At 38.0% G+C, this 57,671-nt stretch carries 58 protein-coding genes, 3 pseudogenes and 3 riboswitches (2 of these 64 cut by a window edge); of the genes and pseudogenes, 38 read left to right on the top strand and 23 right to left on the bottom strand.

The window, feature by feature from the left end:
* Positions 1 to 473: the 3' portion of a fumarylacetoacetate hydrolase family protein gene (locus tag AR328_RS01555; protein ID WP_066288476.1), read on the top strand. Its footprint begins 436 nt before the window's first position; the window shows 473 of its 909 coding nt (coding positions 437-909); its start codon lies beyond the left edge, outside the window; its stop codon occupies positions 471 to 473.
* A gap of 14 nt (positions 474 to 487) precedes the next feature.
* Complete coding sequence (locus AR328_RS01550; RefSeq protein ID WP_066288473.1) at positions 488 to 1,639, top strand: homogentisate 1,2-dioxygenase; 1,152 nt, start codon at positions 488 to 490, stop codon at positions 1,637 to 1,639.
* Positions 1,640 to 2,187: 548 nt separating this feature from the next.
* On the opposite strand, the gene AR328_RS01545 is transcribed toward AR328_RS01550, so the two are convergent.
* Positions 2,188 to 3,291 carry a citrate synthase/methylcitrate synthase gene (locus AR328_RS01545; protein ID WP_066288470.1) on the bottom strand — a complete coding sequence of 368 codons (1,104 nt, stop codon included), beginning with the start codon at positions 3,289 to 3,291 and terminating at the stop codon, positions 2,188 to 2,190.
* Between the two features lie 107 nt (positions 3,292 to 3,398).
* On the opposite strand from AR328_RS01545, the gene AR328_RS01540 reads away from it, so the two are divergent.
* From AR328_RS01540 to AR328_RS01530, 3 genes are all read left to right on the top strand, one after another.
* The gene (locus AR328_RS01540; RefSeq protein ID WP_066288467.1) at positions 3,399 to 4,280 is read left to right on the top strand and encodes a LysR family transcriptional regulator; all 882 of its coding nucleotides are present in this window, start codon (positions 3,399 to 3,401) and stop codon (positions 4,278 to 4,280) included.
* A 137-nt stretch (positions 4,281 to 4,417) separates the two neighbouring features.
* The gene (locus tag AR328_RS01535) at positions 4,418 to 4,858 is read left to right on the top strand and encodes a CoxG family protein (RefSeq protein WP_066288465.1); all 441 of its coding nucleotides are present in this window, start codon (positions 4,418 to 4,420) and stop codon (positions 4,856 to 4,858) included.
* A gap of 134 nt (positions 4,859 to 4,992) precedes the next feature.
* Complete coding sequence (locus AR328_RS01530; protein WP_066288463.1) at positions 4,993 to 5,283, top strand: RNA polymerase alpha subunit C-terminal domain-containing protein; 291 nt, start codon at positions 4,993 to 4,995, stop codon at positions 5,281 to 5,283.
* A gap of 91 nt (positions 5,284 to 5,374) precedes the next feature.
* Here AR328_RS01530 and AR328_RS01525 read toward each other — a convergent pair whose 3' ends face one another.
* Positions 5,375 to 5,992 (bottom strand): nitroreductase family protein, encoded by a 618-nt coding sequence (locus tag AR328_RS01525; protein ID WP_066288461.1) that lies wholly within the window; start codon positions 5,990 to 5,992, stop codon positions 5,375 to 5,377.
* A 233-nt stretch (positions 5,993 to 6,225) separates the two neighbouring features.
* Between AR328_RS01525 and AR328_RS01520 the strand changes: the two genes are divergently transcribed.
* Together AR328_RS01520 and AR328_RS01515 are read left to right on the top strand one after the other, a co-directional pair.
* Positions 6,226 to 7,428: an MFS transporter gene (locus tag AR328_RS01520; protein ID WP_066288459.1), complete on the top strand. Its 1,203-nt coding sequence runs from the start codon at positions 6,226 to 6,228 to the stop codon at positions 7,426 to 7,428.
* Between the two features lie 112 nt (positions 7,429 to 7,540).
* A pseudogene (locus AR328_RS01515) lies at positions 7,541 to 8,022 on the top strand (YciI family protein).
* Here AR328_RS01515 and AR328_RS01510 read toward each other — a convergent pair.
* The 3 genes from AR328_RS01510 to AR328_RS01500 all read right to left on the bottom strand — a co-directional run bounded on the left by AR328_RS01510 (position 7,987) and on the right by AR328_RS01500 (position 11,338).
* Positions 7,987 to 8,208, bottom strand: coding sequence for a hypothetical protein (locus AR328_RS01510; protein WP_066288446.1), 222 nt, complete (start codon positions 8,206 to 8,208; stop codon positions 7,987 to 7,989). The pseudogene AR328_RS01515 and the gene AR328_RS01510 sit on opposite strands and share 36 nt — an antisense overlap.
* A 474-nt stretch (positions 8,209 to 8,682) precedes the next feature.
* The gene (locus tag AR328_RS01505) at positions 8,683 to 9,534 is read right to left on the bottom strand and encodes a DegV family protein (protein ID WP_066288440.1); all 852 of its coding nucleotides are present in this window, start codon (positions 9,532 to 9,534) and stop codon (positions 8,683 to 8,685) included.
* Positions 9,535 to 9,781: 247 nt separating this feature from the next.
* Positions 9,782 to 11,338, bottom strand: coding sequence for an ABC-F family ATP-binding cassette domain-containing protein (locus AR328_RS01500; RefSeq protein WP_066288438.1), 1,557 nt, complete (start codon positions 11,336 to 11,338; stop codon positions 9,782 to 9,784).
* Between the two features lie 210 nt (positions 11,339 to 11,548).
* Here AR328_RS01500 and AR328_RS22440 point away from each other — a divergent pair, with 210 nt between their 5' ends.
* Positions 11,549 to 11,707 carry a hypothetical protein gene (locus AR328_RS22440; protein WP_156422629.1) on the top strand — a complete coding sequence of 53 codons (159 nt, stop codon included), beginning with the start codon at positions 11,549 to 11,551 and terminating at the stop codon, positions 11,705 to 11,707.
* Positions 11,708 to 11,772: 65 nt separating this feature from the next.
* Here the strand turns inward: AR328_RS22440 and AR328_RS01495 are convergent, their stop codons facing one another.
* Positions 11,773 to 13,260, bottom strand: a complete 1,488-nt coding sequence (locus AR328_RS01495; RefSeq protein WP_066288436.1) for a catalase — start codon at positions 13,258 to 13,260, stop codon at positions 11,773 to 11,775.
* Between the two features lie 593 nt (positions 13,261 to 13,853).
* Between AR328_RS01495 and AR328_RS01490 the strand changes: the two genes are divergently transcribed.
* The 4 genes from AR328_RS01490 to glyA all read left to right on the top strand — a co-directional run bounded on the left by AR328_RS01490 (position 13,854) and on the right by glyA (position 19,570).
* Complete coding sequence (locus AR328_RS01490; protein WP_066288425.1) at positions 13,854 to 15,047, top strand: glycine C-acetyltransferase; 1,194 nt, start codon at positions 13,854 to 13,856, stop codon at positions 15,045 to 15,047.
* Positions 15,048 to 15,116: 69 nt separating this feature from the next.
* On the top strand, positions 15,117 to 16,055 hold the full coding sequence (locus tag AR328_RS01485; RefSeq protein ID WP_066288422.1) for an L-threonine 3-dehydrogenase: 939 nt from the start codon (positions 15,117 to 15,119) through the stop codon (positions 16,053 to 16,055).
* A gap of 359 nt (positions 16,056 to 16,414) precedes the next feature.
* The gene (locus AR328_RS01480) at positions 16,415 to 17,788 is read left to right on the top strand and encodes an amino acid permease (protein ID WP_066288418.1); all 1,374 of its coding nucleotides are present in this window, start codon (positions 16,415 to 16,417) and stop codon (positions 17,786 to 17,788) included.
* A gap of 140 nt (positions 17,789 to 17,928) precedes the next feature.
* Positions 17,929 to 18,030, top strand: a riboswitch (glycine riboswitch).
* Positions 18,031 to 18,121: riboswitch (glycine riboswitch) on the top strand.
* Positions 18,122 to 18,319: 198 nt separating this feature from the next.
* Positions 18,320 to 19,570: a serine hydroxymethyltransferase gene (gene glyA, locus AR328_RS01475; RefSeq protein ID WP_066288415.1), complete on the top strand. Its 1,251-nt coding sequence runs from the start codon at positions 18,320 to 18,322 to the stop codon at positions 19,568 to 19,570.
* A gap of 123 nt (positions 19,571 to 19,693) precedes the next feature.
* Here glyA and AR328_RS01470 read toward each other — a convergent pair whose 3' ends face one another.
* Together AR328_RS01470 and selD are read right to left on the bottom strand one after the other, a co-directional pair.
* Positions 19,694 to 20,431 (bottom strand): arylamine N-acetyltransferase family protein, encoded by a 738-nt coding sequence (locus AR328_RS01470; RefSeq protein ID WP_066288410.1) that lies wholly within the window; start codon positions 20,429 to 20,431, stop codon positions 19,694 to 19,696.
* A gap of 46 nt (positions 20,432 to 20,477) precedes the next feature.
* Positions 20,478 to 21,527, bottom strand: coding sequence for a selenide, water dikinase SelD (selD, locus tag AR328_RS01465; RefSeq protein WP_082677097.1), 1,050 nt, complete (start codon positions 21,525 to 21,527; stop codon positions 20,478 to 20,480).
* Between the two features lie 203 nt (positions 21,528 to 21,730).
* Here selD and AR328_RS22060 point away from each other — a divergent pair.
* Positions 21,731 to 21,925, top strand: a pseudogene (locus AR328_RS22060) (Rdx family protein); the annotation flags it as partial.
* Positions 21,926 to 22,073: 148 nt separating this feature from the next.
* The gene (gene selA, locus AR328_RS01460) at positions 22,074 to 23,477 is read left to right on the top strand and encodes an L-seryl-tRNA(Sec) selenium transferase (RefSeq protein ID WP_066288402.1); all 1,404 of its coding nucleotides are present in this window, start codon (positions 22,074 to 22,076) and stop codon (positions 23,475 to 23,477) included.
* 43 nt (positions 23,478 to 23,520) lie between these two features.
* Here the strand turns inward: selA and AR328_RS01455 are convergent, their stop codons facing one another.
* Positions 23,521 to 23,664 (bottom strand): small acid-soluble spore protein P, encoded by a 144-nt coding sequence (locus AR328_RS01455; protein ID WP_066288398.1) that lies wholly within the window; start codon positions 23,662 to 23,664, stop codon positions 23,521 to 23,523.
* A gap of 113 nt (positions 23,665 to 23,777) precedes the next feature.
* On the opposite strand from AR328_RS01455, the gene AR328_RS01450 reads away from it, so the two are divergent.
* Positions 23,778 to 24,038, top strand: a complete 261-nt coding sequence (locus AR328_RS01450) for a hypothetical protein (RefSeq protein WP_066288393.1) — start codon at positions 23,778 to 23,780, stop codon at positions 24,036 to 24,038.
* A gap of 108 nt (positions 24,039 to 24,146) precedes the next feature.
* On the opposite strand, the gene sspO is transcribed toward AR328_RS01450, so the two are convergent.
* Entirely contained in the window at positions 24,147 to 24,296 is a 150-nt protein-coding gene (gene sspO / locus AR328_RS01445) for a small acid-soluble spore protein O (protein ID WP_066288387.1), read from the bottom strand.
* A gap of 355 nt (positions 24,297 to 24,651) precedes the next feature.
* Between sspO and acnA the strand changes: the two genes are divergently transcribed.
* The 9 genes and pseudogenes from acnA (at position 24,652) to AR328_RS01400 (ending at position 32,455) form a co-directional block, all read left to right on the top strand.
* Positions 24,652 to 27,360 carry an aconitate hydratase AcnA gene (gene acnA / locus AR328_RS01440; protein WP_066288385.1) on the top strand — a complete coding sequence of 903 codons (2,709 nt, stop codon included), beginning with the start codon at positions 24,652 to 24,654 and terminating at the stop codon, positions 27,358 to 27,360.
* A gap of 132 nt (positions 27,361 to 27,492) precedes the next feature.
* Positions 27,493 to 27,909, top strand: coding sequence for a hypothetical protein (locus tag AR328_RS01435; protein WP_066288383.1), 417 nt, complete (start codon positions 27,493 to 27,495; stop codon positions 27,907 to 27,909).
* Positions 27,910 to 27,951: 42 nt separating this feature from the next.
* Complete coding sequence (locus tag AR328_RS01430) at positions 27,952 to 28,458, top strand: peroxiredoxin family protein (RefSeq protein WP_066288381.1); 507 nt, start codon at positions 27,952 to 27,954, stop codon at positions 28,456 to 28,458.
* A 123-nt stretch (positions 28,459 to 28,581) separates the two neighbouring features.
* Positions 28,582 to 28,713, top strand: a complete 132-nt coding sequence (locus AR328_RS01425; protein ID WP_066288377.1) for an FbpB family small basic protein — start codon at positions 28,582 to 28,584, stop codon at positions 28,711 to 28,713.
* A gap of 62 nt (positions 28,714 to 28,775) precedes the next feature.
* The gene (locus AR328_RS01420; protein ID WP_066288373.1) at positions 28,776 to 28,919 is read left to right on the top strand and encodes an acid-soluble spore protein N; all 144 of its coding nucleotides are present in this window, start codon (positions 28,776 to 28,778) and stop codon (positions 28,917 to 28,919) included.
* Positions 28,920 to 28,982: 63 nt separating this feature from the next.
* Positions 28,983 to 29,219 (top strand): small acid-soluble spore protein Tlp, encoded by a 237-nt coding sequence (tlp, locus tag AR328_RS01415; protein ID WP_066288368.1) that lies wholly within the window; start codon positions 28,983 to 28,985, stop codon positions 29,217 to 29,219.
* A 119-nt stretch (positions 29,220 to 29,338) separates the two neighbouring features.
* A complete protein-coding gene (locus tag AR328_RS01410; protein ID WP_066288364.1) occupies positions 29,339 to 31,669 on the top strand; it encodes an AAA family ATPase in 2,331 nt (776 codons plus the stop codon).
* 2 nt (positions 31,670 to 31,671) lie between these two features.
* The gene (locus AR328_RS01405; RefSeq protein WP_066288359.1) at positions 31,672 to 32,103 is read left to right on the top strand and encodes an acyl-CoA thioesterase; all 432 of its coding nucleotides are present in this window, start codon (positions 31,672 to 31,674) and stop codon (positions 32,101 to 32,103) included.
* A 43-nt stretch (positions 32,104 to 32,146) separates the two neighbouring features.
* Positions 32,147 to 32,455, top strand: a pseudogene (locus tag AR328_RS01400) (hypothetical protein).
* A 54-nt stretch (positions 32,456 to 32,509) separates the two neighbouring features.
* Here the strand turns inward: AR328_RS01400 and AR328_RS01395 are convergent.
* The 5 genes from AR328_RS01395 to plsY all read right to left on the bottom strand — a co-directional run bounded on the left by AR328_RS01395 (position 32,510) and on the right by plsY (position 36,850).
* Complete coding sequence (locus tag AR328_RS01395) at positions 32,510 to 32,797, bottom strand: HesB/YadR/YfhF family protein (protein WP_066288356.1); 288 nt, start codon at positions 32,795 to 32,797, stop codon at positions 32,510 to 32,512.
* Between the two features lie 33 nt (positions 32,798 to 32,830).
* Positions 32,831 to 33,661 (bottom strand): CPBP family intramembrane glutamic endopeptidase, encoded by an 831-nt coding sequence (locus AR328_RS01390; RefSeq protein ID WP_231734732.1) that lies wholly within the window; start codon positions 33,659 to 33,661, stop codon positions 32,831 to 32,833.
* 79 nt (positions 33,662 to 33,740) lie between these two features.
* Entirely contained in the window at positions 33,741 to 34,895 is a 1,155-nt protein-coding gene (locus AR328_RS01385) for a CapA family protein (protein WP_066288351.1), read from the bottom strand.
* A gap of 440 nt (positions 34,896 to 35,335) precedes the next feature.
* Positions 35,336 to 36,109: a two-component system sensor histidine kinase NtrB gene (locus AR328_RS01380; RefSeq protein WP_066288346.1), complete on the bottom strand. Its 774-nt coding sequence runs from the start codon at positions 36,107 to 36,109 to the stop codon at positions 35,336 to 35,338.
* Between the two features lie 150 nt (positions 36,110 to 36,259).
* Positions 36,260 to 36,850 carry a glycerol-3-phosphate 1-O-acyltransferase PlsY gene (plsY, locus tag AR328_RS01375; protein WP_066288342.1) on the bottom strand — a complete coding sequence of 197 codons (591 nt, stop codon included), beginning with the start codon at positions 36,848 to 36,850 and terminating at the stop codon, positions 36,260 to 36,262.
* Between the two features lie 189 nt (positions 36,851 to 37,039).
* On the opposite strand from plsY, the gene AR328_RS01370 reads away from it, so the two are divergent.
* A complete protein-coding gene (locus AR328_RS01370; protein ID WP_066288337.1) occupies positions 37,040 to 38,761 on the top strand; it encodes a glycosyl hydrolase family 18 protein in 1,722 nt (573 codons plus the stop codon).
* A gap of 44 nt (positions 38,762 to 38,805) precedes the next feature.
* Here AR328_RS01370 and ade (AR328_RS01365) read toward each other — a convergent pair whose 3' ends face one another.
* The 8 genes from ade (AR328_RS01365) to AR328_RS01330 form a co-directional block, all read right to left on the bottom strand.
* Positions 38,806 to 40,557, bottom strand: a complete 1,752-nt coding sequence (ade, locus tag AR328_RS01365; protein ID WP_066288334.1) for an adenine deaminase — start codon at positions 40,555 to 40,557, stop codon at positions 38,806 to 38,808.
* A 30-nt stretch (positions 40,558 to 40,587) separates the two neighbouring features.
* Complete coding sequence (locus tag AR328_RS01360) at positions 40,588 to 41,952, bottom strand: NCS2 family permease (protein ID WP_066288329.1); 1,365 nt, start codon at positions 41,950 to 41,952, stop codon at positions 40,588 to 40,590.
* A gap of 84 nt (positions 41,953 to 42,036) precedes the next feature.
* Positions 42,037 to 42,351: an XdhC family protein gene (locus tag AR328_RS01355; protein ID WP_066288324.1), complete on the bottom strand. Its 315-nt coding sequence runs from the start codon at positions 42,349 to 42,351 to the stop codon at positions 42,037 to 42,039.
* Positions 42,348 to 43,160: an XdhC family protein gene (locus AR328_RS01350; protein ID WP_066288321.1), complete on the bottom strand. Its 813-nt coding sequence runs from the start codon at positions 43,158 to 43,160 to the stop codon at positions 42,348 to 42,350. The genes AR328_RS01355 and AR328_RS01350 overlap by 4 nt, the downstream gene beginning before the upstream one ends.
* Before the next feature lie 8 nt (positions 43,161 to 43,168).
* Positions 43,169 to 45,490 (bottom strand): xanthine dehydrogenase family protein molybdopterin-binding subunit, encoded by a 2,322-nt coding sequence (locus AR328_RS01345; RefSeq protein WP_066288315.1) that lies wholly within the window; start codon positions 45,488 to 45,490, stop codon positions 43,169 to 43,171.
* Complete coding sequence (locus AR328_RS01340; protein WP_066288313.1) at positions 45,487 to 46,362, bottom strand: FAD binding domain-containing protein; 876 nt, start codon at positions 46,360 to 46,362, stop codon at positions 45,487 to 45,489. Before AR328_RS01340 ends, AR328_RS01345 begins: the two co-directional genes overlap by 4 nt.
* 42 nt (positions 46,363 to 46,404) lie before the next feature.
* Positions 46,405 to 47,004: a nucleotidyltransferase family protein gene (locus AR328_RS01335; protein ID WP_066288309.1), complete on the bottom strand. Its 600-nt coding sequence runs from the start codon at positions 47,002 to 47,004 to the stop codon at positions 46,405 to 46,407.
* Positions 47,004 to 47,495: a (2Fe-2S)-binding protein gene (locus AR328_RS01330; protein WP_066288308.1), complete on the bottom strand. Its 492-nt coding sequence runs from the start codon at positions 47,493 to 47,495 to the stop codon at positions 47,004 to 47,006. Before AR328_RS01330 ends, AR328_RS01335 begins: the two co-directional genes overlap by 1 nt.
* Positions 47,496 to 47,788: 293 nt before the next feature.
* Positions 47,789 to 47,887: riboswitch (purine riboswitch) on the bottom strand.
* A 150-nt stretch (positions 47,888 to 48,037) separates the two neighbouring features.
* On the opposite strand from AR328_RS01330, the gene AR328_RS01325 reads away from it, so the two are divergent.
* The 13 genes from AR328_RS01325 to ade (AR328_RS01265) form a co-directional block, all read left to right on the top strand.
* The gene (locus AR328_RS01325) at positions 48,038 to 48,388 is read left to right on the top strand and encodes a Na-translocating system protein MpsC family protein (RefSeq protein ID WP_066288304.1); all 351 of its coding nucleotides are present in this window, start codon (positions 48,038 to 48,040) and stop codon (positions 48,386 to 48,388) included.
* A gap of 257 nt (positions 48,389 to 48,645) precedes the next feature.
* Positions 48,646 to 49,974 (top strand): nucleobase:cation symporter-2 family protein, encoded by a 1,329-nt coding sequence (locus tag AR328_RS01320; RefSeq protein WP_082677094.1) that lies wholly within the window; start codon positions 48,646 to 48,648, stop codon positions 49,972 to 49,974.
* Between the two features lie 45 nt (positions 49,975 to 50,019).
* Entirely contained in the window at positions 50,020 to 51,489 is a 1,470-nt protein-coding gene (locus tag AR328_RS01315) for a dihydroorotase (protein WP_066288301.1), read from the top strand.
* Between the two features lie 86 nt (positions 51,490 to 51,575).
* Positions 51,576 to 52,166: a cysteine hydrolase family protein gene (locus AR328_RS01310; protein WP_082677093.1), complete on the top strand. Its 591-nt coding sequence runs from the start codon at positions 51,576 to 51,578 to the stop codon at positions 52,164 to 52,166.
* A gap of 37 nt (positions 52,167 to 52,203) precedes the next feature.
* On the top strand, positions 52,204 to 52,749 hold the full coding sequence (locus AR328_RS01305; protein WP_066288298.1) for a UbiX family flavin prenyltransferase: 546 nt from the start codon (positions 52,204 to 52,206) through the stop codon (positions 52,747 to 52,749).
* A complete protein-coding gene (locus AR328_RS01300; RefSeq protein WP_066288296.1) occupies positions 52,746 to 54,083 on the top strand; it encodes a UbiD family decarboxylase in 1,338 nt (445 codons plus the stop codon). The genes AR328_RS01305 and AR328_RS01300 overlap by 4 nt, the downstream gene beginning before the upstream one ends.
* Before the next feature lie 99 nt (positions 54,084 to 54,182).
* Positions 54,183 to 54,446: a BMC domain-containing protein gene (locus AR328_RS01295; protein WP_066288294.1), complete on the top strand. Its 264-nt coding sequence runs from the start codon at positions 54,183 to 54,185 to the stop codon at positions 54,444 to 54,446.
* 13 nt (positions 54,447 to 54,459) lie between these two features.
* Complete coding sequence (locus AR328_RS01290; RefSeq protein WP_066288291.1) at positions 54,460 to 55,458, top strand: hypothetical protein; 999 nt, start codon at positions 54,460 to 54,462, stop codon at positions 55,456 to 55,458.
* A gap of 24 nt (positions 55,459 to 55,482) precedes the next feature.
* A complete protein-coding gene (locus tag AR328_RS23240; protein ID WP_066288287.1) occupies positions 55,483 to 55,938 on the top strand; it encodes a BMC domain-containing protein in 456 nt (151 codons plus the stop codon).
* A 23-nt stretch (positions 55,939 to 55,961) separates the two neighbouring features.
* On the top strand, positions 55,962 to 56,246 hold the full coding sequence (locus tag AR328_RS01280; protein ID WP_066288284.1) for a BMC domain-containing protein: 285 nt from the start codon (positions 55,962 to 55,964) through the stop codon (positions 56,244 to 56,246).
* A 2-nt stretch (positions 56,247 to 56,248) separates the two neighbouring features.
* Positions 56,249 to 56,983 (top strand): hypothetical protein, encoded by a 735-nt coding sequence (locus AR328_RS01275; RefSeq protein ID WP_066288282.1) that lies wholly within the window; start codon positions 56,249 to 56,251, stop codon positions 56,981 to 56,983.
* 13 nt (positions 56,984 to 56,996) lie between these two features.
* Positions 56,997 to 57,275: a EutN/CcmL family microcompartment protein gene (locus AR328_RS01270; protein WP_066288279.1), complete on the top strand. Its 279-nt coding sequence runs from the start codon at positions 56,997 to 56,999 to the stop codon at positions 57,273 to 57,275.
* A gap of 3 nt (positions 57,276 to 57,278) precedes the next feature.
* Positions 57,279 to 57,671, top strand: partial view of an adenine deaminase gene (ade, locus tag AR328_RS01265; RefSeq protein ID WP_066288276.1) — the 5' end (the start) only. 1,416 nt of this gene lie beyond the right edge of the window; only the first 393 of its 1,809 coding nucleotides appear in the window; it begins with the start codon at positions 57,279 to 57,281; the stop codon falls past the right edge of the window.

Below are 57,671 nucleotides of genomic sequence, written 5' to 3'. Positions count from 1 at the left end.
TTGGCAAGGAAGGAATGGACATTAAGGCAGAGAATGCGGACGATTATATTTTTGGCTATTGCATTTTGAACGACTGGAGTGCGCGAGACATTCAGAGGAAAGAAATGAAGGTCGGACTTGGCCCCGCGAAAGGAAAAGATTTTGCGACATCAGTAGGACCTTATATTGTGACAAAGGATGAATTGGAAAAGTACCGAGTTGAAAATGGCTATGACTTGACGATGACCGCAAAAGTGAATAATGTTCTGCTTTCAGAAGGGAATATGAGTGATCTATATTATTCATTTGCTGAAATGATTGAGAGGGCATCAGACGGAGTAACTTTATACCCCGGTGACTTAATTGGTTCTGGTACGGTGGGAAGCGGCTGTATATTAGAGCTCGGAACAGATATCCACCGTTGGCTGGAGCTTGGTGATGAAGTTGAACTTGAAATAACCGCACTCGGTTCTTTAAAAAATACAGTCAGCTGAAGCGAGGTGGAAGAATGTTTTACCGGCAGATGGGGAAAATCCCTCACAAGCGCCACACGCAGTTTAAAAAGGGAGACAGCAGTCTTTTTCGAGAGCAAGTAATGGGTACGAAAGGCTTTTCCGGAACACAATCGATTCTTTATCATCATTACTTGCCAACAGAAGTACTCCGTTCGGAACTAATCGGCAAGTATTTGCCTGAGTATGAAGACCAAGCGGCTTTAAAGCACAGGCATTTAATGACAGATAAGATTCAGAAAAAAGGGGATGCGCTAAAAGCGAGAGAATATTTATTGGGGAATGATGATTTGCTCATTGGCACAGCAAAAATAAATCAGCCGATGAAAAGTTTTTACCGGAATGGCGATGGGGATGAGATGCTTTTTATTCATTACGGCACTGGGGTTATTGAGACAATGTTTGGCACAATTACCTATCGTCCGGGAGATTATGTGATGATTCCCATCGGTACCATTTATCGTGTCATACCGGATGGGAATGAAGAGACGAAGGCATTGATTGTGGAATCATTTAGCCAAATTGTTTCTCCGCGAAGATACCGAAATGAATTTGGCCAATTACTAGAGCATAGTCCATTTTGTGAGCGGGACATTCGGGGACCGGAAACTTTAGCGACTTTCGACGAAAAGGGAGAATACGAAGTTATTACGAAGACAAGAGGCTATCTGCATTCCCATATATTAAATCATCACCCATTAGATGTCGTTGGATGGGATGGATATCTTTATCCTTGGGTATTTAATATAGAAGATTTCGAGCCGATAACCGGCAGAGTGCATCAGCCGCCGCCTGTACACCAAACGTTTGAAGGGCATAATTTTGTTGTCTGCTCCTTCGTGCCAAGATTATTTGACTATCATCCTGAAGCCATTCCCGCCCCTTATTATCATAGCAATGTGAATAGTGATGAATTGCTTTACTATGTAGAAGGGAATTTCATGAGCAGGAAGGGGATTAATAAGGAATCGATTACTCTGCATCCGAGCGGGATTCCACATGGGCCTCATCCAGGGACGACTGAAGCGAGTATCGGGAAAAAAGAAACATTAGAGCTGGCGGTCATGATTGATACGTTTAAACCCCTTCGAGTGGTGAAACAAGCTTTAGCCATTGAAGATGCGAAATATATGTATACTTGGGTTTAATCTACAACAATATAACCCACACAAAAAATCCCGACTAATCTTTTATTGCTTAAAAGATTGTTGGGATTTTTATGTTCTTTTCAAAAATTCATGTTAAGAAACGTGAGAAAAATAGCGGGAAACACTATTGGAAGGGAAAAAAAGAATAGTTAGAGATTTAATAGGCGGAGAATTTCCGGCTAATGTATAAAGTTGTGACAAAAAGACAGAAATAAGCGGAAGTTTTCCGACTAAGCAGTCAAATTAAGTTAAAATCCAACGATTTGGAACAAATAAACGGAAATAGCACCTTTATTTTTAGGGAAATATGTGTATTTCCCAACTTAAGCGGAATTTCTCCGTTTATTTTTCAATAGGGGTTTTTAAAAACATTTAGTAAGGTTATATTTTAAAATTTTTATACTCACATTACGAAAAAAACAAACAGTAAAGTATTAGGCGCATAATTGAATAATTTATAAGCCTGTATTGATCAATCCTTTTTCAAAAACACGCTTTTCTTTTTGGAGATAAACTGTGCGGCCATATTCCATTAAAGAACGCAGGGACTATGCATCCGCCCTGCGCGTTTTTTCGTATCCAATATATTCCGATTGAGGGCGGAAAATTGAATTATCTCGCAGCTGTTCTATGGTATGGGCAGTCCAGCCAATCATTCGAGCAACACTGAAAGTCGGTGTAAACAGTTCTGGTGGCATTTCAATAGAACGCATAATGGCAGCTGCATAATACTCAACGTTTGTATATAGCTTACGGTCAGGTTTATGCTGTGCGAGTAAATCAATGATTTCCTTTTCAGCAACAGTTGCTAAGTCTAACCATTCATCTTTTCCGTGCATACTGGTACATTTTTCTCTCAAAAGAATGGACCGTGGATCTTCTGTCTTATAGATTCTATGACCGAATCCCATTATTTTTTTCCCGTTTTGAAGCTTTTCTTCTATAACAGTTTTGATTTTTTCCTGTTCTCCAATTTCCTCAAGTAGGTCAATCACTCCGGAAGGTGCCCCTCCATGTAGAGGACCTTTCATTGTACCGATGGCAGAAGTGATTGCTGCGGCTAAATCTGATTCGGTTGAAATGGTCACACGCGCAGCGAATGTAGCTGCATTCAATCCGTGCTCCATTGTTAATTTCAAATAGGTTTCAAGTGCCTCAACATGTAAGTGATCTGGAAGCTTCCCATTTAACATCCATAAGTAATTCGCTATATGTGATAAATTAGGATTAGGGTTGATTGGAGGTAACCCATTTTGTTTTCGGTAATGTATAGCTATGATTACTGGAAGGGCAGCAGTGAGTATAATGGCTTGCTCTTCGATCGGTTCATTTGAAAAACTAGCATGTGCAAACGCGGAAATAGCTGTACGCATCGCATCCATCAATGGTATTTCTGCTGGCAAAGCTTCGAGGATTTCTCGAACATGGTGAGGTAACTGTCTTCCATTCATTAGTTTAATTTCTAAATGTTTGAGATCACTTTTATCTGGTAACACCCCATGCCAAATAAAATAGGCAATTTCTTCAAACGTATGAAATGGGATAAGTTCGTCTATTAAAATACCTCTATAGCGTAATTCTCCTATCTCACCTTCGACAGAAGCTATATTTGTCTGAACAGCCACAACATCTTTTAATCCTTTTTTAAACATTCTGACTCCTCCTTCTTTTCTTTATTATATCGGCGTTATATGATTATAGAAATTAAATATTTTATATTGAAACGATTAATTTTTTTAATTACGCAAGGAGGAGTTTTGTGGAACTTCAGTGGTTGAAAACATTTATTGTTGCAGCTGAAACGGCTAATTTTCGTCAAGCATCGGAAAAACTAATCATCTCTCAACCAAGTGTGACCGTTCATATCCGGTTATTAGAAGAATATCTTGGGGCAAAGCTTTTTGAGCGGGTGAAGAACCGCGTCGCATTGACCGATGTAGGAAAACTATTTTATAAAGAAGCAAAGCAACTTGTTGAAGGGATGGAACAGAGTGTCAATCGAATTCATACATATGCACAAGGATTTCGTAAAATCTGGACTATAGCTATTTCACCACTTATGGCCGAAACGATATTGCCATATATATTGCGGACGTTTATGGAGAGTCATCCTGACGTTGAAATCAGCATCCGAGTAGAAGAATCAGTGAATATTGAACAACTTGTCGAAAACGGGGACGTGCATTTGGGTATTTCAGCATTAGATGCTAAATTTAAGAATATCGAGTCGATACGAATTTATAATGACCCCATACTATTCGTCATTTCACCTGATACATATGATGATGAAAGTGGACCGCCGATTGACACATTGGAGATATTACAGGAAGACTATCTATTCACCCACCATCATCCCGAATATTGGGATAGCTTGCTTAATCAGCTGAACAAACATGTAAAGCGTATTCGAACGATGAAAGTGACACAAGCCCATATTGTGAAACGATTTATTCAGGAAGGCCTCGGCATCTCTTTTTTGCCGCATTCAATTATAAGGCGTGAGTTAATAGAAGGAAAACTAATGCAACCACATTTCGATCTGTTTACACTTCCTACTGTTTCCACTTTTGTTATTGTAAAAAGGAAAGGGGAACTTGAGCAAGAGTTCATTCATTTGATTTCCAAATATTATTTTGGATAATAAAGGATTTACATTTAGTTGTCGGAAAATGGAAGGGAAAAAGCTGAATAAAATTATTGCTGTAAATTTTTTCTTTTTATGTAATAATTAATTGGTAGAAGTATAAATTTTCATACATAGTGGAAGTGGGGATCATCATGGCAACAGGAACACATACAGTAGAAATTCCAGTAGATGTACAAGCAGTTTGGGATTATGTCAGTGATCTTGAAAAATGGGCAACAACTGTCCCAGCTTATAAAGAGCATGAAATCATAAATGACAATCAATCTATTTGGACATTTGAAGGCAGTGTGAAAGGTATTAAAAAAACAATACGAGCGCAGGTAGATATTACCGAGTGGAATGAACCATCAAATATTAAGTTTGAACTAAAAGGTCTATCAGATAATTTTACTGGAAGTGGTCATTTTACCGCAGAAGATCTGAATGGTAAGACAATCATGACTTGTACCGTGGAAGTCCATGCGGGCGGATTATCAGGTGCGGTGTTAACACCAATTATTAAATGGGCTGTTCCAAAAGTAGCATCTCGTTTAACAGAATCGATCGCACGTAAAATTGCCGTGTTCGCATAATTTTCTCTGATTGAACAAAAGAAGATAAATATATTTATAACCCCGTCCTAAATTTAGAACGGGGTTATATTCAGCTATCGGGGCAGGATAGTTGAATGGAGACATACAAAGTGAATTGTGTGGAGGGGATTATTTTGACAGCAGAAAAAACTTTAAGGGTTTGTGAAAAGGGACATAAGTATTACAAAAGTAGTGAGTGTACGAGTTGTCCAACTTGTGATAATGAGAATAAGCCTAAAAGTGGCTTCCTTTCGAAACTCAGTTCACCAGCAAGAAATGCATTGGTTCATGCAAGGATTGAGACTTTGAAGGAACTATCTAAATATACAGAAAAAGAAATTTTAAAAATTCATGGTATTGGGCCAGCTTCATTACCTATTTTGAAATCTTCATTAGAAGAAGAAGGTTTAGCATTTAAAGAATAAATAAACTACGATATGTGATGTATTACTCGAGCGGGCATAAAAAAGCCTAACGGAAAAGACACGTTATTCCGTTAGGTTTTGATATTTAATATTAATCTACAAAATGAACGAACTCGCCAACAGGTTTTCTATACCCTCTTGGTCTAATTTTATCTGTTACAGATTTGCCTAAAGTAATCATTAATACAGGCTGGTGATTGTCTGGAATATTGTAAATTTCTTTAATGATGTGTTCATTTTTCACATGCATTGGGCAAGTATCCCATCCTTTATCTTTGGCAGCTAACATAAATAGCATGGCAGAAAGACAAGCATTTCGTATATTATCTTCTTCAGTTAATTTAGGGTTATTACTATACAATTTATTAATTGTCTCAATTGTATCATTGAATTCTAACTCGTCTATTATTCCAAGCATTTTCATACCTTCATATAATCGAGGAGCTTCCTTGTATCCATCCTTATCTCCACATACAATGATCGTTGCAGAAGCACTTAGGGTTTTATGCTGTTCATATGAGGCTTTCTTGACAAGTGCCTTCTTTTCCTCTGATGTGACAACATAATAATGTGTAGTTTGAATGTTATATGATGAGGGATGGGTTTTAACGATTTCAAATATTTCTTGTAATTCTGAAGCAGAGATTTTCACGTCCGATTGAAAATTGATAGCTGAACGTCTGCTTTTTGCTAATTCTACAAATTCCATATATGTATTCTCCTCTTTATGGTCGTTCTATGATAGATTTATATCTTCATTATACAAAATAGACTATAGCCTTAATTTAATGAAAAGTACAATAATGTGAACTTTAAAGGTGACTTTAAGTGGATCAATTTTCACAAGCAAATAATTTTATTGGCAGCTTATATCACTAAAACATTGCTCTATTTTATGTGAAATGTTGAAATCCGTTGTTCTAATTCACTTGGGGGGATAGTATGATTCAAGGTTCTTGGAGAGCATTGATATGGATTGGATTATCAGAATTATGTGCTTTGAGCTTATGGTATAGTGCATCAGTAATTGCGCCCGAACTCATCAAAGTTTGGAATTTTAGCCCAAATTCGGAAGCTTGGCTTTCTGCTTCTGTTCCTATTGGATTTGTGTTTGGTGCATTATTTAGTTCATATATAGGGGTTGCTGACCGTTTTAACGCTCGAAAGGTTTTGGCAGTATCAGCATTACAAGGTGCAATATTAAATGCTTTGCTTATTGTGATAGATTCAAGTTTTTTTGGAATTTTACTAAGAATATTAACTGGAGTAACCCTCGCTGGTGTCTACCCAATCGCTGTAAAGATTTTATCTGAATGGTTTCCTAAAAAGCGTGGGTTGGCGATTGGAATCTTAATTGCATCACTAACATTAGGATCATCATTGCCGCATTTTGTTGTTGTATTCTTTTCTTCATTAAGCTGGAAATTTGTAATCATTTGTACATCAGTATTGGCTTTAATATCAGCTTTTATTGTTTATTTTATTTTGGAAGATGCCCCAGTAAAATCGAAAAAAGTGCCATTCTCGTTAAATTTAATAAAAAAAGTAGTGATGAATAAACAAGTCATGTTTGCGAACTACGGTTACTTCGGCCATATGTGGGAATTATATGCAATGTGGACGTGGCTTCCCGCATTTTTGACCAGTAGTTTTTTAATCTATTCACCAGAAATTCCTCATTGGTTTATTCCATTATCCTCGTTTACATCAATTGGAATTGCAGGAGGGATTGGTTGTGTTGTCGGCGGACTAATCTCAGATAAGATCGGAAGGGCTAATTTAACGATTATTTCGATGATAATCAGTGCTCTCTGTTCGATAATAATAGGTTTTACATACGGGCAATTTATTTGGTTAACTCTAATTGTCTCCATAATTTGGGGGATGTCTGTCATATCTGATTCTGCCCAATTTTCTGCAGCAGTTTTAGAAAAAGCCGAAGACGAGTATGTTGGTACAGCCCTTACTTTTCAGATGTGTATTGGTTTCCTATTTACTATTTTTTCTATCAATCTAATTCCTATTATTCAGAGAATCGTTGGTTGGGAGTGGGTCTTTGCAATATTAGCGATTGGACCTATTGTTGGAATTATAACTATGGTCAAATATAGACGCTGCGAATTCAATAACGAGAGTAACTTTTAAAAAATCAAACAATTGTCGAAGACGGTATCGTTTGAATACTTAAAATAAAAGGATTCGAGTATTATTAAAGGTCAAATTGGGGTTTCCCTTTAAAAAAAAGGAGGAAATTTTCATGCTGTTTATGTTAATTGTTAAAGCCTCGAAGAATTCGGAAGCCGGAAATCTCCCGAGCTCTGCGCTCATGGAAGCCATGACGAAGTACAATGAGGATTTAGTTAAGGCAGGCGTGCGAGTAATGGCTAAAGGACTTCATCCAAGTTCAAATGGAATTCGCATTTCGTATTCGAAACCAGGGGAAGAGCCGGTGGTAACGGAGGGCCCATTTACGGAAACGAAAGAATTGATTGCCGGGTTCATTCTAATTGATGTGAAATCAAGGGAGGAAGCCATCGAATGGGCCATGCGGATGCCGGACCCGCAAGGACATGGAGAAGGTCAGATTGAATTGCGTCAAGTATTTTAGGCCAGGAGCTAACCGAGGGTCCGGAAAGGTTGGCCAAGTGCGAACAGGGCAGTTCTAATTGTGCATATGGGCAGATTAAAGGAAGAAGAAACTGCCTATTTTGGTTTAATAAATATTTTCCCATTATTTAACTCACACCAATCTAATTCGTCAAAGGTTTCCTCATCACCGTATTTTTCCAAAAAGGTTTCTTTATCTTCAAATACTTCCATTAAACCTTTTTCTATTAATGTGATCATTTGAAAAGTATTCAATTGGAAAACCTTTGAAACAGCTATCAATTCACCTATATGGATAATGTCAGAAACATTTTTCATTATGCCCTCTCCTTGTGCCGACAAAGGTTTTTTTATAAAAAGAGTAGTTATGTTTATAGATACTATTTATTTTTCTAATTTTTTATAAAATCATACACTAAGCAAATTTCCTTTAAACGGTAACATTTTGGAAAATTAAAAGGACATTGAATCCGTTATATTGAATAAATGAGCCAATTTAAGGGTTAAGCGGACACTAGGTACTCTATTTACGAAAAAATCAAGAAAATCACTGGTATTTTTCGAAATAGCGAGTCGTCTGTCCGCAAACCATAAGGAATTAGCCCATTTTGTCACAAATAAAGGAACCGATATCCACGCAGTTCAGAACGTTATATCAAAAGTCAATGGTTATGCGATATTCCTGTGGTTCCGCCATTTTACATGCTAAAAAAAGACCAATCCTATATGCGAATGGTCTTCTAATGTGTACGTTATTTTCAAGGCTTCTCCACAAAACTAAGAAAATCCCTTTTATTCATTATGCCAAATGGTTGCAAGTGTTCCTTCACCGGCATGAGCAGCGATCGTGGAGCTTATTTCTCCAACAAAAATATCGAGAGCAGGGAAGAGGGCTTTTATTTCTGAAGCGAGATCATTTGCTTTATCTAATACATTCCCGTGCAGAATTTGCACTTGGAGTATAGTATGCTTCTTATATGAATCTCCAAGCAGCTCAAGCATTCGTTTCACGGCCTTTTTTTCAGAGCGAACCTTGTCAAAAAGCTCAAATTCACCATTTGTGTTTATTCGAATGATCGGTTTAATTTTAAGTAGGCTGCCGAGTAAATAGGCTGTGCCTGACATTCTTCCGCCTTTATAAAATTGGTCAAGACTGCCTAGCAAAATATAATTTTCTGATTTGGTTGCTTCTTTCTGAAGAATGGCTGCAATGTTTTTAGCAGGCATGCCGTTATTTACAAGATTCATACCTTTATATATTAAAGTTGTAATCGCATAGGACATCGATTTAGAATCGACTGTATCAATGGGAAATCCGGCAAGCGCGGCTCCTGAAAGACAGCTATTAAGGGTGCCGCTTAATTTTCCCGAAATATGAACAGCAATCGCTGAGTCGTATTTTTCTTTTAAATTTTCAAAAAGCTCAGCGAATCTTCCTGCTGAGGGCTGTGAGGTTTTTGGTATTTCCTTTGATGAGCGGATACGGGAATATAATTGGCTTGTATTTAAATCAATCCCATCCTCAAATGTTTCGTTGCCGAATGTGATGGAGAGAGGGATAACATATACATCAGGATGATTCCGCAGCTCCTCAGTAATAAATGCCGTGCTGTCAGTAATCCAGGCAATCTTGTTGGTTGTCATAAATTTATTTGTCCTTTATCAAAAAATTTACCGGCTAAAAAGGGTATGCCAATATATTGGAACACATCGGTTCCTTATAGAGAAATTGATTGTAAAATATATTACATTCAAAACCACTTTTCATATATGCCGGGCCTGTTTCATTATACACTAAATGTAAGCGTATAAAAGACTATCAGAAAAAATTCATTTATTGCTCACAAATAAGAAAAAACCCCTGAAAAATCAGGGGTTAAAAATGAATTTATTATGATTGGATCTGTTGGGACCATTCCTCTACATCCCAAACCTTCGTTACCCAGTCTTCATAGAAATCAGGTTCGTGGCAAACTAGCACGATTGTCCCTTTGTATTCTTTTAATGCTCGTTTTAATTCTTCCTTTGCAACCACATCAAGGTGGTTTGTAGGCTCATCGAATAGAAGCCAGTTGCTTTCATTCATAAGGAGTTTGCATAAGCGAACTTTTGCTTGCTCGCCGCCGCTTAATTGATTTAAAGGACGAGAAATATGCTCATTCTTCAAGCCGCATCGAGCGAGAGCAGCACGCACTTGATGTTGATCCATGGATGGAAACTCACTCCAAACATCATCGATCGGAGTGATGTTGCCAGCTTTTACTTCCTGTTCAAAGTAAGAAGGGTAGAGGAAGTCTCCGCGCTCCACTTTACCGCTAATCGGCTTAATCTTTCCAAGCATGGTTTTCAAGAGTGTAGATTTACCGACGCCATTACAGCCAACAATCGCGATCTTTTCACCGCGTTCAATCGTGATTGACATTTTTGGCAATAAAGCTTGTGTATAACCAATTTCAAAATCCTGCCCGTCAAAAACATAACGGCTGCTTCCTCGGGATTCTTTAAATTCAAATGTTGGTTTCATGGCTGTTTCAGGGCGATCAATTCTTTCCATGCGATCCAGCTGCTTTTGGCGGCTCTTTGCTCTGCCTGTCGTTGAATATCTCGCTTTATTTTTCGCAATGAAATCCTCTTGTTTCTTTATGAATTCCTTCTGTTTCTCATATGCATTAATATGCTGGTTTTTATTAATTTCTGCTAATTCAAGGAATTTTTCATAGCTGGCAGTATAGCGGGTCAGCTTTGAAAATTCCAGATGGAAAATGGTGTTTGATACTTGGTTCATGAATTCCGTATCATGGGAAATAAGCATAAAAGCATACGGATAATCTTTCAAATAATTCGTCAGCCAGCGAATGTGCTCAACGTCCAAATAGTTGGTCGGCTCGTCAAGCAAAAGTACTTGTGGCTGTTCTAAAAGGAGCTTAGCCAATAACACTTTTGTACGCTGCCCGCCACTAAGTGCGGAAACATCCCGATCAAGTCCGATGGCATCTAACCCAAGACCGCGTGCTGCTTCTTCAATTTTAATATCTAGGGAATAAAATCCGCCTGCATCAAGACGGTCCTGGATTTCTCCCATTTCTTCTAATAATACTTCCAGTTCTTCAGGTGTCGCTTCCGCCATTTTTGCTGTCACTTCATTAAGAGCCTTTTCCTGTTCAAAAAGCGGAAGAAAAGCATCCTTTAAGACATCCCGCATTGTTTTTCCAGGTGTCAAAACGGTATGCTGATCAAGGTAACCATAATGAACATTTGGTGTCCATTCTACACGACCTGAATCATGAATCAATTGCTTCGTAATAATATTCATCAAGGTCGATTTCCCAACCCCATTTGCACCAACTAATCCTACATGATCCTCTGCAAGTAATCGAAAGGAGACATCTTTAAATAATGTTCGGTCACCGAAAGTATGACTTAATTTTTCAACATTTAATAAACTCATTATTCATCACCACTTCATCGAAAGTAATCCATTTTTACATAATACAAGATTTTTTATTATAAAACTAGCATTTTTGCTGCTAGGAGGGTGGAAAATGATTGGATATTAAGGAAAAAGACGCTTGTTAAGAATAATCCCGATTTAGAAAGAAGGAGGGAATATTTTCAAAAGAAAAAACCACATTATAAGTATATAAACGAAAGGGGATGAATGATCATCAAAAAGGAGAATCATAAACCAGTTCCTAATGTTTCAGGAAGTTTTCAGATTGTAAGTGAAGAACAGAAGAATTCTTTGGAAGAGGCAATGGAAAATGGGGAACTAGACGAAGAAAGTTTGTATTATGCAAGAGTTTTTATGGAGGAGTAAAGAAAACAGGCATGCGAAAGCACACCAGATTAAGTAACCGGTGTGCTTTTGAACATTATTTACAATTATCTTTCTTCCCTTAATTCCACTTCGATTTCACTCATTGGAATGCCAATCGCATTTGCGACACCTTCACCGTAAGCAGGATCCGCTAGATAGCAATGCTTGATGTGGCGAATCTGAATATGTTTTTCAACACCATTCATATTACGAGCCGTATTTTCAAACAATACTTGCTGTTGTTCTTTGTTCATTAAGTTGAAAAGGCGGCCAGGCTGTTCAAAGTAGTTGTCATCATCTTCTCTAAAGTCCCAATTGCCCGCATCTCCTTGAAGAGCTAAATACGGTTCTTTATACTTAGGCTGTTCTTTCCATTCGCCATAACTGTTTGGTTCATAATGAATAGTGCTTCCTTTGTTGCCGTCCACTCTCATTGCTCCATCACGATGATAGCTGTGGAAAGGGCACTTAGGCTGGTTAACCGGTATTTGATGGTGGTTAACACCTAAACGATAGCGCTGAGCATCTCCGTAAGAGAATAATCTGCCTTGCAGCATTTTATCAGGGGAGAAGCTTATACCTGGAACGACATTAGCTGGTGTAAACGCAGCTTGTTCTACTTCAGCGAAATAGTTTTCTGGATTGCGATTGAGCACCCATTCTCCAACTTCGATGAGAGGATAGTCCTTCTTATACCATACTTTCGTTAAGTCAAATGGGTTATCAGGATGATTCTTTGCTTGTTCCTCTGTCATCACCTGGATATACATTTTCCATTTCGGGAAGTTGCCATTTTCGATATTTTCATAAAGATCTCTTTGATGGCTTTCACGATCTTTTCCGACAAGTACTTCTGACTCTTCATCAGTGATGTTTTCAATGCCTTGTTGTGAACGCATGTGGAATTTCACCCATACTCGTTCATTTTGTTCATTGATCATACTGAATGTATGGCTTCCGAATCCATGCATCGTCCGGTATGACTTCGGAATTCCTCGGTCACTCATGACAATGGTCACTTGATGCAAAGCTTCAGGAAGGGAAGTCCAGAAATCCCAGTTGTTGTTTGCGCTTCGCATATTCGTGCGTGGGTCACGCTTAACAGCATGATTCAAATCAGGGAATTGCATTGGGTCTCTGAAGAAGAACACAGGTGTATTATTTCCAACGAGATCCCAATTTCCTTCCTCTGTATAAAATCTCATGGCGAATCCGCGAATATCGCGCTCTGCATCTGCGGCACCGCGCTCACCAGCAACAGTTGAGAAACGAACAAACATTTCTGTTTGTTTACCAATCTCTGAAAATATTTTCGCCTTTGTATACTTTGTTATGTCATGAGTGACGGTAAAAGTTCCGTATGCACCTGATCCTTTTGCATGCATTCGTCTCTCAGGAATGACTTCTCTGTCAAAATGAGCTAGTTTCTCAATTAGCCAAATATCCTGTAGAAGGATCGGGCCTCTTGGACCTGCTGTCATCGAGTTCTGATTATCAGCAACAGGGGCGCCTGCTGCAGTCGTCAATTTCTTTTGATTATCATTGTTATTCACGAAAAATGACCTCCTAGCATTTTTATATAATTAATAGATTGCTTAATCCAATGATAACATTTCTCAAGGGAAAATCAATATTAAATTATAATTAATTTAAATTGATAAATGTTATAAAGGTAATTAACGTAAATACAGTGAATAGTAGGTATAAAGGCAGTGTTAAAATAAAGTGGCAAGTATTAAAAGAAACAGGCACTTAATAGTAATAGCAACATTAATATATCTATATTTATAAACTTGGACAAAAGAACTTCTTTTTTAAAACGAGAGACAAAAACAATATTGTATTTTCAAAATCGAAGTTGTCTCGAATTGTATCGTTGTAAAAGATCAGCAGTAGATACATCTTGCGTATGTAGGAACACTTTTAGAAAATTGGACAAACTATTTTATATAGGGGTTGAACTAAAATAAAATTCAGATGCAAAACTGTCCGTTAGATATGTACAAATAAATAAATTGTGATAAAGTAGTAGTTAATATTCCTTTATATATCTAGCTTTTCGGTAAAAACCACTGTCTTTTTAGGGTGGACATCTGTTTTTAGGAAAGCGACAAATTGAATTGAATATGTTGAGGGGGCTTTAATTATGTCAAGTAAAACATTAGATGCATTTTTGAAAGAAAATTTAGAGGATTTAAAAGGGAAGGGTTTATATAATGTCATTGACCCGTTAGAAAGCGCAAATGGTCCGATGATCAAAATTAACGGCAGAGAGCTTATTAATTTATCTTCTAATAACTATTTAGGACTGGCTACCGATTCTAAATTAAAGGAAGCCGCAACTGAAGCAATTAATAAATTCGGGGTTGGAGCGGGGGCCGTTCGGACAATTAACGGAACATTAGAACTGCATGTAAAGCTTGAGGAAAAACTCGCTGAATTTAAACATACTGAGGCAGCTATTGCCTATCAATCTGGCTTCAATTGTAATATGGCTGCCATTTCAGCTGTTATGGACAAAAATGACGCGATTCTTTCCGATGAATTGAATCATGCTTCTATCATTGATGGCTGCCGTTTATCGAGAGCCAAGATTATCCGTTTTAACCATTCAGACATGGAAGATTTAAGAGCAAAAGCAAAAGAGGCGAAGGAATCAGGATTATACAATAAAATCATGGTCATTACAGATGGGGTTTTCTCAATGGATGGAGATATTGCGAAGCTTCCGGAAATTGTGAAAATCGCGGAAGAATTTGACCTGATTACTTATGTGGATGATGCTCATGGATCAGGCGTTTTAGGTGAAGGGGCAGGTACAGTAAAGCATTTCGGTCTTTCAGATAAAGTTGATTTCCAAATTGGCACTCTTTCAAAAGCAATTGGAGTTGTTGGCGGATATGTTGCCGGAAAACAAGAGTTAATCGATTGGTTAAAGGTAAGAAGCAGACCGTTCTTGTTTTCTACATCCTTAACTCCTGCAGATGTAGCCGCAAGTATTAAAGCGATTGAAATATTAATGGATAGCACGGAATTGAATGAGAAGCTTTGGGAGAATGCCAATTATTTAAAAGCAGGTTTAAAGAATTTAGGCTTTAATATTGGTGAAAGTGAAACACCAATCACTCCTTGTATTATTGGTGATGAAGTGAAGACACAGGAGTTCAGTAAGAAACTGAACGAGGCGGGCGTATATGCGAAGTCAATTGTGTTCCCAACTGTTCCGCAGGGCACTGGAAGGGTTAGAAATATGCCAACAGCTGCACATACGAAAGACATGCTTGATCAAGCGATTGCTATTTATGAAAAAGTAGGGAAAGAGATGGGTGTCATTCAATAAATTCGCGCTATACAATCCAAAAGTATAGAGACAAACAAGAATTTTTCAGAGGGAAGGTTTGGAGATCATATGAAAAAGGTTTTTATTACAGGGGCATTAGGTCAAATTGGCTCAGAGCTAACATTGAAACTTAGAGATATTTATGGGACTGACAATGTAATTGCGACAGATATTAGAAAAAATGATTCAGACGCTGCTCTATCTGGTCCTTTTGAAGTGGTAGATGTAACAGATACGAAAACGATGATTGAAATGGCTAAGAAGTATCAAGTGGATACGATTATTCATATGGCTGCTTTACTTTCCGCAACTGCTGAAAAAAATCCGGTATTTGCTTGGAATTTAAATATGGGCGGACTTGTAAATGCACTTGAAGCCGCCCGTGAATTAAATTGCAAGTTTTTCACCCCAAGCTCGATTGGTGCCTTTGGTCCATCCACACCAAAGGATCATACTCCACAAGACACGATTCAGCGCCCTACTACTATGTATGGGGTTAATAAAGTGGCAGGGGAATTACTTGCTGATTATTACTATTATAAATTTGGTGTGGATACGAGAGGCTTGAGATTTCCAGGATTAATCTCGCATGTGACTCCTCCTGGAGGCGGTACAACCGACTATGCTGTAGAAATTTACTATGAAGCAATCCAAAAGAAACACTATACATCTTATATTGCCGAAGGAACTTATATGGATATGATGTATATGCCTGATGCTTTAAATGCAATTGTAGACTTGATGGAAGCAGACGCTTCAAAATTAAAGCATCGAAATTCATTTAATGTGACAGCGATGAGCTTCGAACCGGAACAAATCGCAGCAGAAATTCGTAAGTCTATTCCAGAATTTACGATGGATTATCAGGTGGATCCTGTTCGTCAAACAATTGCTGACAGCTGGCCAAATTCACTTGATGCCACAGCTGCAAGAGAAGAGTGGGGCTTTAAGGCAGAATATGATTTAGCTAAAATGACGAAGGATATGTTAGAAAAGCTTCGTAAATAAGATGAAATGCAAACCAAAAGGCAGCAAAATAAAGCTGCCTTTTGGTTTTTTAAATAGAACGTTAATTAGAATACTATTTTTAAATTCAGAATACTTTTTCATTATAATGATTCATTAGTCTCAATAGATGGGTGAAGTTAACGATTCTCTTAATTATTAATGGTTAATTTGTTCGAATAGCTTAAAAAATAAAATATATTGAGAAAATTCAATTGACATTATTATTCTATAAATTTATATTTTTATTATAGAGAAATAGGGAAGTTCCTGTTTTTTCTTGTTTTTATTGTTATAGAAAAATATCTAATTATGTTTAGGAAACACTCGGATCTACCCTTGAAAAAAGGAGTGAGAAAACTATGCAGGAACAACAATTGGAAAGAGGCCTAAAGAACAGGCATGTCCAGCTAATCGCCATTGGCGGAGCGATCGGAACTGGATTATTTCTTGGGGCAGGAAAATCTATTCATTTAACAGGACCATCGATTTTATTTGCTTACATGATTACAGGCTTAATTTGCTTTTTAATCATGCGCGCACTTGGAGAGCTGCTCTTAAGCAATCTGAAATATCATTCCTTTGTAGACTTTGTACAAGATTATTTAGGGAATATGGCAGCATTTATTACTGGCTGGACCTACTGGTTTTGCTGGATTTCCATCGCAATGGCTGACTTAACAGCAGTTGGTCTTTACTTTCAGTATTGGTTCCCTAGTGTACCACAGTGGATGCCAGCTTTAATTGCGCTAGTCGTGTTGCTCGTTATGAACCTGGCAACTGTCAAACTTTTTGGCGAATTAGAATTTTGGTTCGCATTAATTAAAATTATCGCGATTCTAGCACTAATTGCAGTTGGAGCCTTTATGATTATTACTGGCTTTACCTCAAATGCAGGCACAGCTAGTCTCACGAATTTATGGAGTCACGGCGGAATGTTTCCGAATGGCATAAATGGATTTATTCTCTCATTCCAGATGGTCGTGTTTGCTTTTGTCGGTATAGAGCTTGTGGGATTGACAGCAGGTGAGACGAAAGATCCAGAAAAAGTAATCCCAAAAGCAATTAATAGTATTCCTATTCGGATTATTATTTTCTACATTGGTGCACTGATTGTTATTATGAGTGTATATCCGTGGAACTCAATCAACCCAATGGAAAGTCCGTTCGTTCAAGTTTTCGTAGGGCTAGGTATTGCTGCAGCTGCAGGTATTGTCAATTTTGTCGTCCTTACATCCGCAGCTTCTGCAGGCAATAGCGCCATTTTCAGTACAAGCAGGATGTTATACTCACTTGGAAAAGATAATCATGCGCCTGTTCCATTTACAAAACTTGATTCCCGTAAAGTACCTTCCAATGCATTGCTCTTTTCAACGGGCGTCATTCTCCTTTCCGTTGTTTTGAACTATGTAATGCCAAAAGGAGTATTTACACTGATTACAAGTGTATCTACCGTATGTTTCATCTTTATTTGGGGAATTACGGTTATCAGCCATTTGAAATACCGTAAAACAAGACCTGATTTAGCGAAAGTGAATAAATTTAAGTTACCGCTTTATCCATTTTCTAATTATTTGATTCTTGCTTTCTTAGCCTTCGTTCTTGTCGTGCTAGCACTAGCGGAAGATACTCGTGTTGCCTTGTTCGTAACTCCTGTTTGGTTTATTATGCTGATAGCGATTTATATGTTTAGGCAATTAAAGGTAAATCATTCGAATAAAGGTAATGCAGCGTAAAAATTTAGATGAGTTGGAAACCTGTCGAATAAATGGTGATCAACTTACTTACTCAAACAAATGAAATTTTTCCAAAAGAATATTGACATATTATAATAAACCTTTTATTCTTATAATTACGAAAATTAAATAAAGTACGGATGATAGTTGTAGGAGAGTGTAGTCGTCAATGCCACCGAAGGAGCAAGTTCCAAAAATACCCTTGGAACTAATCTCTCAGGTAGAAGAACTACAACTGGACGTTACTCTGGAGAGCGCGTTTATTAAACGCCACCAAAGGGGAAGACTCTTATATAGAGTTAAACTTTCAGGTAAAAGGACAGAGAAGGGGGAGAGAGCGCATCAATACCCTTTTCTGTCCTTTTTTGTGTTCAAAAAATGACAGCAAAGCGTATTGTTTACCTGCAAAAGTCTTGTTAAAGAATGAATGTAGCAGAACAGACGATTTGGAATTCGCAATATTGCAAATTCAAAAAAGTGATTTTAAAACAGATAGGGAAAGTTTGATTTGAAAATGAAGGAGGAATAAATATGAGTTTACGAGAAAATGATTTAACTATTTTTGAAGCGATTGAGAAGGAAAGTCACCGCCAGCACCATGCGTTAGAGCTAATCGCATCAGAAAACTTTGTAAGTGATGATGTATTAGAAGCTATGGGGAGCGTATTGACGAATAAATATGCAGAAGGGTATCCTGGTAAGCGTTATTACGGTGGATGCGAAAATGTAGATGTTGTTGAAAATGTTGCTATTGAACGTTTAACTAAATTATTTGGCGCTAAATTTGCAAACGTCCAAGCTCACTCAGGTGCGCAAGCGAATACAGCTGTATTTTTTGCATTGCTTCAGCCAGGCGATAAAATTATGGGAATGAACTTATCACACGGTGGGCATCTAACCCATGGAAGTCCGGTAAACATGTCAGGAAAATGGTTTGAGGTTGTGTCATATGGTGTAAGAGAAGATAATCATCTGATTGATTATGATGAACTTGAAGCAATTGCTGAAAAAGAACAGCCAAAATTAATTATTGCAGGCGGAAGCGCATATACAAGAACAATTGATTTTGCTAGATTTAGAGAAATTGCCGATAAAGTTAGCGCAAAATTAATGGTTGATATGGCGCATATTGCAGGACTTGTTGCTGCAGGTCTACATCCATCACCAATTCCATATGCAGATATCGTGACCAGTACAACGCATAAAACATTAAGAGGTCCACGTGGCGGTATTATTTTGACGAATGATGAAGAAATTATCAAAGCTATTAATAAAGCGGTGTTCCCTGGCATTCAAGGCGGCCCACAAATGCATATTATTGCGGCGAAGGCGGTTGCTTTTAACGAAGCATTGCAGCCAAGTTTTAAAGAATATGCTAAACAAGTCATCGAAAATGCAGAAACACTTGGTCAAGAGTTAGTGAAAGAAGGCGCAGCCCTCGTCTCCGGAGGAACTGATAATCATATTGTATTACTAGATGTTCGCCCGTGGGATTTAACAGGCAAAGAGGCGGAAAAGCTGCTTGAAGATGCGGGCATCACCGTCAACAAAAACACAATCCCATATGATCCGCAAAGTCCGTTTGTTACAAGCGGAATCCGCATGGGTACGCCTGCTTTGACGACACGTGGAATGAAAAAAGAAGAGATGGTGGAAATTGCGAAAATTATTGCATCTGTCTTAAAGAGTAAAGGGGACCCAGCAGTTTTAGAAAAAGCGAAGGAACAAACTAAATCTATTTGTAGCAGGTATCCGCTTTTTCAACAATCAGTACTTGTTTAAGTTGTAAAGGGCTAAGCCACTAAAAATCACAATGTAAAAAAGACTATCAATTAACATATATTTGATAGTCTTTTTTGGTTTATAACGATCTCTATGTTATCTTAAGTTATTACTATACGTATACTAAAGTGTAATTTGAAATACTTCTTTTAAAAACTGATTTTTATCTTCTTCAGTTAAATCCCACTTACTTTTCTGCCCGTTATTGGTTTCAGTAACTGATAACCCATTTAATGTTATTCTGCCTGTCTTTGTTGCGATAGTAACGATATCTCCATGTGTAAATGATGAATCAGGAGATATTTGATTGTAAATGCAGCCTTCTTTGAATTCACCGATCTGTTTCGATAACTCAGAAAAGCGATATAATATTTTCCACTCCTGCTCTTCATATCTTTGGAGATCATATAATCCTTCAGCTGTTTGATTGACCCGATATGTCCCACTCACATCGCTACGTTCTTCACCCGTTAAAGGTACAGGCTGCCTGACAGAGTCACCAAATCCAACATCAACTAGATAGGGCTGATCGAGTTGAACAATGATGGCGGCATGGGTATCTGGTTTTGCCCATCCTGTTGGCTTATTGACCGTGCAAGCAATTAAATGAGAATTAAAGCCGAGCTCGGTTAATAACTGCTGGAAAAGACCATTCAGCTCATAACAATAACCGCCGCGATGCCGGCCAATTACTTTATTGTAAATGCGTCCAAGGTCCAGTTCAATACTAACCTTTCTAGTCACATCGAGATTTTCAAAAGGGATCTTTTCCATGTGATTCAATTGCAAAAATGAAAGGTAGTCGAGAGTTGGTGAACTTTTCTCCATTGCCAATCTCTTTAAATATTTTTGAACTTCCATGAAAACCATCCTCACAAATGATTTTTAGAATAAAAGGGAAGCGCTATTATTTCACGTAAATCAATTTATCCTTTTTTGAATGTACTTTGCCAATAATAGAGGCAAAGGGCATTCCTGCTTCATGTAATTTTGTTACATAGGCTGCTGCTTGATTTTCCGGCATCGAAACAAGCAACCCTCCAGAAGTTATCGCGTCACATAATATTAGTTGGCTTTCTATGGGGATATTTTCATATTCCACATCCTCAATTAGCCATTTATGGTTCGCCTTCGATCCCCCTGGGATGATTCCTTGTTCGGCAAGCTTGTATGTACCGTCTAAGAGCGGAACTTTATCGTAATCGATCTCGATGGTTACATCACTTCCACGGGCAATTTCACTCCCATGTCCAAGTAATCCGAATCCGGTTACATCTGTGACAGCATGTGGCTCAAAAGCCGTCAGAATTTCCGCGGCTGTTTTATTTAGCATCGCCATTGTATCGGTAACCGTTCGTTCCTGTTCCTCGGTAACAGCACCTCTTTTGATCCCAGTTGTCAAAATTCCAACGCCAATAGGTTTTGTTAAAACAAGGGAATCTCCTGGCATCGCACCGACATTTCTCCAGAAACGTTCTGGATGAACAATGCCAGTGACAGACAAACCAAATTTAGGTTCCTGGTCATCAACCGAATGTCCGCCAACCGTTACGGCACCAGCCTCGCTCACTTTATCGGCTGCCCCTCTTAAAATTTCAGCTAGCATGTCTGGACCTAGTTTTTTCACTGGGTAGCCAACGATATTAAGCACCGTTTTTGGCTGACCACCCATCGCATATACATCACTTAATGCATTTGCAGCGGCAATTTGACCAAACATATATGGATCATCAACAATTGGAGTGAAATAATCAACTGTTTGAATTAATGCAATTGAATCGGTTAATTTATATACACCAGCATCATCTGATGTTTCATGGCCGACAAGCAGCTCAGGTACTCGTTCTTGCTGTGGTAATAGACGCAAAACTTGCGTCAAGTCCTCTGGACCAATTTTGCAGCCTCAGCCGGCTTTTGTTGACAAGGAAGTCAACCGAATTTTTTCATGCTCGCTCATTTTGCCACCTCCACACTCAGTATACCTTTATTTAACAATATAATCACAAAATTAATACTGATTGTTTGCGGGAAAAACGAGATTATAATAAAATGAGGCATATATAAATACGAAAATTTAAAAAACCTATTTTCCGAGGAGGCCGAAGTTTGAAGAAGGTAAATGTCATCATTGAATTTTGTATGATGTGAAATTATGCTCCTAAAGCTGCGCGTGCCGCAGAAGAATTACTGACACATTTCCGTCATGTTATCGAAAAAATAGAGCTCATACCTAGCAAAGGCGGAGTATTTGAAGTGGTTGTGAATGGCGAAAAGATCTACTCTAAAGATGAAATTGGATTATTTCCAAAAACAAATGAACTTATCGAAATAATACAGAGCAAATTTGTAGATTAAACCTTCTTCTGATTGAGGAAGGTTTTTTACTTTTACTTATTAAAAATAATATTATTATGTAAACTGATTCTGTTATTAATATAATAGAATGGGGAATTTTGCTAGTGAAAAATGATATAATAGTTCAATGAAGATAGGAGTGAAAACGGTGAAACACTTGCTAAGAAATATTCCCCCTGTACATGAGCTGCAAAAGGAAAAACGATTTATTCTGTTGGCAGAAACTAACGAGATTGATTATATACATATGACGAATCAGCTTAAGAATGTCCTTTCAAAGATTCGGGAAGAATTGACTCGAAATAATTGGTTCGGTGCAGTGCCTGGCAGTAGGGAATTCATCGATGAGATTTTTAATAGGCTGGAGACTGCACTGCATAAACAACTGAATTACACATTAAAACATGTGATTAATGCGACAGGGACAATCCTTCATACAAATCTTGGCAGAGCACGATTGAGTGATCACGCTGCCCAGCACATGCTTGAAATTGCTCTTCATTATTCCAATTTGGAGTATCAATTAGATGAAGGGAAGCGCGGCTCCAGGCATAGCCATGTAGAGGCATTAATAATGGAGATGACAGGTGCAGAAGCAGCGATGGTTGTAAATAATAATGCTGCTGCTGTTTATTTGATATTAAAGGCTTTAGCAAAGGATAGGGAAGTAGTCGTCTCACGCGGTCAGCTCGTTGAAATAGGCGGTTCCTTCAGAATCTCATCCATTATGGAAGAGAGCGGCGCCAAGCTGGTTGAAATTGGGACAACGAATAAAACGCATTTGGCTGACTATGAAAATGCTTTAAATGAACAAACAGCGATGATATTGAAAGTACATACTAGCAACTTCAAAGTAATCGGATTTACAAAATCGGTTGAAACAGAGGAATTAGCAGATCTTTCTAGGAAAAGAAATATCATTTTCTATGAAGATTTGGGGAGCGGGGCACTCTACGATTTTCGAAAGCATGGAATCGGTGAAGAATCTGTTGTGAAAGATGTAATCAAGCAAGGTGCAGACATTGTATCATTTAGCGGAGATAAGCTATTAGGAGGCCCGCAGGCTGGAATTATCGCCGGCAAGAAGCAGTTAATAAGTCTTCTAAAAAAACACCAGCTTTCTCGTGTTTTGAGAGTGGATAAAATGACACTTGCAGCACTTGAAGGAACATTGCTGGATTATGTTAAAGGTGATAAAGGGTTAAAGAATATCCCTGTTATAAGAGATATTTTAGTATCACGCGAGGAACTTAAGGGAAGAACAGAGGTTTTTATCAAAAAATTGCAAAGTGTTTCTGATCAGTACGACCTTTCAATTAGGGAAAGCTTTGCACAAATAGGTGGAGGGACAATGCCAGAGGTTAATCTTCCCTCTATAGTTGCGGTTATAAATCATAAAAAAAGGGAATCAGAGCAGCTTGGCAAAAAATTAAGAACAGAATTTTCTCCTTCCATTATTGTACGTATTCAGAAAGAAGAAGTATTAATAGATTTAAGAACTGTTACAGAAGAGGAAGAAGCCCATATTATAGAAGCTCTTCAAGTAATATAAGAAAAACAGCTGGCGCTATTAAGAGCGGCAGCTGTTTTTTTGATTACATATCGTGACTAGAATTATGTTTTTGTCTTGTATGATTGCGGTTTTTCACCTTTTTAGAGCCGCTTAACGGTTCAGGCTGACCTGAATTATCTCCTTTTGGTGCATTTTTGCGCATATCCTTGCCATCGTTTTTGTTCATTTAATATCCCTCCTAACAAATAGCATGGAAGGAAGCTGAAAAATTATACAGAATATTTTTTTTGATGACTGCACAATTTATATGTACATTTATATAAAGGAGTGAATCAGGAAATGCCATATAATAAGAATAAACAGCAAGCATTTCAGGCTGCACAGCAGGGAATGGAGGATGCTCAGGAGCTCTATTATGAAATTGTCAGGGATTCTGCCAATTACGGTCATCAGCTAAAGCACTTAAAACAAGAAGTGAATGAGGCCTACGAACAAATCGAAAATGCACTTGAGGTTGCATCAGAAACACAGAGAATGCAGTTAGAGAAATTCCAGCACGACTTAACCACAATCGTTAATGAAGTGAATCAATACCATTAAGATGGGATTTCATTTGAATAGATGATAAAGGAAGCGAGATGAGATTCGCTTCCTTTCGTTTATTGCCGAATAATCCAGAAAGATCCTCTAAGCTATTTATAACTTCTTTTATTGGTTTTTCTTTCGCTTTTTATTATTTTGCTTTTGCATCTCTGTTAAGGGCTCATTTGCAAATTCCTCATTATACCCTGCGCCCATTCCTTGCCCTTTTGTTGCATTCATCCCTGGAACAATATGATTAGATTTCCTTTTTGCCACTTCCATCACCTCCAACAGTTATTTTTTGCAAGTTTCTTCAAATTATGTCGGTTCTATATTCCTTTTTTATTGTTCTTTTAAGTGAAAATATTTTGGTAACATAATATACTTATTTGTACAAATGTTAATGTTAAAGAATAAATCACTTTAATATGTGTTATTTCATTGAATCAGATGAATTGTTGTTTTTGACATAAGTAAAACTTATCAAAAACAATAACTTTCTTGTTATTTACTTATGTAGCACATTGTATTAAGATTATTATTGTGAGTAATAGATGGACAAAAGTTCCATCATTTCGACAATATTCTAACTCTTTATACTTGATTAAATATGTAAAAGGGGGATTAACCCATGGTGAAAAATGATGTATTTAATGCCCGTAAGTCATTTGAATTAGACGGGAAGCGTTATAACTATTATCATTTAGGCGCTTTAGAAAAAGCTGGTGTCGGCAATGTAGCAAATCTGCCGTACTCTATTAAAGTATTATTAGAATCTGTTCTTCGTCAATATGACGGTCGTGTCATTACGCAAGAGCATGTAGAAAACTTAGCAAAATGGGGCACAGATGAGGTTAAAGAGGTTGACGTCCCTTTCAAGCCTTCACGTGTTATTCTGCAAGACTTTACCGGTGTTCCTGCCGTTGTAGATTTAGCATCTCTTCGTAAAGCGATGGCAGACATGGGTGGAGACCCTGATAAAATCAATCCGCTTAAGCCGGTTGACCTAGTTATTGACCACTCTGTTCAAGTTGACCAATTCGGTTCTCCTGAAGCTTTAGATGCTAATATGAAGCTTGAATTCGAAAGAAATGCGGAGCGTTATCAATTCCTAAGCTGGGCACAAAAAGCATTCGATAACTACCGTGCTGTACCGCCTGCAACAGGTATTGTTCACCAAGTAAACCTTGAATATCTTGCAAGTGTCGTTCATGCAATTGAAAATGAAGATGGAGAATTCGAAACATTCCCAGACACATTAGTAGGTACAGATTCCCATACAACTATGATCAACGGTATTGGTGTTCTTGGCTGGGGTGTGGGAGGAATTGAAGCGGAAGCAGGAATGCTTGGACAGCCTTCATATTTCCCTGTACCAGAGGTTGTAGGTGTGAAGCTAATTGGAGAACTTCCAGACGGTGCAACAGCTACTGACTTAGCATTAAAAGTAACACAAGTTCTTCGTTCACATGGTGTTGTCGGAAAATTTGTTGAATTCTTCGGTCCTGGGGTAACTGAACTGCCGCTTGCTGACCGCGCTACAATTGCGAACATGGCACCTGAATATGGTGCAACTTGCGGATTCTTCCCAGTTGACGAGGAATCACTTGAATATATGCGTTTAACTGGCCGTTCTGAAGAACAAATTAAATTAGTAGAAACATACTCTAAAGAAAATGGATTATTCTTCGATCCTTCATTAGAGCCAGTTTATACAAATGTTGTTGAGATCAATCTTTCTGATATCGAAGCAAACCTATCTGGTCCAAAGCGTCCACAGGACTTAATTCCACTTTCAGCGATGAAACAGGAATTTAACAAAGCATTAACTGCTCCACAAGGGAACCAAGGCTTTGGCTTAGATGGGAAGGAAATTGATAAGGAAGTAACTGTTTCATTCAATAATGGCGATACAACTGAAATGAAAACAGGTGCTGTTGCAATTGCTGCTATTACGAGCTGTACAAATACATCTAACCCATATGTATTAGTCGGCGCTGGTTTAGTTGCGAAAAAAGCTGTTGAACTTGGCATGGAAGTTCCAAAGTTTGTTAAGACTTCTTTAGCACCAGGTTCTAAAGTTGTAACTGGTTACCTTCGTGATTCAGGTCTTCAGCCTTATCTAGATCAATTAGGTTTTAACATTGTTGGTTACGGCTGTACGACTTGTATCGGTAACTCTGGACCACTTAAAGAGGAAATCGAAAAGGCGATAGCTGAAAGCGATCTTCTAGTAACATCCGTTCTTTCTGGTAACCGTAACTTTGAAGGACGTATTCATCCCTTAGTAAAAGCTAACTACCTGGCTTCACCGCCGTTAGTTGTTGCTTATGCGCTAGCTGGCACAGTGGATATTGATCTTCAGAAGGAAGCTATTGGAAAAGATAAAGATGGAAATGACGTATTCTTTAAAGATATTTGGCCAACAACTGCTGAGGTAAATGAAGTTGTTAAGCAAACAGTAACACCAGAATTATTCCGTAAAGAATATGAGAACGTATTTGGTGATAATGCTCTTTGGAATCAAATCCAAACAAGCAGTGAGCCGCTTTATACTTTCGATGAAACATCAACATACATCCAAAATCCTCCTTTCTTTGAAGGATTAAAGGCAGATCCGGATGAAGTGAAGCCGTTAAATAGTCTTCGTGTAGTTGGTAAATTTGGCGATTCTGTTACAACTGACCATATTTCTCCTGCTGGTGCAATTGGCAAAAATACACCTGCTGGTAAATATTTATTAGAAAACGGAGTAGAGGTACGCGACTTTAACTCTTACGGTTCTCGCCGTGGTAACCATGAAGTAATGATGCGCGGTACATTTGCTAATATCCGTATCCGTAACCAAATTGCTCCAGGAACAGAGGGCGGTTTCACTACTTACTGGCCTACTGGTGAAGTTATGTCCATTTACGATGCTTGCATGAAGTACAAAGAGGATGGTACAGGTCTTGTTGTACTAGCAGGTAAAGATTATGGAATGGGCTCTTCACGTGACTGGGCTGCAAAAGGTACAAACTTACTTGGAATTAAGACAGTTATTGCTGAAAGCTACGAGCGTATTCACCGTTCAAACCTAGTATTGATGGGGGTTCTTCCACTTCAATTCAAAGATGGCGATAGCGCAGAAACTCTGGGCTTAACTGGAAAAGAAACAATCGATGTTCAAATCGATGAAAATGTTAAACCACGTGATCTTGTAAAGGTAACTGCAACTGATGAAGAAGGCAACAAGAAAGAATTCGACGTTCTTGTTCGTTTCGATTCAGAAGTAGAAATCGATTACTACCGTCATGGCGGGATTTTACAAATGGTTCTACGTGATAAATTAGCTAATTAATTTTTATACAAAAAGCGCGTGCGGTTTCAGAAATTGAAACCTCATGCGCTTTTTTCGTGCAAGCACTTATTTTTACAAACATAAAGGACTCTTGTATGTTTATAGAAAGAATATATGATTGGGAGGGAAGAGATGGGTGCAATTATGTTAGGCCACTTCATGTTGAAATATGAATGGCTTATTTTTTTTCTGGCCGGTTTGACTGCTTATTTATTTATGAAATCAAAAACAAAAGAAGATCGTTCATTTCAAGAATACTTTTTAAATTCGTTTTTAAACGCTGTTCTAATTGGATTTATAGTTTATAAATTTAGTTCCGTTATATTTCAGCCAACGATCATTATAGAAGAGCCGATATCCATTCTTTATTCAACTGGCGGAACAAAGGGAAAACTGCTCGGCCTATTAATCGCAGTCATATATTTTTATACAAAATATCGAAAAGGAAAATGGCTGTTTAAGAACTGGTTTACACAAATTGTTTATGGAATTGTCACATTTTTCGTTGCCTTTTGGCTGTTCAGAACCTTATTTTTTCTGCTTGTCTAGGTTACAATACGATTAAATAGATAATAAGGTGTTGAACAGCATATGATTAAAAAGATCTTAGCAGCAAGTATTATTTTGGGCTTAATGGCAGCAGCCATTGTTCACGCGATGGATAAGGATGAACCGAAAACGGAGAACCTTCCAGGGCTGAAGGTTGGATTAAAGGCACTTGATTTTGAATTAAAAACCCTAGAAGGCGAAACAGTGAAGCTATCCAATTATAGAGGAAAAAAGGTGATCTTAAATTTTTGGGCAACATGGTGTCCACCTTGTAAAGCGGAAATGCCTGCTATGCAAAAGTTTTACGAAGAAGCCGGTGATAAAATAGTTATACTTGCTGTTAATATTGATCCCGAGTATGATGTTGCTGGGTTTGCCAAGCAGATGAACATTCATTTTCCTATTCTACTCGACGATAAAGATGAGGTTAATACTGCATATAAAATTTTAACCATTCCAACGACCTTCTTTATTAATGAAAAAGGAATCATTACGCATAAGCACTTAAGTGCAATGACCATTGACATGATGAGAGAATATACGAAATAAAAACACATCAGCTTATGCTGGTGTTTTCTTTTGTAAAATTAAATTTTCGAAAATTTGTAATAATTAAAACGGTTATTGACCATAATAAAAGATAATATAAGGATTGAAGGAAGGTGACTTAAAATGAGAAAACCACGAAAACGCTCATTCGCCGAACTTGTTTCAGAAAATAAGCGACAAATTTTAAAAGATCAGGCAGCAATGGATAAAATTGAAGAGCGATTAGAAGAAAAGCGTTTAAATAAAGCGGAATAACATTGTTTACCATTAATGAATCCCTCCTCAAGTGTACATACTCTAATTGAGGAGGGATTTTTATGAGTAATCCAAAAGGTCACCCAGGGAATTTTAACCCTAACCATGTTGGTACACAGCCACGCAGCTTTGGCGGCAATAAAGGGAAAAAAATGCAAAGCAATACTGGCGGAGTTCCCCAAGTCATACAAACAAAAGGTGAATAGCTTTCCTTTGAAACGACATACTAACTTTGAATCAGTACATCTTCAATAGGAGGTTATTTATTTATGGCTTATGAAAATAAACCTAAACCAGATGATCGCAGTGACAATGTTGAAAAATTAAATACGATGGTTGAAAACACAATTGAAAATATAAATGAAGCTGAAGAAACGATGCAGTTTGCTGACGGGGAAGAGCGTGCAAAAATTGCCGCTAAAAATGAGCGCCGCAAGGAAAGTATAGAAGCCATGCGTGCAGAAATTCAAGATGAAAGTCAAGCAAGGCAAAATGGCTTTCAATAAATAAGTTCCAATTAAAAGACCTGATTCCAAGTGATCAGGTCTTCTTTTAATTCAAATTTTTTTCCTTGTCATTAAGTATGATATGATAGTTGTGGACTATATAAGAAGAAGTGATACATATGGAAAAACAAAGACAGAATCATTATATGAACAGTCAAATAAGGAATTGGGAATTGGAGTTTCAGCAAAATGGTTATATTGAAAATGAAGCTGCAATATTAGCCTTTATCAAAACGTTAAATCAGAATGAAAATAGGGAACTGGTTTCAGAATTACTTTCGCTCGCCGGTCTTTCAAGACTAGCAAAAGCAAAGGAAGATACTCTTGGTCTTGCGTGGATACAAAAAGCATATAGCTTAAATCCACATCATTCTAAAGCTGCTGAGATCATCGAACAAATGAATTGGAAGAACAAAGAAGCTTTATTACATACTTTGGCGTTTCCGCCGCTTCGTGAAACTGATAATAAACAAGCAAAACTCCAAACCGTTCATCAGATTCAAGAACAATGCAGGAAGTTCTTAGATCAAGCTGAAGAGGAACGGGAGCAGCTTATCAAAACTCTAGATAAATTGACTGATAACCATTTGATCGAATTATATTCAAGCATGAATGAACTGTTAGATACGGCTGAGGAGGAGACCTTAAAGCTTCTTAAAGCAAGTGAAGAATATATACAATCCGTTGTTGGAGTCTTTTATCACTCTTCGTATTATGTTGAAATGAAAGAAATCTTAGACCGGATTGAAGAGATTAAGAAGAACTGGGAATTGCTTTTTAAAGAGGATTCAATAGAAGTTGAAACAGCAGCGGATCCGCTGGAAGAATTGGAGAAATTGATCGGATTAGAACATGTTAAAGGGCGAGTAAGAGATTTTTACCGATATTTAAAGTATCAGAAGGACAGAAGAGCACTTGGTTTTCAATTAAAAGATGAATTAAGCCTGCATATGATTTTAACAGGAAACCCGGGAACGGGGAAATCAACATTAGCAAGATTGCTGGCAAAAATTTATTATCATCTTGGTTCATTATCTAAAGAAGCTGTCGTAGAAGTCGATCGTTCACAGCTAGTCGGCGCTTTTGTTGGACAAACGGAAGAAAACGTACGGGCTGCTGTCCAAAAAGCACTTGGAGGGGTTCTATTTATTGACGAGGCATATAGTTTAAAAAGAGAAGGGCAATCAGGCAGCGATTATGGGCAAACGGTCATTGATACGCTCGTATCATTAATGACAGGCGAAGAATATGGCGGAAAATTTGCTGTTATTATGGCTGGGTACCCGGATGAGATGCGTCAGTTCCTTGATGCGAATCCTGGTTTAAGAAGTCGTTTTCCCCAATCGAATTTTATCCATCTGCCTGACTATTCAAATGATGAGCTCATTCAGATTGCCGATAAGCTCGCTATAGATAATGACTATGTCCTGACCGGTGAGGCAAAACAGGAGCTTGAGAAAAGGATTGAAATGGAAAGGGTTGATGATACGTTTGGAAATGCCCGGGCTGTAAAAAACATCGTTTTAGATGCTATTTTTAAAAAAGGTGCTCAAATTGGCGATGTTGACAATTCCATTTTAGATTACTCTCTGCTTGAGAAAACGGATTTTGAAATGACTGCTTGTGATGAGCTTATAAATCCTAAAGATCAATTAATGAATTTAATTGGTCTTCAAACGGTAAAAAACGAAGTGAATATGTTAACATCATTTGTAAAGATGCAGCAAATTAGAAGAGAAAAGGGATTCCCAGTCGTACCTATCCAGCTCCATTCTGTTTTTATTGGAAACCCAGGAACAGGTAAAACTACCGTTGCCAAAATTTATGCAGAGCTGTTAAAGGAATGCGGCTTTTTAAAAAGAGGGCATTTGATTGTTGCGAGCCGAGCCGATTTTGTCGCTGGATATGTTGGACAAACTGCGATCAAAACGAAAAAGAAATTGAAGGAAGCACTTGGCGGAGTCCTCTTTATTGATGAAGCCTATTCCTTATTATCTGGTGTTCAAGGTGACTTTGGCAAGGAAGTCATTGATACATTAGTTGATGAAATGACAAAGCATAATGAGAACTTAGTTGTCATTTTAGCAGGGTATCCGAACGAAATGGAAGCCTTGCTGCATAGTAATCCGGGGTTGAAATCAAGATTTAAAAAGTTTTTCTATTTTAATGACTACACTGCGGAAGAACTGCTCCAAATTATGATCAATTATGCTTCACAGTTTCAATATGAAATATCAGAAAGAGCAATTGAGTACCTTAGAGGGAAATTAAAGGGAATATCAATAAACGGCAATGGACGATTTGCAACAAATTTAACGGATGAAACAATTCAATCCCAAGCAATGAGGATTCTTGCTGGAGACGATAAGGATTCGCTGTTACAAAATGTATCCTATCTTGAAAAAGAAGATGTTGAAACAGCTCTCAAAAGAATGGGAAATGGGGAATAAACATGTTAGTATCAACAAGGGAAATTGAAGTAAGATACGCGGAAACGGACCAGATGGGTGTTGTTTACCATGCTAACTATTTAATTTGGATGGAGTTAGGACGAACTCAGCTTATTAAGGATTTAGGCTTTAATTATGCGGAAATGGAGAAAGATGGGATTATTTCGCCAGTTCTAGATATTCAAGCATCCTATAAGAAGCCGCTGCATTATGGTGAAAACGCAATAGTCAAAACATGGATTGAAGAATACGATGGCTTGCGGGTCAGCTACGGCTATGAGATTTATACTGAAGATGGAGAAATCGCTGTTACAGGGATTTCTAAGCATGTTTGTGTCAAAAAAGAAACGTTCCGTCCAATATCTGTTAAGAAGCATTACCCGATTTGGCATGAGGCCTATGAAAAGGCAAAAAAGCAATCCGTTAATGTGTGAAATTTTGATCCGATTATCAAATTTTTAGGGGAGAGATGCATCTTTGGCATTTGGCATAAAGAAAAAAGAACTGAACGAATGGAAAAGAAAAATCGACGCTGGAGACATCGCTTTTTTAACCCACTATTGGCTAGATGATCGCTTTCCAGACTGTACAACTGTCACCAAGGTTGGATGTAATAATATGAAAAGATTAGCTAAATGGGGAGAGAAGTATGGATTGAAAGCTGAATGGATCCATCAAAGGAAGGACGGCTATTAACATTATGATCTTTTAGGTGAGTGGCAGGCAGAAATTCTTGAAAGAGAAGGGTTATTAGAGCAAATTTGGAAATTTAAGCAGGATAGTTAATTAAGTGAAAAACCTTTTCATTCTCCAAAAAATATGGTGAATGAAAAGGCTTTTTTATTTATACTTATAATCCGGTTCTCTTGCTTTATCATTAAATTCAACATACAAATCGTGGTTGTCAAAATACCATATATCCTTTTCTTCAATATAATAAGTAATTCCGTTTTTATTTATTTCAATTCCTGCATTAACAGGTTTCTCCTTAGAAATACCTAATGAGAACCCTTGCTGAACAGTACTGCATCCGCCATATCGTGCAAAAAAGCGAACATAATCGCCTTTGCTTAAAAACATTTCATCTTCATACCAAGCAGCAGCTTCATCGCTAATATGTATTTTCATCATGAAATCCTCCTTCATACTATCATTGGCTGTTCAATAACCTATATACGTAATCATTCCACTTAAAATCATGAAAACATTGAATAAAATATGCCAAATGATGGCGGGTAGAATGCTTCCAGAGCGAATGGTAATACCGGCATAGAAAATACCGCCTAATGCAAAAAGTAAACATAGCCACCATGAATATCCAAAGGCAAGATGTGATAAGCCAAAGCCTAATCCTGAAAAGATAACCGCAGTTTTTTCACCTGCCAAATCTACTAGTCTTGTTAAGACAATTCCCCTCCAAAGGATTTCTTCCAGTGTACCATTGATAATCGAAAAAAGGAGGATAAACAGTAAGAAGTTTGGATCTCCAAAATTAAATTTTGCTAAAGAAAGGAAGGGAATAAATGCTGCTAGATTAATACTTATAGCTATGATTAAAAAGACTCTGATTGTAACAGTGTGAAAGCCGCTCCATATAAATGGAAATGAAATGGTTGCCATCCAATTTGGCTTTAAGCCATAAAGGTTCCAATTCTTTTGAAACTTCTTAATTACATAGACCATGAACAGAATCGGAAATAATAGGAGTGAACGATTTATGATCATAATTGAACTAATCGTTAATGGCAATTCTTCAATGAGCCGATCGCCATATAATAAAACTAAATATCCTATCGTATATGCAGCCATAGCCCAGACAAAAACGCGACTTTGATTTGCGACAATCGTCAAATAAATAATCATCGCTAACAAAAGAGCATAGGAAAAGATAAATAGTTTATACTGTGTGAGGATTATGATGGCGACAAACAAAAAAAGCTGTCCATATTTATGGGCTAAAGAAAGCTTATTCAATCCAACCAATGTGGTCATCCTCTCCAGAATCATACACTTTATTTTAGCACATTCATTGGATTTGAGCTGTATTCCACTTTTATAATCATTCAAGTTTCTAAAGATTGCCGATCATATGTTGCTGAATTTCTAAATATTTCTGCGGCGCATTTTTTAAACCGAAATTTTCTGCTTCGATTAGTGGGACGATTCGATAGTTTCTAAGATTTTGTTTCGAGACATAGGTTGGGAAAAAATTAGGATTATCTAGTGTAATAGAGACGCCATTTTCATTCACTTGTTTAGTAATATTAATGGTCGCCATTCCTCCAATATCCTTGTAATCCCAATTTTGTCCGGAAAGAAAATTACCTAATGAGTAGACAATGAGTGCTTTTCTGCCATCTTGTGCTGTTACCCATTCCATCGGCTGTAATACGTGAGGGTGATGGCCAAATAATATATCTGTCCCTTCATTAATTAAACAATGTCCCAGTTCTATTTGTTCAGAAGTAGGGAACCGCTGATACTCATTTCCCCAGTGCAGGCTCATGACAACAACATCGGACTCTTGTTTGGCACGGTGTAGTTCTTCTTTCATTGCTTCTTTATCTATTAGATTGACAAGGAAATCCTTGCCCTTAGGAATGGGTATCCCATTTGTCCCATACGTATAGGAAAGATAGGCAACCTTTATTCCATTTTTATTGAGGATCGTTAATGATTTCTGATCCTCTGGACTTTTATACGTGCCAACATGCGGAAGTCCGATTTTATCCATATAGTCAATGGAAGCGACAAGCCCTTTTTCTCCTTTGTCGAGTGAATGATTATTTGCTGTAGAGACTATATCTACACCTGCTTGCAGTAATGCATCTCCCACTTCTTGTGGACTGTTAAAAAGAGGATAGCTGGAAATGCCGAATTCTTCCCCTCCTAATATGGTTTCCTGGTTTGCGAGAAGAAGATCTGGTTCCTGAAGAACAGATATAATAGGCTGAAACATTGGGGTGAAATCATAGCCACTTTGCGTTTTGGCATCATTATAAACCCAATCATGGATGAGAATATCACCAATTGCTCCAAGTGTTACTGTTTCAATTAATTGCTTATGGCTAACAGATGCTTGCTTGGCTGCATGTACTTGAACCATTAGCGGAACAGCTTTACTATTTTCGTTTTCATTATACATATTAAGAATTAAAGCAGTTGATAAAATAATTAGTGCGAAACAAAAAAGAATGGAGGAAACAATCGATATTTTCTTTTTCATCATAATCTCCTTACTGCTATATTACATCTACTATAATACAAAAATATGAATATTTCGACAGGATTTTAAACTTGAGTTGGAATACTCGAAAGAAAGAAAGGAAATACGATATAATAAGGAGATAGAGGTGATAACATGATAAAATTGACAGCAGCTGCAGTAAATATTATGGAGAATGCCATTAAGAATGAACAGAAGGATGAAATGGAGAAGCTGTACATCCGTTTATCAATGGGAATTGGCTGAGGCGGCCCACAATTAAAGCTGTCTCTGGAAGAGCGGCCATTAAGTAAAGATAAAGAGTTTACAGTGGAAGGGATTCACTTATTAATTCATCAAAAGGATTTAGTCTATTTTGAGCATACAAAGCTGGATTTTGTTAGTGATGTTTTTGGAACGGGAAGATTTCAATTATTAAAAGTGTGAAAAAGCGGCAGCCATTAGGCTCCGCTTTTCTGATTATAAATAGGCAATTTAATTTGTATAATAGTACCTTTTCCAGCTATGCTGCTAATATGAAAGTTTCCATTATGAGCTTCTATAATATTTTTGCATATAGAAAGCCCGATTCCTGTGCCGGATTCTTTTGTCGTATAAAACGGTGTAAAAATATGTTCGATTGTTTCAGATGTCATGCCACAGCCATTGTCTTCAATGATGATTATGGCTTGGGATCTCTCCTTTTTTAAAGAGAGAGTGATTTGTTTTCGATATTCTTCGCCATTCATCATGACCGCTTCAATTGCGTTTCTTATTAAATTAATTAACACTTGTTTTAATTGCTTATTATTCCCAAGGATAATGGGATCTTCAGGGGAAAGTTGAACATCAATATTGATATTGTTTATCAATCCTTCACATTCATAAAGAGAGGAGATTTCGCCTATAAATTTATTTAACGAGACCTCGTGCTTTCGAGAAACTTGAGGTTTCTCAAAATTCAAAAGGTCAAAGATGAGTTCATTAGCCCGGTTGATCTCATCTAGTGCAATATCTGCATAATGCTCTTTGCCCATTTCGACTAAATAAGGTTTAATAAGCTGAATATATCCCTTTACTGTTGTTAAAGGATTTCTAATTTCATGAGCAATCACTGCCGCTAGCTTGCTTACATCTGATAGATTATCGGTATCAATCGGAAATTGTTGAAATTCTAGATTTGAAAGCTCACTATTTTCTTGTAAGTTTATTAAATTGGATTGGATAGAAACCAAGATTTATCACCTCTAAAATTGTTTTCCATCTAATCTATGACGAAAAAAAGCGGGATATGTATTATTTTGAATTATTTCTTAAAAATTTGTAAGTGGAATTCCTTTAATGAAAAAACAGCAGAATTAGATATCTGCTGTTTCATAACCTATTCATTTGCTAAACCATTTTATTTTCGGTTCAGTTTTGTTCATTATCCGTTTAATATTGGCACGGTGGCGATAAATGACAAAGAAAGCAAGCAGTGATACGACAATTATGAGTGGCGGATCCCATATGACGATGGAATAAACGACAGCTGCAATGGCTGCAAGCATGGAAGCAAGCGAAACATACTTTGTTAGGAATAGGCAAATAAAGAAAATCAGTACCATAATGATAAACATTAGTGGGGCATAACCTAATAATATACCGCCAGAGGTTGCAACGGCTTTTCCGCCTTTAAATCCCGCGAATATTGGATACATATGGCCGATAACCGCAAAAATCCCAGCCATTAACGGATGTATGTCACCATCGATAATTAAGAGAAGTAAAACAGCTGCCGTACCTTTTAATATATCTGCAATTGTAACAGCCATACCTGCTTTAAATCCTAGTGTTCTAAATGTGTTTGTCCCACCTAAGTTTCCGCTTCCATGCTCACGAATATCGACTCCGTAAAACACTTTCCCAATAATTAACCCAGATGGAATGGACCCTAGTAAATAAGCTAAAACAATTATAATTCCGTTTATTACCATAAAAAATTCTCCTTCAATGATATCTACGAGTAATTGTACCATGTTTTTAATTCATCACGCCATCTCATAAAGAAAATAAGTGATATTAAAGCTATAGTTGGTCTTGGTGAATAAAGGAAGCCTAAATCCACTTAAATGCCTTCCCATTAGCTGTATTTTTCGTTACGATAGACCTAAGGGGGAAAAGGAATGGCTCGTGTAGAATTTCATAAAAAGAAGCCTCTATCAATGAAATGGGTAGCAGGCGGGCTTGTGTTTGCATTTTTTTTAATCATATCAAGTATTATCTTACTTTTATACCCATTTGCATCTAAAGAAACTGAATCTTATTTCCATGGGGAAAACCCAATATTATATGAAGGTGTACAATCTGGAAATGCCATAATTGAAGGAAATAGCGTATATTTGCCAATCTCTTTCATACAAGAAAATTTTGATGATGCCATCACTTTTGATGAAAAATCAAACTCCGTCATTATCACTACAAAAAATAAGGTTATCCAAATGCCTTCTGAATCGCTTACCTATTATGTAAATGAAGAACCTGTTCAATTACACTTTTCCGTGTTTAAAAACAAGGATAATGAAATGTATTTGGCAATGGAACCGTTACTCACCTATTATCCATTCGAGTACTCAATCATGCCAGAGACAAATGCTATTTGGATAAAGAAAAATGATCAAGAGATTGTTCATGCTAAGGTGATCAATAAGGAAGTAAATGAAGAAAAACTTCGTTTACGAACAGATGCCAGTCTGAAGACACCATATACTGGGCAAGTAGGGAATAGTGAGAACCTTTTTATAGAAGGTGAAAAGGAAGATTACTATTTTGCTAGAAAAGAAAATGGTGTAGCAGGGTATATAAATAAAGAATTTATAACCACAGGGGAAACGGAAAAGGTTACTATTAATCGTACTCATGAAGAAGTGGTTGTACCAAAAATCGAAGGGCCCATCCAGCTTACTTGGGAAGCTGTGTATACGAAGAATCCTGACACAGCCCAAATGCCCATTATGCCAGGGGTCAATGTTATTTCACCTACATGGTTTGAATTAGGTGATACAGAAGGTGGAATAAAAAACCTCGGTTCGCTTGAATTTGTCAATTGGGCACAAAATCAAGGCTACCAAGTATGGGGGTTATTTTCCAATGCATTTGATCCTGACTTAACACATGAGGCATTCAAGAATTTTGAAACTAGACAGAAAATGATTCGCCAGCTTCTCCATTTTAGCCAAATTTATCAGTTAAACGGCATTAATTTGGATATTGAAAATGTAAATCCTGAGGATGGTCCGCTTATAACTCAGTTCGTACGAGAAGCTGTTCCATATTTTCATGAAGCAGGACTTACAGTCTCTATGGATATTACATTTATATCCACAAGCGGGAATTGGTCTGTTTTTTATGAAAGGGATAAGCTTGCCAATCTCGTTGATTATATGGTAGTCATGGCATATGACGAGCATTGGGGCACATCTCCAAAAGCGGGGAGTGTTGCGAGCTTGCCGTGGGTTGAGGAAAATCTAAAAAGGCTGCTTGAGGTTGTGCCAAACGAAAAGCTAATTCTTGGTGTACCGTTATATGCGAGACTATGGGAACAAAAAGACAGTGGGGAGGTTTCTTCCAAAGCGCTTTCAATGGCGAAAGTAAAGCAATGGCTAACAGCAAATGAACTAACTCCTGTTTATGATGAAGCGAGCGGTCAAAATTATGCCGAAATTTATTCGGAAAAGGAACAAACGACATATAAAATTTGGCTCGAGGATGAGCTATCCTTAAAGAAACGTGCTGATTTGGCGGTAAAATACAATTTAGCAGGGGTCGCCAGCTGGTCAAGATATTTTGCTGACGAGTCAGCCTGGGCGGCTTTATCACTTGGTAATGAACAATTAACGAAAAAGTAAAAAAGGTGGTTTGCTATTTAATAGTGAACCACCTTTTTTGTAAATTAATGTGATGATTTAACTCCAACTTCTATATGTTTAAAGGTTTTAACATTAAACAATCCGATATCTGTAAGCTTTAATTCAGGAATGACAGGAAGGGCCAGGAAGGATAGGGTTACAAACGGATTAAATTCCATGGAACAGCCAATGGTGATTAAAGCTTTATTTAACTCTTTGATATTCTCATTAACTGTCTCGAAATCTAAATTTGACATGAGACCCGCTACTGGCAATGGAAGTGATGCAAGAATGTTTCCATTCTGGACGACAACTAAACCTCCGTTCATCTCTCTTGAAAAGTTGATGGCTTTGACAAGATCATGATCGTTTGTGCCCGCCGCCACAATATTATGTGAATCATGCGCTACAGTAGAAGCGATTGCTCCATTATTTATTCCTAAACCTTTGATGATTCCAAGACCGATATTGCCTGTGTTATGATGACGTTCAAGGACAGCTAATTTTGATTGATCCCTTTCAATATTTGCTTGAAAAAGACCATTTTCAACCACCACTTCTTCAATGATATGCTTTGTTACAATCATATTCGGTAATATTTCAATAATATTTGCCTGACTGCTCCCTTCAAGACTGATTTGAAGATTCTCGCTATTTATCTGATTCATATTTATACTGTTGATAATAACAGGAGGGGGAGCAACGTTTGACTTGGCAGGGGAGATCATTTTCCCGTTTTTAGCAACAAGCTTCCCGCTTTTATAAACTTGTTCAATCTCAATTGTTTCCAGACTATTTAAGATTAGCAGATCTGCTTCATAACCTGGAGCAATTGCACCTTTTGTCTTTAAGCCGAAGCATTCTGCTGCATTTAACGTTGCCATTTGAATCGCGAGAATTGGGTCAATTCCTTCTCCAATAGCCACCTTAACATTAAAATCGATACTTCCTTCATCAATTAATTCATCTAAATGCTTATCATCAGTAACGAATAAACAGCGGCGTGAATTATTTTCATTGACTGCCTGTAATAGTTCAACTAAATCTTTTGCAGCTGAACCTTCACGCAGCATGACATACATTCCTTTTCGAAGCCTTTCAAGAGCTTCATCCGCTGTTACGCATTCGTGGTCAGTTCGTATCCCAGCAGCCATGTAAACATTAATCCCATTTTCATCAAGTCCCGCAGCATGGCCATCAATGCATTTGCCTTTTAAACTGGCACTCTCAAGCTTGTTAAGCATTTCATCACTATTTTGGAAGACAGAAGGGTAATCCATAACCTCGCCAAGTCCAATAACCCTTGGGTGTTCGTAATAAGGATTTAAATCTTCATCATTCAATGTTGCACCAGCATTTTCAAATGGGGTAGCCGGGACACAGGATGGCAGCATTAATAATACATCAAGCGGAATTTCTTCAGACGCTTGCAACATAAAATTAATACCATCTGTACCAGAAACATTGGCAATTTCATGCGGATCAGCCATAATGGTTGTTACCCCATGGGGCAGGACTACATTACAAAACTCTGCAGGGGTGACCATAGAAGATTCAATATGAACATGACCATCAATAAATCCAGGAACTACATATTTTCCTGATGCATCGACTGATTCAATTCCTTCGAATTCTCCAACCCCCGCAATATAGCCGTCAACAATGGCAATATCTTGTTCAATAATTTCTCGGGTGAAAACGTTTACAATCTTTCCGTTCTTTATAACCAAATCTGCAGGTTTTCTTCTGGCTGCTACATCAATTCTTCGTTTAATTATTTCTTTTGTTAACTTCAATCAATACCCTTCTTTCAATTATTTATCGCTTTAGTGTGCACTCATTATAAAGTTTATAATAAAAGCTGCACTTACGATATACATTATCCAATGAATTTGCTTTCTTTTTCCCGTTAGAAGCTTTAAGAGTGTGTATGAAATGAAACCAAATGCTAAGCCCTCAGCGATGCTAAATGTAAGCGGCATTAAAACAATAGTTAAAAACACTGGAATGACATCAGTGAAATCATCAAAGCTAATATGCCGAATTTCACTAATCATTAATGCTCCAACGAGTATTAGGATTGGTGCGGTAGCAACCGAAGGGATGAAGACAATTAATGGTGCAAATATTAATGCCAAAAAGAAGAGGATGCCAGCTGTTAAAGCGGTTAAGCCTGTTCTCCCGCCTTCTGAAATTCCGGTTGCATTCTCTACATAGGCATTTAATGCCGTGCTTCCAAAGGCTGCACTAGCCATAGTCCCAATCGCATCAGCCTGAAGGGCCCGGTCTAAATTTTCAATTTTACCGTTTTCATCAGTAAGACCCGCTTTCTTCGTTAATCCAATTAAGGTTGCCAGGTTATCGAATAATTCAACAATTGTGAATGAGAAAATAACAGAGAGGACCCCGTATCCAATAGCACCCATTATGTCCATAGCCAGGAAGGTTTCAGACATACTTGGAAGGTTTAGAGAAACGATATCACCAATGGATTTCGGAAAACTAATGAAGCCAACGATCATAGCAATCACACTTGTTGCTAAAATACTAATGAGGAGGGCGCCTTTTACACGTTTGGCCATTAAAATGGCTGCAATAATAAATCCTAACAATGCTAAAAGAGGGCCAAGGCTTGTTACATCTCCTAAAGCGACAAACGTAGCTTCATTTGCAACTACGAGCTCTGCATTTTTCAACCCGATAAAGGCAATAAATAAACCAATTCCAACGGCTATTGCAGATTTTAATACATCTGGGACTCCATCAACGATTTTTTGCCGGATCCCTGTTACAGTCAAAATCAAAAACACAACCCCTGAAATAAATACGGCCCCAAGTGCTGTCTGCCATGTTAGTCCCTGACCGAGGACGACCGTATAGGCAAAAAAAGCATTTAAGCCCATGCCCGGCGCAACTGCTACTGGGTAATTTGCCCAAAGAGCCATCAGGATGGTACAGAAAACACTTGCATAAATGGTTGCGGCAAGTGCAGCTTCTTTCGGAATACCTGCATCAGCTAATATAGCAGGGTTAACGAAAATAATATAACTCATCGTTAAAAATGAAGTAATACCTGCAAGAATTTCAGTTCTTACATTTGTTTTTCTTTCAGACAGCTTGAACAGTTTTTCCAATAGGTTATTTCTAGTTGGTGGGAGGTTGGATCCTAAACCCTTTTCTATCATGGACATAGAAGCTCACTCCTAACTTTTTTAATAACCAAAAATGCTTGAAGAAAATACGACCCGGTACAATTTTTTCACAATGATAATCGACTAAATCGGTTCGATAAAAATATCCATAATGCCGCCGCAAATTCCACCATCTTCATACAGCAAACCTTTCGTAAGATCGACAACATATTTAGTTGGTCTTCTGCTATCAATCACTTCTAGAGCTTTTTCAATAACTTCCGCCTCTCCGCAGCCACCTCCAATTGTTCCTTCAATTTTTCCGCACGGGAAAATGATCATTTTTGTTCCCGCTTTTCTCGGTGTCGAGCCTTTCGTTCTAATAACAGTAGCAAGAGCTGCTTTCTCACCCCCTTTCTGTAAATCAATTGTACTTTGTAAAAGCTGTAATGGTTTCATTTTACTGCCCCCTCATGAAAACCCATTCTCGCATATTCTCGAATGCTGCTGCTTAAGGAGCTTCCTGATGTTCGATTTTTTACTTTTAATATTTCAGCCATGATACTTACTGCAATTTCAGAAGGGGTCTCTGCACCAATATCAAGCCCTACTGGAGTAAATAAATGGTCAAAGCTTTCATGTGGAAAGTCCTGCATAAGTTCGTTGAAAACACCGGAAATACGCCGTCTGCTTCCAATCATTCCAATATAGGCAGCTTTATCTTCCCGTTTTAATAACTCTTGTAAACTTAGTACATCATATTTATGACCTCTTGTGATTAGAAGGATATACGTATGATCCGTTAATTTCACATGACGAAAATAGTCAATATATGATTGACAGCAAACCTCATCCGCATTAGGAAAACGGTCCCAATTCGCAAAGTCAATGCGATCATCAATGACAGTGACATAGTATCCAAGCATTTTTCCCATTTCAACGACAGGCTCACATACATGACCTGCACCAGCGACAATAAGGTGTATCGGAATCGGATAGTATTCAGCAAAGCATTCTACGTAATCCCCGAATAAAAGAAAGGAAATCAAACCCGTTCTTTTTCGTCGGATTAGTTTTTCACATCCCTCCAATATTTTACTTTGAAGGGCAGGGGAGAGGGGAGTTTCAGAATAAATATCCCCATTTGGCCATAATAAAGCTTTTTGTCCAATCATATGAGAATTTGTATGGTCCGTAATTGTAATGAAAAAGACATCTTTCCGCAGCTTAAGTGATTCAGTTAATCGATTGTATAAATTTTGATTCATCATAATGATCACCTAGCAGAAGGAGCCTTTTGTTTTTTTAGATCTTTTAATGCGTTGAAAGTTCTTTCCGGGGTTGCAGGCAAATGGAAGATTCTTGCCCCAGTAGCATCATAAATAGCTGACATTATGGCGGGAATGATTGGAATCATGACGACCTCTCCGATACCTTTCGCGCCAAATGGACCTGATTGTTCAGGTGCATCTTCTACTGGAATCGTTTCAATAATAGGTGTTTCTCTAATGGTCGGGATAATATAGTCTGTAAAATTTTTTGTTCTATGATAGCCGTTTTCAATTACGATATCTTCATAAAGCGTATAACCAATGCCCATTACAGCACCGCCTTCAGCTTGACCTTCTAGTCCTTGCGGATTAATAACTTTTCCTGCATCAGGAATAGATACAACATGAAGAACATCTGTTTCTCCAGTCAATGTATCAACCTCAACCATAACAACATGGGTTAAGTACCCATACAGATGGTGAGGGGCTCCGCCAGATCCTTTAATTTCAGTTTTTTCTTTAGGAAGAATAAAATGTCCTTCAATTTTTGTATTCCGGTGCTGTTCATGAAGATAATTGTATATTTGTTGGTAAGTTAAGCTTTCTGCATTGGCTGTAAGGCAGTTTTGTTGAATTTCAACACTTTCTGGAGGTACGTTAAGTATTTCAGCTGCCGCTTCTGTTAAGAGGCTTATCATTTTCGGAGCAGCTGTTGCAACTGCTCTGCCTCCAGTATAAGTGGAGCGGGAGGCGGTTACCGTTCCTCCATCAAGTGTTTGAAGCGTATCACCTTGAACGACTTTAATTAGTTGAATATCACAATTTAATAGTTCGGCCGCTACTTGTGCATAGGCAGTGCTATTTCCTCCACCAATTTCCTCGCACCCTACTGCCACTAGAAACTTGCCGTCGGGAAGGAGTTCAATGGAAGCGGCACCATAGTCAGGCAGTCCAATTCCCATCCCAATTCCGTGAAAGGATGTAGCTAGGGAAACACCTCGTTTTTTCCATGGTTCACTTATTTCTTTTTTATACTTTTCACGGTTTTTCCAGAGATCACAATTTTCCGCTGTTTCAAGCGTTTTAAACGTGCCAACGCTTGATTTGACGATATGGCCTAAACTGGACATTTCGCCTTGGTGATAAACATTTTTCTTGCGAATTTCAATCGGATCCATGCCGAGCTTTTCGGCAATCATATCCATATGAGTTTCAATACCCATGCAAACCTGATTAACACCAAAGCCCCTAAAGGCACCTGCAATGCCATTATTTGTGTATACACAGAACCCTTCAAGGTTTATGTTCGGAATTTTGTAAGGACCGCATGAATGTTCAATGGCTAGAGCGATAACAGCACCGCCTAATGAGGCATAGGCACCTGTGTCAGCTACAGCTCTTACTTCATTTGCGATTAAAGTACCGTCCTTTTTTGCTGCTGTTTTCATTTGCACTTTAAACGGGTGCCTTTTAATCCCGGCGATTACGGATTCTTCCCGGCTTAAATGGATCTTTACAGGACGGCCATTTGTATACATAGCAAGAAGTGCTAAGTATATTTGTACGGTAATTTCATCCTTGCCTCCAAAGGCACCGCCTAACGGACTGGAAATGACTCGAATTCTTTCGGGATTGTATGCAATGGTACGTGCGATTTGCGCACGGTCACGGTGGGCATATTGTCCAGGACAGCGAATAGTTATATATCCTTCCTCATCCATGACACCCCATCCGCCTTCTGTTTCAATAAAAGCGTGCATTTGCCGTGGGGAATAGAAGGTATTCTCGACAATAATATCTGCTTCCTCAAATGCTTTTTCAGTATCGCCATTTTTGATGATGACATGACTATGAACATTACCATCCGGATGCAATTTAGGTGATGAAGGGGTCATCGCTTTTTCAGCATCTATCACAAACTCAAGCGGTTCATAGTCAACTTCAATTAATTCCAAAGCTTTTTCAGCAATCTCTTCAGTTTCTGCAGCGACTAAAGCTACGGCATCTCCCGTACAGCGAACAATATCAGAACATAGCACAGGCTGGTCTGGGATCACGATTCCAAAACCGTTAAAGCCGGGGATATCCTTATGAGTTAATACACAAACTACTCCAGGCAGCTGTTCAGCTTTTTCAATTTGAATAGATTTAATTCTTGCATGAGGGTATTTGGCGCGCAGAACCTTTCCCCAAACCATATTGTCAAAATGATAATCTGTCATGTATTTTAATTCACCTGTTACTTTCTCAGGTCCATCGATTCTTTTTACTCTTTTTCCAATCCAATTTAATTCCTGGCTACTGTTTTGTTCATTTATCTGTTTCATTTATTCTCCCACCTCCTCATAAGTCGATATAGTCCGCGCTCTAAAAGGGCACTTGCCATATCACGGCGGTACTCCGCTGTTGCTCTTACGTCAGTAATCGGCATAACCTCTTTCCAGGCTACTTTTGCAATGTTTTGTATTAATTCATCTGTCAATGGATTAAGCGTCATTATTGATTCACATTTTTTTGCACGAATAATCGTTGGGGCAACAGAACCGAAGGCAATTTTCCCTCTTAAAACTTGACGGCCTTCTCCCATTAATAATGAAATAGCAACATTTACAATGGAAATGGATTGCGCTTTTCTCGGTCCAAGCTTTTGGAATATCCCGATTTCATTTTCATCCTGAGGCTGAATAATAATTTTTGTAATCATTTCGTTTTCCTTTAAAACAGTTCTGCCTGGCCCGATAAAAAATTCTTCAATTGGAATGAGCCGCTTATTGTTTAAAGAGCTAAGCTGCAAAACCGTATTTAATACAAACAGGGCAGGAATCGTATCTCCGGCAGGGGAGGCAGTGCCAATATTTCCACCAATTGTTCCAATGTTTTGCATTTGAATGGCTCCAACTTCTCTTGACGCTTGGACAAGCACATCCGCTTTTTCTTGAAGCAAGGAGGAGTGGACGATATCTGTATGCGTTGTTAAAGGTCCAATGTGAATTTCTCCATCCTTTTCTTGAATGTATCTCAGTTCCTTTAAACCATTAATATTAATCCAAGTTTCCGGGCGCCATTTTCCATCCTTCATTCGGACAACAGCGTCCGTACCTCCAGCTATGAGTCTTGAATTATTGCCTTTATTAGAAATGATTGAAAGGCATTCCAATAATGTAGCCGGAGACATTACTTCAATTTCTGAAACTAGCATTTTGAGACCTCCTAGCATGATCTGAATGATTTTCTTTGCTTACTAAGAATTGCTTATAGTTAGAGACATTCGGTAGTCCATTGGAGTGTTAATATTTTGAGAAATAAGGGTATTGTCGATGACAGCTTCCACTATTTGGTTTTCATATTTGCGAATAATATTACGGAGTCCCTGTGTCTCTTCCTGTATCGATAGAAGCACATGAATAATATTTTTTGAGAATAGTATAGGGTGCCCTCTTTTCCCATTATTTAACGGTATGGCAATTAAACAATTAGACTCTTGCAGTGATTGAATTAGGTGATTAATAACAGTATCATCAATTGGCTGATCAACAGCTGTAATTAATATCATGTCACAGGCAGGATCAATCGATTGAAGCCCTTTAATGATGGAAGAGCATTTTCCTTGAAGAAAGTTCTCGTTATATACCGCTTTAACGGGATATTGATTTGTAATAGGAAAAAATTTCTCAGCCTCATGGCCAACAACTACAATTATTTCTGATAGATTTGAATTTAACAGCATTTGAATTTGATGTTCGATTAACGTTTTTCCTTTCCATTGAAGCAATCCTTTATGAGGGAGCGGCCTCATTCGGCTTGATAACCCAGCAGACAGCAAAATGGCTGAAACCTTCATTACGTCGTTGCTTTTCCTATTGATTTCATTTCCTTTTCGGCAGCGGTTTGGATGGCTTTAATAATTTTCGTATAGCCGGTGCACCGGCAAAGATTTCCCCCTAATGCGGTTTTAATTTGATTAGTCGTTGGCACATAATCGATTCTATTTAGAAAGGCCCTTGCAGAAACTATTATGCCTGGCGTGCAATACCCGCATTGAGTGGCACCCTCTACTACAAAGGATTCTTGGATAACATCCATATTTGAAGTTAAGCCGACCCCTTCACAAGTTACTATTTCTTGATTCTCAACTTGACCCGCGAGAATCAAACAGGAGCAGACGACTTCACCATTTAACAAAACGGAGCATGATCCGCATTCTCCTTTGCCACAGCATTCCTTGCTGGCTGTCAATTTTAGATCCTCCCTTAATACGTCCAGCAAAGTTTTTGCCGGCGGGCATGATACAGCACAAGGTGAGCCATTAACAGTAAAATTTATTGTTCTCATTAAATTCCCTCCATATAATTGATTTCTCTGGTTATTAATCGTAATAGGATGCGTTGATAAAAAGTGTTTTCTACATTTATTTTTAATTGGACTATTAGGTAAATGGACTATGTAATAGGAAATTTTACAATTGGAAGAGTGTGGCAATCACGGGGTGTATGAAAGATAAAATATTGTGCAGGAAAATAAGCAGTAAGTTTTAGTTCATTGTTATTTTGATTAAAAATACGGTGCTTTTTTACTAGCTAAGGAACAAAAAAATTCCCATACAAAAAGGCTGCCGTGATTTTTTTACACGTTAGAAACCCTTTCGTAGTTAGGAATTTACGGTCCCTAGTAGAAACCCTCAAACCGATTTTTGAGGTTATACGAAAATAATAATATTAGATATTTTTGACCAAAAATGTTTAAATTTTCAAAAAAGTATAAGTTGATTTGTAGTGTAAATGCCATTCCAATATTTTGTCAAGTGCAAATTTTCAGATAATACTATTGACAATAAAACTGGCTTTGTTTAATATAGTGAGTAACGGGGGGAAAATATGTCTATTATTTCTATACATACCCATCAATCATTAAAAAAGGATATTGCTCATCTTTATAATCGAGTCAACCAAGAAATTCACGGTGTTGGAGTAAAGAAACAGCGAATAGAAATATTTGATGACAGGGTAATCATTTTTGCTCAGCATAAACGGGTCCAGTCGCTACAAATGCTTAGTAAGAATTTCCACCATTTGACTATTTCGGTTGATTCAGCATTAAGTGTTGAATTCAAATCGTTATTTAAAGATCAGATTGAAGAGATGCTGCATTTTAAAGTGAAAACCATTTTAAAAGATTACGATCCTGTCACGGAAGAGGCTTGTACAATCATATATTTTATAGAATAATAAGCTATCAATTTTGCTTGGGAGAGCTGTGCAAGTCGCAACTTCTCTTAACCATTTTGAAAGCGGTTCCTTTTGCTTTTGTTTAACGGAAGTTATTTGAAACCGCAGTAGTAGATAATCATCTTATGAAAGATGTTTTCTATTACTGCGGTTTTTTATATACAAATTTTTATTTTTGGAGGTGATTTGTAAGAAAAATAGTGAAATGCATCCCAAGTAATACTGAAGACATATTCTGTAAATATGGGGGACTGAACTTGGAAAAACTTAATCCTTTCAAAATTGGAACCTTAGGATTTCAGCATGTTTTGGCAATGTATGCAGGGGCTGTCATTGTACCTTTAATTGTTGGACCTGCAATTGGATTAAATGCTCAACAACTTGCTTATTTAATCTCGATTGATCTATTTACATGTGGGATAGCTACTTTATTACAGGTCATAGGCGGGAAGCATTTCGGTATTAAATTACCTGTCATTTTAGGCTGTACATTTACAGCAGTTGGGCCGATGATTGCCATTGGACAATTACAAGGAATAACCTCCATTTATGGTGCCATCATTGCATCTGGAATTTTCGTTATGATATTATCGCAGTTTATGAGTAAGATCATGCGTTTTTTCCCTCCAGTTGTCACTGGTTCAGTTGTTGCAATTATTGGGGTTTCCTTAATTCCAGTTGCTATGAATAATGCTGCTGGCGGACTGGGCTCACCGGATTTTGGCAGCTCCCAAAATTTATTTTTAGCCATATTTACACTAATTCTAATCATCTTGATGAATCGGTTCTTCAAAGGATATATGAAAGCAATTTCTGTTCTTCTTTCATTAATTGCTGGTACGGTAGTCGCATATTTTATGGGAATGGTTAGTTTTGCCGAAGTTGCCAATGCTTCCTGGTTCCATATTGTTCAGCCTTTTTATTTCGGTCTGCCTACATTTAATTTCTCGGCTATACTTACAATGACCTTAGTCGCCATTGTAAGTATGATAGAGTCTACTGGCGTATTTTTAGCATTAGGTGATGTATGTGAACGAAAACTAGAATCCAAGGATATTAAAAAGGGATTAAGAGCAGAAGGACTTGCAGTTGTCATCGGAGGAATATTTAATGCTTTTCCTTATACATCATTCTCTCAAAATGTTGGCCTTGTAGCTCTGACTAAAGTGAAAACTAGAAATGTTGTCATTTCAGCAGGGGTCATACTAATTATTTTAGGACTTTTGCCTAAGATTGCAGCTCTAACTACCGTTATCCCTATGGCTGTACTTGGTGGTGCCATGATCCCAATGTTTGGGATGGTAATTTCTTCAGGGATTAGAATGCTTTCAGCTGTAGATTTTTCCAAAAATGAAAACCTCTTAATTATTGCCTGCTCCGTTGGAATCGGTTTAGGAGCCGCAGTTGTTCCAGCTATGTTTGGCAGTCTTCCAATAAGTGTTCGTTTACTCGTTGAAAATGGAATAGTCATTGGAAGCTTGACCGCCATTTTACTAAATGTGGTCTTTAATTATAAGGATTTAAATATATCTAAAAATGAGCAAATAAATCAGTTAAAAACTGAGCACTCAATGGATACCATTTAATAATCTGCATAAAGCAGAAATTTAACAGTATAAGGGGTAGAAACTATGGATCTAATTCTGAAAAATGCAAACATTCCACAAGGGGATCGTCAAGTTCTAACGAATATTCTTGTAAATGATGGAAAAATTATAGGATATTCCAATGATATTAGCTTCTTAAATGCTACAAAAGTTATTGATGTGGAAGGAAAGCTAGTAGTTCCTGGCTGTATTGACCCGCATACACATTTTATGGATCCAGGCTTTACTCATAGAGAAACATTTGCAACTGGAAGCCGGTCAGCCGCAGCTGGCGGGTTAACAACGATCATTGATATGCCATGCTGCAGCAAGCCTTCTGTTCGGGATGGGGACAGCTTTCACAAGAAAATAGGACCTATTCGTGACCAAGCATATATTGATTATTGCTTCTGGGGAGGAATGACGGGAGAAGATGCCCGTGAAGGCTGGATCGATAATATTTACCCGCAAATTGATGAAGGGGTTGTCGCTTTTAAAGTGTATATGACACCTTCCGTACCAACTTTCCCAAAGGTTTCAGATGCTGAAATGCTTGAAATCTTTAAACATGTGGCAAAAACAGGTTTGCCAATAGGTGTGCATGCTGAAAACTATGATATTTGTACTTTTAACTCTAAGAAGCTAGAAAAAGAGGGGCGCTTTGATGGACCTGCATGGGCGGAGGCAAGATCAAGTCTAGCTGAAAAGGTTGCAATCGAATTAATACTAAGCTTTGCCGAAGCAACAGATGCTCGTGTCCATGTTGTGCACATGAGTACAAAAGAGGGAGTGGAGCTAGTTAGGAACGCAAAGAAACGAGGGATTAAAGTAACTTCAGAAACTTGCCCTCATTACCTCGTACTTAACGCACAGGATTCCATGTCAGAACGCGGTTCATATGCAAAAATTGCTCCTCCGCTGCGCGGTAAAGAAGACAATGAATCCCACTGGCAGGCACTTGCCGATGGAACAATCGATTTCGTTGGAACCGACCATGCTCCATATGAAATTGCAACAGAAAAAGATTATCCAGGGGCGAATATATGGAATACATTCCCTGGTATTCCAGGCGTAGAAACAATGGTTCCTATCCTAGTAAGTGAAGGATTAAATAAAGGCCGTCTATCCTTATCACGTTTTGTTGAGGTAACGAGCCGGAATGCTGCTATTCATTATGGCATATATCCGAAAAAAGGATCAATGGAAATTGGCAGTGATGCTGACTTCACAATCATTGATCTTGAGAAGGAATATGTTATTGATGAACAAAAAACTGAATCAATGGCAAAGTATAATCCATTACACGGATTGGAACTAAAAGGAAAACCAGTACAGACGATTATCCGTGGAAATCTTGTGTACGATGAAGATAATGGTGGAATTGTTGGTGAAGCTGGCTATGGCGAATATGTACCTCGTCAAAGCATTCAACGTTTAGAAAGAACTTTAAAATATGAAAAGTATGAAGCAGTAAAAGTAGAATCAAAGGAAGCTGAAGCTGTAACTCAAAATTGATTGCAAAGGTAAATAAAATTGGATTTAGCAAGTTTCATCTAACAAATAGAAAGATGAAATCAACCTTTTGAAAGGATGAAAGATAAGTGGAACTTAAAGGAAAAAAACATTGTGTTGTAGTAATCGATATGCTTAATGATTTTATTGGTGAAAATGCGGCACTTCGCTGTGAAAATGGGGAAAAAATTGTACCTAAAATTAGAGAGCTTATTGATTTTGCACATGATCACAATATTCAAGTGGTTCATGTCCAGGAGGCTCACCGAAAAAATGACAGGGATTTCCGTGTAAGACCTGTTCATGCGGTAAAAGGCACATGGGGATCAGAGTTCATACCTGAACTGCAGCCGGAAGAAGATAAGGGTGACTATGTCGTTCAGAAGAGAAGACATAGTGCGTTTAGCTATACCGATTTTGATCTGTTCTTAAGGGAAGAGGAAATAGATACAGTCGTATTAACAGGTGTGTGGACTAATGTTTGTGTTCGCAGCACGGCATCTGATGCCCTTTATCATGGATATAATATCATCTGTCTTTCTGATGGAACAGCCTCACAAGATGACGATATGCATGTCTCCGGATTAAGAGATATTGATATTTTCGGAGATATCATGACAACGGATGAATATAAAGAAGCAGCAAAAATTAAATTCTCCCAAGACGAAAAGGTTGTCTAAAATTATCCCTTTCGGAGAACGAAAAAGAAGAATTCTAGTGGGTATTACTGGGGCTAGCGGATCATTGTATGGATACACTTTGATCCGCGCCCTTCATCAATTAGGGATTGAGACGCACTTAATTGTTACGGATATGGGAGAGAAAGTAATGCAATTTGAGTGCGGAGTCTCGATGGAGGAGCTTAAAGAGTACGCCACTGTCCATAGTAATAAAAATTTGTTTGCGTCCATAGCAAGCGGATCTTATTTGACTGACGGGATGGTTATCGTTCCATGTTCCATGAATACACTTGGGGCCATTGCAAATGGTGTAGGGGATACATTGCTAAGCAGAGCAGCAAGCGTGGTTTTAAAAGAAAAACGAAATTTTATTATCGTTCCAAGGGAAGCCCCTTTTAATCTAATTCACTTGCGTAATATGACACTGCTAGCTGAGACAGGTGCATGTATTATGCCAGCCTCTCCAGGATTCTACCATAAGCCAACAGAAATATGGGAGCTGGCCAACTTTATGGTAGCGCGAATTTTAGACATGCTTTATATTGATCATCGTTTGCTGGAAAGGTGGGGAGAAAAATCATGATACCTGTAACAATGAGAGCATTATTAGATGACTGGGAGAATAAAGGCCTTCTATATCGAATTAAGCGAGAAGTAGATCCCCGCTATGAATTAGGTGCGATTGTCAACACAAAAAATGGCAGACAACCTTTCCTCTTTGAAAAAGTCAAAGGTTATCAATCAGCTATGACAGCAGGATTAGGCGGAGATCGTGATCTACTTGCTGATAGCATGGGTATTCAAACTTCGGAATTAATCCCTAAAATTATTGACTCAATTGTTAATCCAATTCCTACAACTTTAAAAGAAACTGGACCTGTACAGGAAAATCTAGTTACAGGCGACTTTGATTTAGCAGACCTGTTTCCAATCCCGACTTTTCACGCAGGGGATTCAGGTGCCTATTATGTATCAGGGATACTAGTTGTGAAGGATATTACTGGCAAGAAAAGATATACATCTATAAGGAGGATGCAGTATTTAGGCGGAAATCGAACGAATATATTAATTACTTCACCAGAGTTATTGGATCAGTATTCATATTTTGAAAAATTGGGAGAGCCAATGGAAGTGGCGGTTATGTTTGGGGTAGTGCCGGCTGTCGTATTGAGTTCACAGATTAGCACACATCTATATCATACAGACAAATTAAATGTTGCAGGAGCTTTACTTGGACAATCCTTAGATGTTGTTCGTTGTAAGACGGTAGATTTAGATGTTCTGGCAGAAGCGGAAATTGTTTTTGAAGGCCGAATGTTACCGAATGAACGTGAAATGGAAGGGCCATTTGGAGAATTAGCCGGCTATTATGGGTTTAGATCCCCTCAGCCAATCGTGGAAATATCAGCTGTAACCTATCGGAATCAAGCTATTAACCAGACCATCTTCCCTTCAAGCTATGAAGAAAGACTGCCAATGGCTCTCGTTCGGGAAGCGACCTTATTAAGTACTGTTAGACAGGTCATTCCGAATATTAAAGGAGTACATATTCCGATGGGAGGTGTTGCTCGTTACCATGCTGTCATTCAAATTGAGAAGAAATCTGAAGGGGATGGAAAGCAAGCAGCACTTGCTGCATTTGCTAGTGATAAAGATTTAAAACATGTCGTTGTAGTAAATGATGATGTTGATATTTTCGATTCAGAGGATGTTGAATGGGCGGTTGCAACTAGGGTTCAGGCCTCAAATGACGTATTTATTGTTCCCGGGGCTAAAGGTTCTCCACTCGAATCCTCCCATAACCTAAGAGGTGTTTCCGACAAAATGGGAATAGACGCCACCTATCCATTAGGAGAAGAAGAAATGTTTAGGAGAACATCCATTCCAATTGAAGTCAATCTTGAAGATTATTTATAGGAAAACTAGAAAACTTCATGAAACAGTTGAGTTTCCACTTGGAATTTTAAGGTTTATTTGACTATTTCCTCATATTGGTATTGTGAAGGGGGACGGGAAATGAAGGCAATTGGGATGATTGAAACAAGAGGATTAACAGCTGCGATAGAAGCACTTGATTCCATGGCTAAAGCAGCCAATGTTAGTTTAGTAGACTTAAAACGGGTCGGTTCTGGGTTAGTGACTGTAATTGTAGAAGGAGATGTTGCAGCTGTAACTGCTGCTGTCGAGGTAGGGAAAATGGCTCATTCTAAGACCGGAGGAGAGTTAGTATCCTTTAATGTCATTCCTCGGCCGCATGCAGAGCTTGCTAAGATTCTCTAGGAGGTGAATATGCTTGTCAGAATTCATGAAAAGTATTGTCCAGGAAGTATTACAGCCGGCCAAAAAGCCGAGAGAGAATCCTTTGTTTAACGGGGGAGATTCCAGGTTCGTTTATTCGAAATCCACTGTTAATGACAGCAGAAAGGAAACGCCAAATCAAACGATAGCTGGAATAAATCGGCCAAATTATCAGCAGAAAAATATCCAAAAAAGACTAGCCGGACTGCCTGAAAATACAAAAAATAATACAAATAAAAATAAAAACATTTATTCATCGAAAAATGAACAAAGAATAGCTCATCCAAAAACCGCAAGTAAAGATTCCATTATGGGTACCCTTTCAAAACTGCAGACGATCTCTCTTGTACAAGGGAACCAGCCATTGAATAAGCCCCAAAATAGCTCGTATGTAAATAATCGTATTAATGAAGAAAGTAAGTTTATCGGCCAAACGAGAAATGGAATTAAAGCTTGGATATATTCTGGTCTTTCTGAAAAATTGCTTGAATCATTTCAGCGGCCGCTAAAGTCACATTCGATTGGAGTCATCTTGAGTGAACAATCTTCAATCGGCCAATTATTTTTAGTGAATGATATTTTACGAGAGTATTCGACGATGAAATATAGTTTGATATGGGATAAAGAAAAAAGCAGCGGCTTTGTCCTTGAGTTATATGATGAGGATGCTGCTAAACTTACCGCAGCTGTAAAAACATTATTTCAAAAACTTTCTCATCATTCAAATAAGTCATTACAGCTTTATAAAGTTCAATCCCCTAGTCCTTGGTTAACAAAACAGCTTCATTTAAATGTCCATGTAGATGGAGTGGCTGTTCTTGACGGAATTAATCAATATTCGTCCATTCTTCTATTAGATCGTTTATTGAAAAAATCACCAAATATTAAGTTCAACTATACCGTAGAGAAAGGTTCTTTACTTCTTTATGGTTCATTCTTAACGATTTCAAATGTTTCTGACGAATTATTAAAGGAAGCAGAGAAGCTTAAATAACATTTATGACTGGAGGCTATGTAATTGCAAGCACTAGGATTAATTGAAACAGTGGGCTATTTAACAGCTGTTTCTGCTGCAGACGCTGCAGTTAAAGCAGCGGATGTAGAAATTGTAGGCATTGAAAAAGTTATTGGAGTAAATGGATATCTTGGTGTTACGGTTCATTTCAGCGGGGATGTCGCCGCGGTTAAATCTGCTGTGGATGCTGGTAAGGAAGCGGCTGATCGTATTGGAAAAGTCATTTCCTTTCATGTAATACCAAGGGCTCACAATGAAGTATCAAGTAAACTATTACCGCATTTTAAGCTTGAAGAGAATAGTCGAAGTAAAAAGGAAGACTCAGAGGGAAACAAAAAGGAAGCCGAAGCAAAGGGAATAAATAATAAAGGCTCAACGAAAAAAGGAACCACTAAAAAAGTGGAAAATGATAGAACGGAAAATAGTCAATCAGAGGAAGATAATAACAACTCAAATTAATCAATATGAGGAGGAAATAAATCATGGGTGAAGCATTAGGATTAGTAGAAACAAAGGGTTTGGTTGGGGCAGTAGAGGCTGCAGATGCAATGGTTAAGGCAGCAAATGTGGAAATTTGCGGCTATGAAAAGGTTGGATTTGGACTTGTCACTGTTATGGTAAGAGGAGATGTAGGCGCTGTTAAAGCAGCTACTGATGCTGGAGCTGAAGCAGCAAGCCGCGTTGGAGAATTAGTATCTGTCCATGTGATTCCTAGACCTCACAGCGAAGTGGAAAGAGCCTTATTATCCAAAACGATTGGTGAATAAATATGAGCTCAAATAAGCAGAGTGTCATGATGAAACACACTCTGCAAGAGCTGTCGAAGCGAAACAGCTACAGTAAGAGCCTGCAGAAAAGACCATATGTCCTGGCTCTAATTACCTCTCATTTGATTGGAATGGAACCAGGACTTTTATATTTGAAGGATTTAACTAATAAACAATGCATGCTGCGAATCTCAGTGGAGAATTTGCCTTACTTTCATGACGAAAGAAATGAGATTGTGAGAATAATTGGCAATGATGATTGGATTTCTCATCAGCAATTATCTGAGAACATAATGATTGACATCGTATTTCTTCCAGTCCTTTCATTTTCAATTGTTTCAGATATTCTTTCCTTCAATGAACAGAGGCCTTTTGTCCGTCTGATCCTTCATAGTTTAATGACAGGTAAGAAGGTAGTGGCATTAAAAATAGGCATGGACGCTGATCATCAGCTATGGAAAGTTAAGGGTATGGATAAAGGATCTCAAGCTTTTAAAAGAAAACTAAAGGAACAAATGATTCAGCTAAAAGGGTTGGGAATTGACCTGATCAATGAAGATGATCATTTTGATGCTTTTCTTTATCATTCACAAAAAAAATCAATTGTTTCTGCAGAAACAATACGATATTTGCAACAGCAAAATCAACATACATTGAGAATGCCAAGTCAGACTATCATTACTCCCCTTGCCAAGGATATGGCAAGAGAGTTGAATATTGCAATCATTACAGAATAAGGGGACGATCTTTATGCACATGGGAATAGTGGTTGGCCGGGTAACTGCTACGAGAAAAGATGAAAATCTAGTTGGGACGAAGCTATTAATTACACAGCCGATTGGATTAGATGGACAGGTACTGCCAAATCCCATTATTACTGTTGATACTGTCGGAGCTGGAATAGGTGAAAGAGTCATCTATGTGACTGGAAGCATGGCTTCGCGAGCGATCAGGAATAAAGATGCACCCATTGATGCTGCAATTATTGGAATTATTGATAGTTTGGAAGGAATGATGACAGGGGGTTAAACAGTGGACGCTCTTAAAATAAAAGAAGCTATTCAATATCGGAAATTAATTGATGTATTATTGCATCCACATCAATATGCGGACATTGTCCTTAGGGGCGGGTATTTTATTAATGTAATCACCCGTGAAATATATGAAGCAGATGTTGCCATTAAAGGCCAATATATTTTGATGGTCGGAGATGCAAAGGATCTCATTGGTCCGAAAACTACGGTAGAAGATGTTCGAGGGAAATTTATTAGCCCGGGTTTTATTGATTCTCATATGCACTTCGAAAGTGCCATGCTGACATGTACGGAATTTTCTAAGCTGTCCATACCGACAGGGACGACAACATTAATTGGCGACCCCCATGAGATTGGAAATGTTCTCGGTGTGCATGGAATGAAAGCGATG

Source organism: Bacillus sp. FJAT-29937 (assembly GCF_001509555.1).
Lineage (GTDB): Bacteria > Bacillota > Bacilli > Bacillales > Cytobacillaceae > Cytobacillus.
The sequence above is the reverse complement of the archived record's forward strand: the minus strand, read 5'-3'. Positions and strand labels throughout refer to the sequence as shown.

What these genes read in the sequence shown, in the direction of transcription:
- AR328_RS01430 (WP_066288381.1), top strand. Translation starts at nt 27,952, where the DNA reads ATGATTAAAAAGATCTTAGCAGCAAGTATTATTTTGGGCTTAATGGCA.
- AR328_RS01325 (WP_066288304.1), top strand. Translation starts at nt 48,038, where the DNA reads ATGTCTATTATTTCTATACATACCCATCAATCATTAAAAAAGGATATT.
- AR328_RS01390 (WP_231734732.1), bottom strand. Translation starts at nt 33,661, where the DNA reads ATGACCACATTGGTTGGATTGAATAAGCTTTCTTTAGCCCATAAATAT.
- AR328_RS01480 (WP_066288418.1), top strand. Translation starts at nt 16,415, where the DNA reads ATGCAGGAACAACAATTGGAAAGAGGCCTAAAGAACAGGCATGTCCAG.
- AR328_RS01340 (WP_066288313.1), bottom strand. Translation starts at nt 46,362, where the DNA reads ATGCTAGTTTCAGAAATTGAAGTAATGTCTCCGGCTACATTATTGGAA.
- AR328_RS01525 (WP_066288461.1), bottom strand. Translation starts at nt 5,992, where the DNA reads ATGGAATTTGTAGAATTAGCAAAAAGCAGACGTTCAGCTATCAATTTT.
- AR328_RS01490 (WP_066288425.1), top strand. Translation starts at nt 13,854, where the DNA reads ATGTCAAGTAAAACATTAGATGCATTTTTGAAAGAAAATTTAGAGGAT.
- plsY (WP_066288342.1), bottom strand. Translation starts at nt 36,850, where the DNA reads ATGGTAATAAACGGAATTATAATTGTTTTAGCTTATTTACTAGGGTCC.
- acnA (WP_066288385.1), top strand. Translation starts at nt 24,652, where the DNA reads ATGGTGAAAAATGATGTATTTAATGCCCGTAAGTCATTTGAATTAGAC.
- AR328_RS01500 (WP_066288438.1), bottom strand. Translation starts at nt 11,338, where the DNA reads ATGAGTTTATTAAATGTTGAAAAATTAAGTCATACTTTCGGTGACCGA.
- AR328_RS01385 (WP_066288351.1), bottom strand. Translation starts at nt 34,895, where the DNA reads ATGAAAAAGAAAATATCGATTGTTTCCTCCATTCTTTTTTGTTTCGCA.
- AR328_RS01520 (WP_066288459.1), top strand. Translation starts at nt 6,226, where the DNA reads ATGATTCAAGGTTCTTGGAGAGCATTGATATGGATTGGATTATCAGAA.
- AR328_RS01360 (WP_066288329.1), bottom strand. Translation starts at nt 41,952, where the DNA reads ATGTCCATGATAGAAAAGGGTTTAGGATCCAACCTCCCACCAACTAGA.
- AR328_RS01485 (WP_066288422.1), top strand. Translation starts at nt 15,117, where the DNA reads ATGAAAAAGGTTTTTATTACAGGGGCATTAGGTCAAATTGGCTCAGAG.
- AR328_RS01295 (WP_066288294.1), top strand. Translation starts at nt 54,183, where the DNA reads ATGAAGGCAATTGGGATGATTGAAACAAGAGGATTAACAGCTGCGATA.
- AR328_RS01510 (WP_066288446.1), bottom strand. Translation starts at nt 8,208, where the DNA reads ATGAAAAATGTTTCTGACATTATCCATATAGGTGAATTGATAGCTGTT.
- AR328_RS01425 (WP_066288377.1), top strand. Translation starts at nt 28,582, where the DNA reads ATGAGAAAACCACGAAAACGCTCATTCGCCGAACTTGTTTCAGAAAAT.
- AR328_RS01470 (WP_066288410.1), bottom strand. Translation starts at nt 20,431, where the DNA reads ATGGAAGTTCAAAAATATTTAAAGAGATTGGCAATGGAGAAAAGTTCA.
- AR328_RS01450 (WP_066288393.1), top strand. Translation starts at nt 23,778, where the DNA reads ATGCCATATAATAAGAATAAACAGCAAGCATTTCAGGCTGCACAGCAG.
- AR328_RS01315 (WP_066288301.1), top strand. Translation starts at nt 50,020, where the DNA reads ATGGATCTAATTCTGAAAAATGCAAACATTCCACAAGGGGATCGTCAA.
- AR328_RS01535 (WP_066288465.1), top strand. Translation starts at nt 4,418, where the DNA reads ATGGCAACAGGAACACATACAGTAGAAATTCCAGTAGATGTACAAGCA.
- AR328_RS01330 (WP_066288308.1), bottom strand. Translation starts at nt 47,495, where the DNA reads ATGAGAACAATAAATTTTACTGTTAATGGCTCACCTTGTGCTGTATCA.
- AR328_RS01280 (WP_066288284.1), top strand. Translation starts at nt 55,962, where the DNA reads ATGGGTGAAGCATTAGGATTAGTAGAAACAAAGGGTTTGGTTGGGGCA.
- AR328_RS01300 (WP_066288296.1), top strand. Translation starts at nt 52,746, where the DNA reads ATGATACCTGTAACAATGAGAGCATTATTAGATGACTGGGAGAATAAA.
- AR328_RS22440 (WP_156422629.1), top strand. Translation starts at nt 11,549, where the DNA reads ATGATCATCAAAAAGGAGAATCATAAACCAGTTCCTAATGTTTCAGGA.
- AR328_RS01275 (WP_066288282.1), top strand. Translation starts at nt 56,249, where the DNA reads ATGAGCTCAAATAAGCAGAGTGTCATGATGAAACACACTCTGCAAGAG.
- glyA (WP_066288415.1), top strand. Translation starts at nt 18,320, where the DNA reads ATGAGTTTACGAGAAAATGATTTAACTATTTTTGAAGCGATTGAGAAG.
- AR328_RS01350 (WP_066288321.1), bottom strand. Translation starts at nt 43,160, where the DNA reads ATGAATCAAAATTTATACAATCGATTAACTGAATCACTTAAGCTGCGG.
- AR328_RS01355 (WP_066288324.1), bottom strand. Translation starts at nt 42,351, where the DNA reads ATGAAACCATTACAGCTTTTACAAAGTACAATTGATTTACAGAAAGGG.
- AR328_RS01345 (WP_066288315.1), bottom strand. Translation starts at nt 45,490, where the DNA reads ATGAAACAGATAAATGAACAAAACAGTAGCCAGGAATTAAATTGGATT.
- AR328_RS01435 (WP_066288383.1), top strand. Translation starts at nt 27,493, where the DNA reads ATGGGTGCAATTATGTTAGGCCACTTCATGTTGAAATATGAATGGCTT.
- AR328_RS01545 (WP_066288470.1), bottom strand. Translation starts at nt 3,291, where the DNA reads ATGTTTAAAAAAGGATTAAAAGATGTTGTGGCTGTTCAGACAAATATA.
- AR328_RS01270 (WP_066288279.1), top strand. Translation starts at nt 56,997, where the DNA reads ATGCACATGGGAATAGTGGTTGGCCGGGTAACTGCTACGAGAAAAGAT.
- AR328_RS01550 (WP_066288473.1), top strand. Translation starts at nt 488, where the DNA reads ATGTTTTACCGGCAGATGGGGAAAATCCCTCACAAGCGCCACACGCAG.
- AR328_RS01405 (WP_066288359.1), top strand. Translation starts at nt 31,672, where the DNA reads ATGTTAGTATCAACAAGGGAAATTGAAGTAAGATACGCGGAAACGGAC.
- AR328_RS01505 (WP_066288440.1), bottom strand. Translation starts at nt 9,534, where the DNA reads ATGACAACCAACAAGATTGCCTGGATTACTGACAGCACGGCATTTATT.
- tlp (WP_066288368.1), top strand. Translation starts at nt 28,983, where the DNA reads ATGGCTTATGAAAATAAACCTAAACCAGATGATCGCAGTGACAATGTT.
- AR328_RS01420 (WP_066288373.1), top strand. Translation starts at nt 28,776, where the DNA reads ATGAGTAATCCAAAAGGTCACCCAGGGAATTTTAACCCTAACCATGTT.
- AR328_RS01335 (WP_066288309.1), bottom strand. Translation starts at nt 47,004, where the DNA reads ATGAAGGTTTCAGCCATTTTGCTGTCTGCTGGGTTATCAAGCCGAATG.
- AR328_RS01410 (WP_066288364.1), top strand. Translation starts at nt 29,339, where the DNA reads ATGGAAAAACAAAGACAGAATCATTATATGAACAGTCAAATAAGGAAT.
- AR328_RS01370 (WP_066288337.1), top strand. Translation starts at nt 37,040, where the DNA reads ATGGCTCGTGTAGAATTTCATAAAAAGAAGCCTCTATCAATGAAATGG.
- AR328_RS01455 (WP_066288398.1), bottom strand. Translation starts at nt 23,664, where the DNA reads ATGAACAAAAACGATGGCAAGGATATGCGCAAAAATGCACCAAAAGGA.
- AR328_RS01395 (WP_066288356.1), bottom strand. Translation starts at nt 32,797, where the DNA reads ATGAAAATACATATTAGCGATGAAGCTGCTGCTTGGTATGAAGATGAA.